This is a genomic window from Pseudomonas sp. IT-P253 (assembly GCF_949768125.1).
GTDB lineage: Bacteria > Pseudomonadota > Gammaproteobacteria > Pseudomonadales > Pseudomonadaceae > Aquipseudomonas.
Map to the genome: position 1 here is coordinate 55,370 of NZ_CATKPT010000004.1, position 57,671 is coordinate 113,040.

General features: G+C 59.9%; 48 protein-coding genes and 1 pseudogene (2 of these 49 running past the window's edge). 24 read left to right on the plus strand and 25 right to left on the minus strand.

Annotation, left to right across the window (positions count from 1 at the left end; translation table 11 throughout):
- The 6 genes from tkt to fba form a co-directional block, all read left to right on the plus strand.
- Positions 1 to 1,403: the 3' portion of a transketolase gene (gene tkt / locus ACM6IR_RS02255; RefSeq protein ID WP_414906188.1), read on the plus strand. 595 nt of this gene lie to the left of the window's left edge; 1,403 of the gene's 1,998 nt are visible here — the last part of the coding sequence; its start codon lies beyond the left edge, outside the window; the stop codon is at positions 1,401 to 1,403.
- A gap of 152 nt (positions 1,404 to 1,555) precedes the next feature.
- Positions 1,556 to 2,620, plus strand: a complete 1,065-nt coding sequence (gene epd / locus ACM6IR_RS02260; protein WP_414906189.1) for an erythrose-4-phosphate dehydrogenase — start codon at positions 1,556 to 1,558, stop codon at positions 2,618 to 2,620.
- A gap of 17 nt (positions 2,621 to 2,637) precedes the next feature.
- Complete coding sequence (locus ACM6IR_RS02265; protein WP_414906190.1) at positions 2,638 to 3,801, plus strand: phosphoglycerate kinase; 1,164 nt, start codon at positions 2,638 to 2,640, stop codon at positions 3,799 to 3,801.
- Positions 3,802 to 3,835: 34 nt separating this feature from the next.
- A complete protein-coding gene (locus ACM6IR_RS02270; RefSeq protein ID WP_414906191.1) occupies positions 3,836 to 4,057 on the plus strand; it encodes a hypothetical protein in 222 nt (73 codons plus the stop codon).
- 56 nt (positions 4,058 to 4,113) lie between these two features.
- Positions 4,114 to 4,446 carry an MliC family protein gene (locus tag ACM6IR_RS02275; protein ID WP_414906192.1) on the plus strand — a complete coding sequence of 111 codons (333 nt, stop codon included), beginning with the start codon at positions 4,114 to 4,116 and terminating at the stop codon, positions 4,444 to 4,446.
- A 232-nt stretch (positions 4,447 to 4,678) separates the two neighbouring features.
- The gene (gene fba / locus ACM6IR_RS02280; RefSeq protein WP_008151974.1) at positions 4,679 to 5,743 is read left to right on the plus strand and encodes a class II fructose-bisphosphate aldolase; all 1,065 of its coding nucleotides are present in this window, start codon (positions 4,679 to 4,681) and stop codon (positions 5,741 to 5,743) included.
- Positions 5,744 to 5,996: 253 nt separating this feature from the next.
- Here the strand turns inward: fba and ACM6IR_RS02285 are convergent, their stop codons facing one another.
- Positions 5,997 to 6,665 (minus strand): polysaccharide lyase family 7 protein, encoded by a 669-nt coding sequence (locus ACM6IR_RS02285; protein ID WP_414906193.1) that lies wholly within the window; start codon positions 6,663 to 6,665, stop codon positions 5,997 to 5,999.
- 320 nt (positions 6,666 to 6,985) lie between these two features.
- Here ACM6IR_RS02285 and ACM6IR_RS02290 point away from each other — a divergent pair, with 320 nt between their 5' ends.
- The 3 genes from ACM6IR_RS02290 to ACM6IR_RS02300 are packed head-to-tail and all read left to right on the plus strand — an operon-like array spanning position 6,986 to position 9,968.
- Positions 6,986 to 9,109: a putative bifunctional diguanylate cyclase/phosphodiesterase gene (locus ACM6IR_RS02290; RefSeq protein WP_414906194.1), complete on the plus strand. Its 2,124-nt coding sequence runs from the start codon at positions 6,986 to 6,988 to the stop codon at positions 9,107 to 9,109.
- 45 nt (positions 9,110 to 9,154) lie between these two features.
- On the plus strand, positions 9,155 to 9,646 hold the full coding sequence (locus ACM6IR_RS02295; RefSeq protein ID WP_414906243.1) for a M48 family metallopeptidase: 492 nt from the start codon (positions 9,155 to 9,157) through the stop codon (positions 9,644 to 9,646).
- Between the two features lie 25 nt (positions 9,647 to 9,671).
- Complete coding sequence (locus tag ACM6IR_RS02300; protein ID WP_414906195.1) at positions 9,672 to 9,968, plus strand: winged helix-turn-helix domain-containing protein; 297 nt, start codon at positions 9,672 to 9,674, stop codon at positions 9,966 to 9,968.
- A gap of 102 nt (positions 9,969 to 10,070) precedes the next feature.
- Here ACM6IR_RS02300 and ACM6IR_RS02305 read toward each other — a convergent pair whose 3' ends face one another.
- Positions 10,071 to 10,523, minus strand: a complete 453-nt coding sequence (locus ACM6IR_RS02305) for a GNAT family N-acetyltransferase (RefSeq protein WP_414906196.1) — start codon at positions 10,521 to 10,523, stop codon at positions 10,071 to 10,073.
- A gap of 254 nt (positions 10,524 to 10,777) precedes the next feature.
- Here ACM6IR_RS02305 and ACM6IR_RS02310 point away from each other — a divergent pair, with 254 nt between their 5' ends.
- Positions 10,778 to 11,515, plus strand: a complete 738-nt coding sequence (locus ACM6IR_RS02310; RefSeq protein WP_414906197.1) for a substrate-binding periplasmic protein — start codon at positions 10,778 to 10,780, stop codon at positions 11,513 to 11,515.
- A gap of 116 nt (positions 11,516 to 11,631) precedes the next feature.
- On the opposite strand, the gene yccS is transcribed toward ACM6IR_RS02310, so the two are convergent.
- From yccS to betI, 9 genes are all read right to left on the minus strand, one after another.
- Positions 11,632 to 13,815: a YccS family putative transporter gene (gene yccS / locus ACM6IR_RS02315; RefSeq protein WP_414906198.1), complete on the minus strand. Its 2,184-nt coding sequence runs from the start codon at positions 13,813 to 13,815 to the stop codon at positions 11,632 to 11,634.
- Positions 13,816 to 14,048: 233 nt separating this feature from the next.
- Positions 14,049 to 15,227: an NAD(P)/FAD-dependent oxidoreductase gene (locus ACM6IR_RS02320; RefSeq protein ID WP_201115918.1), complete on the minus strand. Its 1,179-nt coding sequence runs from the start codon at positions 15,225 to 15,227 to the stop codon at positions 14,049 to 14,051.
- Positions 15,228 to 15,375: 148 nt separating this feature from the next.
- Positions 15,376 to 16,713, minus strand: a complete 1,338-nt coding sequence (gene dbpA / locus ACM6IR_RS02325) for an ATP-dependent RNA helicase DbpA (RefSeq protein ID WP_414906244.1) — start codon at positions 16,711 to 16,713, stop codon at positions 15,376 to 15,378.
- Positions 16,714 to 16,943: 230 nt separating this feature from the next.
- On the minus strand, positions 16,944 to 18,371 hold the full coding sequence (mdtD, locus tag ACM6IR_RS02330; RefSeq protein ID WP_414906199.1) for a multidrug transporter subunit MdtD: 1,428 nt from the start codon (positions 18,369 to 18,371) through the stop codon (positions 16,944 to 16,946).
- A gap of 188 nt (positions 18,372 to 18,559) precedes the next feature.
- Positions 18,560 to 19,897, minus strand: coding sequence for a TldD/PmbA family protein (locus ACM6IR_RS02335; RefSeq protein WP_414906200.1), 1,338 nt, complete (start codon positions 19,895 to 19,897; stop codon positions 18,560 to 18,562).
- Positions 19,897 to 21,339 (minus strand): TldD/PmbA family protein, encoded by a 1,443-nt coding sequence (locus ACM6IR_RS02340; RefSeq protein ID WP_414906201.1) that lies wholly within the window; start codon positions 21,337 to 21,339, stop codon positions 19,897 to 19,899. The genes ACM6IR_RS02335 and ACM6IR_RS02340 overlap by 1 nt, the downstream gene beginning before the upstream one ends.
- A 268-nt stretch (positions 21,340 to 21,607) precedes the next feature.
- A complete protein-coding gene (betA, locus tag ACM6IR_RS02345) occupies positions 21,608 to 23,311 on the minus strand; it encodes a choline dehydrogenase (RefSeq protein ID WP_414906202.1) in 1,704 nt (567 codons plus the stop codon).
- A 155-nt stretch (positions 23,312 to 23,466) separates the two neighbouring features.
- Positions 23,467 to 24,939, minus strand: coding sequence for a betaine-aldehyde dehydrogenase (gene betB, locus ACM6IR_RS02350; RefSeq protein WP_414906203.1), 1,473 nt, complete (start codon positions 24,937 to 24,939; stop codon positions 23,467 to 23,469).
- 108 nt (positions 24,940 to 25,047) lie between these two features.
- Positions 25,048 to 25,641 (minus strand): transcriptional regulator BetI, encoded by a 594-nt coding sequence (gene betI, locus ACM6IR_RS02355; RefSeq protein WP_414906204.1) that lies wholly within the window; start codon positions 25,639 to 25,641, stop codon positions 25,048 to 25,050.
- Positions 25,642 to 26,020: 379 nt separating this feature from the next.
- Between betI and ACM6IR_RS02360 the strand changes: the two genes are divergently transcribed.
- Positions 26,021 to 27,970: a BCCT family transporter gene (locus tag ACM6IR_RS02360; RefSeq protein ID WP_414906245.1), complete on the plus strand. Its 1,950-nt coding sequence runs from the start codon at positions 26,021 to 26,023 to the stop codon at positions 27,968 to 27,970.
- A gap of 162 nt (positions 27,971 to 28,132) precedes the next feature.
- Here ACM6IR_RS02360 and choV read toward each other — a convergent pair whose 3' ends face one another.
- The 3 genes from choV to ACM6IR_RS02375 all read right to left on the minus strand — a co-directional run bounded on the left by choV (position 28,133) and on the right by ACM6IR_RS02375 (position 31,177).
- Positions 28,133 to 29,314, minus strand: coding sequence for a choline ABC transporter ATP-binding protein (gene choV, locus ACM6IR_RS02365; protein ID WP_414906205.1), 1,182 nt, complete (start codon positions 29,312 to 29,314; stop codon positions 28,133 to 28,135).
- The gene (gene choW, locus ACM6IR_RS02370) at positions 29,311 to 30,156 is read right to left on the minus strand and encodes a choline ABC transporter permease subunit (RefSeq protein WP_414906206.1); all 846 of its coding nucleotides are present in this window, start codon (positions 30,154 to 30,156) and stop codon (positions 29,311 to 29,313) included. Before choW ends, choV begins: the two co-directional genes overlap by 4 nt.
- A 73-nt stretch (positions 30,157 to 30,229) precedes the next feature.
- Positions 30,230 to 31,177 (minus strand): choline ABC transporter substrate-binding protein, encoded by a 948-nt coding sequence (locus tag ACM6IR_RS02375; protein ID WP_414906207.1) that lies wholly within the window; start codon positions 31,175 to 31,177, stop codon positions 30,230 to 30,232.
- 435 nt (positions 31,178 to 31,612) lie between these two features.
- Between ACM6IR_RS02375 and ACM6IR_RS02380 the strand changes: the two genes are divergently transcribed.
- Positions 31,613 to 32,989 (plus strand): L-serine ammonia-lyase, encoded by a 1,377-nt coding sequence (locus tag ACM6IR_RS02380; protein ID WP_414906208.1) that lies wholly within the window; start codon positions 31,613 to 31,615, stop codon positions 32,987 to 32,989.
- Between the two features lie 522 nt (positions 32,990 to 33,511).
- Complete coding sequence (locus ACM6IR_RS02385; RefSeq protein WP_201115933.1) at positions 33,512 to 34,615, plus strand: GlxA family transcriptional regulator; 1,104 nt, start codon at positions 33,512 to 33,514, stop codon at positions 34,613 to 34,615.
- A gap of 97 nt (positions 34,616 to 34,712) precedes the next feature.
- On the opposite strand, the gene ACM6IR_RS02390 is transcribed toward ACM6IR_RS02385, so the two are convergent.
- From ACM6IR_RS02390 to choX, 6 genes are all read right to left on the minus strand, one after another.
- Positions 34,713 to 34,976: a hypothetical protein gene (locus tag ACM6IR_RS02390; protein WP_414906209.1), complete on the minus strand. Its 264-nt coding sequence runs from the start codon at positions 34,974 to 34,976 to the stop codon at positions 34,713 to 34,715.
- Positions 34,977 to 35,344: 368 nt separating this feature from the next.
- A complete protein-coding gene (locus tag ACM6IR_RS02395) occupies positions 35,345 to 36,508 on the minus strand; it encodes a gamma-butyrobetaine dioxygenase (RefSeq protein WP_414906210.1) in 1,164 nt (387 codons plus the stop codon).
- Positions 36,509 to 36,521: 13 nt separating this feature from the next.
- Entirely contained in the window at positions 36,522 to 36,998 is a 477-nt protein-coding gene (locus ACM6IR_RS02400; RefSeq protein ID WP_414906211.1) for a thioesterase family protein, read from the minus strand.
- Between the two features lie 135 nt (positions 36,999 to 37,133).
- Positions 37,134 to 38,099 carry an L-carnitine dehydrogenase gene (locus ACM6IR_RS02405; RefSeq protein WP_201115937.1) on the minus strand — a complete coding sequence of 322 codons (966 nt, stop codon included), beginning with the start codon at positions 38,097 to 38,099 and terminating at the stop codon, positions 37,134 to 37,136.
- A gap of 141 nt (positions 38,100 to 38,240) precedes the next feature.
- The gene (locus tag ACM6IR_RS02410) at positions 38,241 to 39,128 is read right to left on the minus strand and encodes a 3-keto-5-aminohexanoate cleavage protein (protein ID WP_150711210.1); all 888 of its coding nucleotides are present in this window, start codon (positions 39,126 to 39,128) and stop codon (positions 38,241 to 38,243) included.
- Positions 39,129 to 39,204: 76 nt separating this feature from the next.
- A complete protein-coding gene (gene choX, locus ACM6IR_RS02415) occupies positions 39,205 to 40,149 on the minus strand; it encodes a choline ABC transporter substrate-binding protein (protein WP_414906212.1) in 945 nt (314 codons plus the stop codon).
- 194 nt (positions 40,150 to 40,343) lie between these two features.
- Between choX and ACM6IR_RS02420 the strand changes: the two genes are divergently transcribed.
- Entirely contained in the window at positions 40,344 to 41,291 is a 948-nt protein-coding gene (locus ACM6IR_RS02420) for a GlxA family transcriptional regulator (protein WP_414906246.1), read from the plus strand.
- A 158-nt stretch (positions 41,292 to 41,449) separates the two neighbouring features.
- On the opposite strand, the pseudogene ACM6IR_RS02425 reads toward ACM6IR_RS02420, so the two are convergent.
- Both ACM6IR_RS02425 and ACM6IR_RS02430 read right to left on the minus strand, forming a co-directional pair.
- Positions 41,450 to 41,677: pseudogene (locus ACM6IR_RS02425) on the minus strand (DUF3010 family protein); the annotation flags it as partial.
- 118 nt (positions 41,678 to 41,795) lie between these two features.
- Entirely contained in the window at positions 41,796 to 42,197 is a 402-nt protein-coding gene (locus ACM6IR_RS02430; RefSeq protein ID WP_414906213.1) for a lysozyme inhibitor LprI family protein, read from the minus strand.
- A 234-nt stretch (positions 42,198 to 42,431) separates the two neighbouring features.
- Here ACM6IR_RS02430 and ACM6IR_RS02435 point away from each other — a divergent pair, with 234 nt between their 5' ends.
- From ACM6IR_RS02435 to ACM6IR_RS02465, 7 genes are all read left to right on the plus strand, one after another.
- Positions 42,432 to 43,409 carry a dipeptidase gene (locus ACM6IR_RS02435; RefSeq protein ID WP_008033250.1) on the plus strand — a complete coding sequence of 326 codons (978 nt, stop codon included), beginning with the start codon at positions 42,432 to 42,434 and terminating at the stop codon, positions 43,407 to 43,409.
- 168 nt (positions 43,410 to 43,577) lie between these two features.
- Entirely contained in the window at positions 43,578 to 44,108 is a 531-nt protein-coding gene (locus ACM6IR_RS02440) for a DUF5943 domain-containing protein (protein WP_201115942.1), read from the plus strand.
- Positions 44,109 to 44,123: 15 nt separating this feature from the next.
- Positions 44,124 to 46,184, plus strand: a complete 2,061-nt coding sequence (gene dgcA, locus ACM6IR_RS02445; protein WP_414906214.1) for a dimethylglycine demethylation protein DgcA — start codon at positions 44,124 to 44,126, stop codon at positions 46,182 to 46,184.
- A gap of 173 nt (positions 46,185 to 46,357) precedes the next feature.
- The gene (gene dgcB / locus ACM6IR_RS02450; RefSeq protein ID WP_414906215.1) at positions 46,358 to 48,307 is read left to right on the plus strand and encodes a dimethylglycine demethylation protein DgcB; all 1,950 of its coding nucleotides are present in this window, start codon (positions 46,358 to 46,360) and stop codon (positions 48,305 to 48,307) included.
- A complete protein-coding gene (locus ACM6IR_RS02455; protein ID WP_414906216.1) occupies positions 48,307 to 49,527 on the plus strand; it encodes an electron transfer flavoprotein subunit alpha/FixB family protein in 1,221 nt (406 codons plus the stop codon). Before dgcB ends, ACM6IR_RS02455 begins: the two co-directional genes overlap by 1 nt.
- 15 nt (positions 49,528 to 49,542) lie before the next feature.
- Positions 49,543 to 50,313: an electron transfer flavoprotein subunit beta gene (locus ACM6IR_RS02460; RefSeq protein WP_414906217.1), complete on the plus strand. Its 771-nt coding sequence runs from the start codon at positions 49,543 to 49,545 to the stop codon at positions 50,311 to 50,313.
- 63 nt (positions 50,314 to 50,376) lie between these two features.
- Positions 50,377 to 50,943, plus strand: coding sequence for a GNAT family N-acetyltransferase (locus tag ACM6IR_RS02465; RefSeq protein ID WP_414906218.1), 567 nt, complete (start codon positions 50,377 to 50,379; stop codon positions 50,941 to 50,943).
- A 383-nt stretch (positions 50,944 to 51,326) separates the two neighbouring features.
- Here the strand turns inward: ACM6IR_RS02465 and ACM6IR_RS02470 are convergent, their stop codons facing one another.
- Positions 51,327 to 51,533, minus strand: coding sequence for a hypothetical protein (locus ACM6IR_RS02470; RefSeq protein ID WP_414906219.1), 207 nt, complete (start codon positions 51,531 to 51,533; stop codon positions 51,327 to 51,329).
- 283 nt (positions 51,534 to 51,816) lie between these two features.
- The gene (gene gbcA / locus ACM6IR_RS02475; RefSeq protein WP_414906220.1) at positions 51,817 to 53,112 is read right to left on the minus strand and encodes a glycine-betaine demethylase subunit GbcA; all 1,296 of its coding nucleotides are present in this window, start codon (positions 53,110 to 53,112) and stop codon (positions 51,817 to 51,819) included.
- Between the two features lie 282 nt (positions 53,113 to 53,394).
- On the opposite strand from gbcA, the gene gbcB reads away from it, so the two are divergent.
- Positions 53,395 to 54,495 (plus strand): glycine-betaine demethylase subunit GbcB, encoded by a 1,101-nt coding sequence (gbcB, locus tag ACM6IR_RS02480; protein ID WP_414906221.1) that lies wholly within the window; start codon positions 53,395 to 53,397, stop codon positions 54,493 to 54,495.
- 202 nt (positions 54,496 to 54,697) lie between these two features.
- Here gbcB and ACM6IR_RS02485 read toward each other — a convergent pair whose 3' ends face one another.
- A complete protein-coding gene (locus ACM6IR_RS02485) occupies positions 54,698 to 55,738 on the minus strand; it encodes a low specificity L-threonine aldolase (RefSeq protein WP_414906222.1) in 1,041 nt (346 codons plus the stop codon).
- 133 nt (positions 55,739 to 55,871) lie between these two features.
- On the opposite strand from ACM6IR_RS02485, the gene ACM6IR_RS02490 reads away from it, so the two are divergent.
- Together ACM6IR_RS02490 and glyA are read left to right on the plus strand one after the other, a co-directional pair.
- A complete protein-coding gene (locus ACM6IR_RS02490) occupies positions 55,872 to 56,603 on the plus strand; it encodes a TraX family protein (protein WP_414906223.1) in 732 nt (243 codons plus the stop codon).
- Positions 56,604 to 56,835: 232 nt separating this feature from the next.
- Positions 56,836 to 57,671, plus strand: the 5' portion of a protein-coding gene (gene glyA, locus ACM6IR_RS02495; RefSeq protein ID WP_414906224.1) for a serine hydroxymethyltransferase. The gene runs 418 nt beyond the window's last position; 836 of the gene's 1,254 nt are visible here — the first part of the coding sequence; the start codon lies at positions 56,836 to 56,838; its stop codon lies off the right edge, out of view.

The window sequence follows — 57,671 nt, forward strand, 5'->3', positions numbered from 1 at the left end:
ACGACACCCCAAAGCGTTTCGAAGCCTACAACTGGCAGGTGATCCGCAACGTCGACGGTCACGACCCGGAAGAAATCAAGATCGCGATCGACACCGCGCGCAAAAGCGATCAGCCAACCCTGATCTGCTGCAAGACCACCATCGGTTTCGGTTCGCCGAACAAGCAAGGTAAAGAAGACTGCCACGGCGCCCCATTGGGCGAAGCGGAAATCGCTCTGACCCGTACTGCACTGAAATGGAACTACGGTCCGTTCGAAATCCCGGCTGACATCTACGCCGAGTGGGACGCCAAGGAAGCCGGCCGCGCGGCCGAAGCCGAGTGGGATCAGCGTTTCGCCGCTTACTCTGCGCAATTCCCTGAGCTGGCCAACGAACTGGTCCGTCGTTTGAGCGGTGACCTGCCAGCCGACTTCTCGGAAAAAGCCTCGGCGTACATCGCTGAAGTCGCAGCCAAGGGCGAAACCATCGCCAGCCGTAAAGCCAGCCAGAACGCCCTGAACGCGTTCGGTCCATTGCTGCCTGAGTTCCTCGGTGGCTCGGCTGACCTGGCCGGTTCCAACCTGACCCTGTGGAAAGGCTGCAAAGGTGTTACGGCGCAAGACGCCAGCGGCAACTACATGTACTACGGCGTTCGCGAATTCGGCATGACTGCCATCATGAACGGCGTGGCGCTGCACGGCGGCCTGGTGCCTTACGGCGCGACCTTCCTGATGTTCATGGAATACGCCCGCAACGCAGTGCGCATGTCGGCCTTGATGAAGCAGCGTGTGATTCACGTCTACACCCACGACTCCATCGGTCTGGGCGAAGACGGCCCGACTCACCAGCCAATCGAGCAACTGGCCAGCTTGCGTTGCACGCCGAACCTCGACACCTGGCGCCCGGCCGATGCCGTGGAATCGGCAGTGTGCTGGAAGTGCGCGCTGGAGCGTAAAGACGGTCCGTCGGCGCTGATCTTCTCGCGTCAGAACCTGCAGCACCAAACCCGCAATGCGATCCAGATCGCCGAGATTTCCCGCGGCGGTTACGTGTTGAAAGACTGCGCAGGCGAGCCTGAGCTGATCCTGATCGCCACCGGTTCGGAAGTGGGCCTGGCGGTTCAGGCTTACGACAAGCTGACCGAACAAGGTCGCAAAGTGCGCGTTGTTTCGATGCCTTGCACCAGCGTGTTCGATGCCCAGGACGCTGACTACAAGCAATCGGTTCTGCCGTTGCAAGTCAGCGCCCGTATCGCCATCGAAGCCGCTCACGCGGACTATTGGTACAAGTACGTGGGCCTGGAAGGTCGCGTGATCGGCATGACCACCTACGGCGAGTCGGCGCCTGCGCCTGCCTTGTTCGAAGAGTTTGGCTTCACCCTGGAAAACATCCTGGGTCAGGCTGAAGAACTGCTGGAAGACTAAGTCCAACAGTTGCGTTGTCCGGGCTGACGTCTTCGCGAGCAGGCTCGCTCCCACCAGGATTTTCACCGACCCTGTGGGAGCGAGCCTGCTCGCGAAAGCGTCGGTCCGGACAACATTGCAATGACGGTTTCACCACGGTAATCGAGAACCCCATGCCTCAACCGCGTCCTTACAAAGTTGCACTCAACGGCTACGGCCGGATTGGTCGTTGCGTCTTGCGTGCGTTGTTTGAGCGAGGCTCGACGGCCGGGTTTGAAATTGTCGCGATCAACGATCTGGCGGACATGGCCAGCATCGAATACCTGACACGCTTTGACTCCACTCACGGGCGTTTTCCCGGCGAAGTGAGGGTCGACGGCGATTGTCTGCATATCAATGGCAACTGCGTGAAGGTCTTGCGCAGTGCCACCCCCGAAGGCATCGATTGGGCGTCGCTGGAAGTCGATCTGGTGCTGGAGTGCTCCGGCGCATACCACACACGTGAAGACGGCCAGCGGTTTCTCGACGCCGGCGCGCCGCGCGTGCTGTTTTCCCAGCCGATGGCCAGCGAGGCGGATGTCGACGCCACCATCGTCTATGGCGTGAACCAGGATTGCCTGACCGGTGACGAGTTGCTGGTGTCCAACGCGTCCTGTACCACCAACTGCGGCGTGCCGCTGTTGCGCCTGCTGGATCAGGCCATTGGCCTGGAGTATGTGTCGATTACCACCATTCACTCGGCAATGAACGATCAGCCAGTGATCGATGCCTATCACCACGAAGATCTGCGCCGCACCCGTTCGGCGTTCCAGTCGGTGATTCCAGTGTCCACTGGTCTGGCGCGCGGCATCGAACGACTGCTGCCGGAACTTGCCGGGCGAATTCAGGCCAAAGCCGTACGGGTGCCGACGGTTAACGTGTCTTGCCTCGATATTACAATGCAGACCGTGAGCGACACCGATGCCACCGAGGTCAACCGGATTCTGCGCGAGGCCGCCACCAGCGGTCCGCTCAAAGGCCTTCTGGCCTACACCGAGCTACCCCACGCAAGCTGTGATTTCAACCATGACCCACATTCGGCGATCGTCGATGCCAGTCAGACTCGAGTTTCCGGCCCGCGGCTGGTAAACATCCTGGCCTGGTTCGACAACGAATGGGGTTTTGCCAACCGCATGCTGGACGTTGCAGAACACTATCTGCAAACAGCTACTTCACCCCTTGTCTCTAAAGAACAGTAACTCAGGAATTGCGACCCATGACCGTGTTGAAGATGACCGACCTCGATCTGCAAGGTAAGCGCGTACTGATCCGCGAAGACCTCAACGTCCCAGTCAAGGACGGTGTTGTCACCAGCGATGCGCGAATCCTGGCCTCGCTGCCGACCATCAAGCTGGCCCTGGAAAAAGGCGCGGCCGTGATGGTCTGCTCCCACCTTGGCCGTCCGACCGAAGGCGAGTTCTCTTCGGAGAACAGCCTCAAGCCAGTCGCTGACTACCTGAGCAAGGCGCTGGGGCGCGAAGTGCCGTTGGTGGCCGATTACCTGGGCGGCGTCGACGTAAAAGCCGGCGAAATCGTGCTGTTCGAAAACGTGCGCTTCAACAAGGGCGAGAAAAAGAACGCTGACGAACTGGCCCAGCAATACGCCGCCCTGTGCGACGTGTTCGTGATGGATGCCTTCGGCACCGCTCACCGCGCCGAGGGTTCGACCCACGGCGTGGCCAAGTTTGCCAAAGTGGCGGCGGCTGGCCCGTTGCTGGCTGCCGAGCTGGATGCACTGGGCAAAGCCCTTGGCGCCCCGGCTCAACCAATGGCGGCCATCGTTGCCGGCTCCAAGGTGTCGACCAAACTCGATGTACTCAACAGCCTGAGCCAGATCTGCAACCAGCTGATCGTCGGCGGCGGCATTGCCAATACCTTCCTGGCCGCTGCCGGTCACCCGGTTGGCAAGTCCCTGTACGAGCCGGACCTGTTGGAGACCGCTCGCGCCATCGCCGCCAAGGTGAGTGTGCCTTTGCCGGTCGACGTTGTGGTCGCCAAGGAATTCGCTGAAAGCGCCACCGCAACCGTCAAGTTGATTGCTGACGTGGCGGCAGACGACATGATTTTGGACATCGGCCCACAGACCGCGGCGAATTTCGCCGAGCTGCTGAAGTCGTCCAAGACCATTCTGTGGAACGGCCCGGTGGGCGTGTTCGAATTCGATCAGTTCGGTAACGGCACCAAAGTCCTGGCTCAGGCCATCGCCGAAAGCTCGGCGTTCTCGATCGCTGGCGGCGGTGACACCCTGGCCGCTATCGATAAGTATGGCGTTGCTGATCAAATCTCCTACATTTCTACTGGCGGCGGCGCGTTCCTTGAATTCGTCGAAGGCAAGGTTCTGCCTGCCGTTGAAGTCCTGGAAAGCCGGGCCAAGGGCTGAGGCCGCCCATTTGACCAGGCAAAGGAGTGTTGAGATGGTCAAGACGTTAGCGCTGTTGATCGTCGCGGGTATGCTGGCGGCTTGCGGGAGTAACCCGAAAGCCAAGCCGGATCCGGCGCCGTCTGCGCCGCAGAACGGCTGTTACCAGGCCGACTGGCAGGCGGAAACCAACCCGGTGATCAACAAGCGTTCCGGGCCCGAAGGCCTGGATAAATACGAGACACCGACGCCGGCCAAGGAACGTGGCTGCCCTTGACGGGTCTGACTCTTTACTCAGGGCTGGTAGCGTGCGCCGCCAGTCGAGGAACACGGATGAAAGGTTTTATCGCCGTTACGGCGTTGGCATTGCTGGCAGGTTGCTCCAGTTTGAACCTGTTCAAGCCCGCTGAATCGACGGACAGTTGGACCACCTGGACCTGCGACAGCCAGGCCAAAGTGGTTTGGCGCTACAGTGACGACAGCCACAAGGAAGTCGACGTTCGCCTGGGTGGGGCCGATCAGGTCTACCGCTTGAAACTCGAGGCGGGCGCCGAAGGTTCGCTGTACAGCAACGACATGCTGGCGTTTCACGTAAAAGGTGAGGAAGGCCTGGTGTATTGGGTCGCCACCAATGATTTGATTGGCCGCGGTTGTAAAGCGCAGTAATTGAAGGCACGCGCCAAACCGTAGGAGCGAAGCTTGCTCGCGAAGAGGCCAGCACATTCAACACATGTGTTGGCAGTTAAACCGCTTTCGCGAGCAAGCTTCGCTCCTACAGGGAATCGAATACCGAATTCGCAGCCCGGGCCAACCCCCCGATCTGCAATAACTTGAATAGCCGCCGCCGCTACGGCAGGCTGGCACGATTAACGACCCTCAACCGGGAGAGACACACACAATGGCACTTATCAGCATGCGCCAGATGCTGGACCACGCAGCCGAGTTCGGCTACGGCGTTCCAGCCTTCAACGTCAACAACCTTGAACAGATGCGCGCCATCATGGAAGCGGCTGACAAGACTGACTCCCCGGTGATCGTCCAGGCTTCGGCCGGTGCTCGCAAATACGCTGGCGCGCCGTTCCTGCGTCACCTGATCCTCGCAGCAATCGAAGAGTTCCCGCACATCCCGGTGTGCATGCACCAGGACCACGGCACCAGCCCTGACGTCTGCCAGCGTTCCATCCAACTGGGCTTCAGCTCGGTGATGATGGACGGTTCCCTGGGCGAAGACGGCAAGACCCCGACCGACTACGACTACAACATTCGTGTCACCCAACAAACCGTGGCCATGGCTCACGCCTGCGGCGTATCGGTAGAAGGCGAGCTGGGCTGCCTGGGTTCGCTGGAAACCGGCATGGCCGGTGAAGAAGACGGCATCGGCGCCGAAGGCGTTCTGGATCACAGCCAAATGCTGACCGACCCGGAAGAAGCCGCTGACTTCGTCAAACGCACTCAGGTCGACGCCCTGGCCATCGCCATCGGCACCAGCCACGGCGCGTACAAGTTCACCAAGCCGCCTACCGGCGACGTGCTGGCCATCGACCGTATCAAAGAAATCCACAAACGCATCCCGAACACCCACCTGGTAATGCACGGTTCGTCTTCGGTGCCACAAGACTGGCTGGCGATCATCAACCAGTACGGTGGCGACATCAAAGAAACCTACGGCGTACCAGTTGAAGAAATCGTCGAAGGCATCAAGCACGGCGTGCGCAAGGTCAACATCGACACCGACCTGCGTCTGGCATCCACCGGTGCGATGCGTCGCCTGATGGCCACCAACCCGAGCGAATTCGACCCACGTAAATTCTTCGGCGCCACCGTGACTGCCATGCGCGACGTGTGCATTGCCCGTTACGAAGCCTTTGGTACTGCAGGCAACGCTTCGAAGATCAAGCCGATCTCGTTGGAAGGGATGTATCAGCGTTACCTCAAAGGTGAGTTGAACGCCAAGGTCAACTAAGCCTCCAGCGTTCAAGAAACACAAAAAAACCCGCAGAGATGCGGGTTTTTTTGTGGGCGAATGCCCGATTCGTTTCCCATCCCGTAACCGCAACCCGTAGCAGCTGCCGAGCCTGCGAGGCTGCGTTCGGCTGCGTAGCAGCCGTAAAGACCAGAGACAATGTTTTTCAGATATACCGAGTTCGCCGGATTACGACCGCTTCGCGGCCGAACGCAGCCTCACAGGCTCGGCAGCTGCTACGGAGCGATCCGCCTTACTTATCGTGATCAATATCCAGCGTGCTGAACGTTACTTGCCCGCCTTCGCTGGTGTACCCGGTATTGTCTTGCACATAAACCCCTGCCTTGAAGTACAGCGGCTTGTCGCGCCAGGTAGTGCTGATGTCCGTGTCCCACTGGTAGCCTGCGGCACTGATGCCCAGCGCGCCGCCAGGGCTCAGGTGAATCAGGTAGGAAAATTCCTGACCCAGTTTCACGCCAGTGGCGATGGTGATTACCCGGCCTTCGTCGTCATCGGGGTGCATTCGCACTTTGGCCACGATGTTGCCTGTCTGCGTAGTGGTCTTGTACTGATATTCGACCTTCACCAAGGGCTTCTGGCTGTTGTAGGCGTGGATCTGGCCGATGACGATCTTGCCGGAGCTGGGTACCTGATTCACCGCCAGGGTGGCATGCAGGGAGTTGTCAGCCTCCGGGTAAAGCCAGTTGTGCAGGGTGCCGTTGCTGTAGGTTTCGCGTAGTTCAGTGCGGGGATACTTTGCATTTACGGTTTTAGAGCCGGTAACCGGGGTCCAGAAAAACAAGGTGCCGGTGTCGGAGTGGAAGTATTGATCCTTGAAGCCATCTACCAGTTTTTGCGTGTCAACGGTGTACGGCGGATTACCGACAGGAACACTGAGGTTCCAGGTTGCGAGATCGATCATAGATAAAGCTTCCACAATTTTTACAGCACGATCGTGCCAGAAGCTCTAGCACGGGCATTGGAGGGCTGTCTTTATAAGCGCAGACGGCAGGTCTGTTAATGTCTGCCTGACAGATGGATGACGTCAATATCCTGTCAAAATGCCATCGTTCGCGCTTTTAGAGGCCTGTAAGCGTGACCGTTAGTCGGTAAATGGACGCATTGGTTAATGATGGCGTACTGACACCTTCTGCTTTCACGGAACCCGGTCTAGAGTGATGGCTTGGTATTTGTCCGGTTTTCAAGAGAAACTGGCCTGACGTCCCGAACAAGAGAAGCAGCATGGAATGCGCGCAGTCCCAGCCAGCTGAAGGCAACTCAATCCTTTTAATCGTCGATGATTACCCTGAAAACCTGATCAGCATGTGCGCGTTGTTGCAGCGCCAGGACTGGCAGGTCATGACCGCCGCCTCGGGTTTCGAGGCGCTCAGCCTGTTACTCGAACATGATATCGACCTGGTACTGCTGGATGTGCAGATGCCGGGCATGGACGGTTTTGAAGTGGCGCGTCTGATGCGCGGCAGTCAGCGAACCCGTCTCACGCCGATCATTTTCCTCACCGCCAACGAGCAGTCCCAGGACGCCGTAATCAAAGGTTACGCCAGCGGCGCGGTGGATTACCTGTTCAAACCGTTCGACCCGCAGATTCTCAAGCCCAAAGTCCAGGCGCTGCTTGAGCATCAGCGTAATCGCCGTGCGTTGCAGCGCCTGAGCCATGATCTGGAGGCCGCTCGCGCGTTTAATGCCTCGGTGCTGGATAACGCGGCCGAAGGCATCCTGGTGGTCGATGAGGGCGGCGTGATCCGCTTCGCCAACCCGGCGATGTCGCGGCTGCTCGATGCCACGGTGCAGAACCTGCAAGGCAGGGAGTTTCTGGATTTCCTGCAAAAACCGCATATTCCGATCTGGGCCGATTCAGCGCTATTGGCCGGTTACAAACGCGGTGAAACCCTGCGCCTGCACGATGCGTCGCTACGAACCGCACCCGGCCAGCAGGTGCCGGTTGCGCTGTCCTGCGCACCGTTACCCTCCGAGCAACAGGCCATGGTGGTGACGGTGTTGGACATGTCTGTGGTGCGCCACTTGCACCAGCAGCTGGAGTTTCAGGCGGTGACTGATCCGCTGACCGGGCTGCTCAACCGACGGGGTTTCTATCAGACGGTGGAAAACCTGCTGCTGCGCGGCGAACGCTCAGACGGTGCGTGGGTCTTGCTGTATCTCGATCTCGACGGTTTCAAGCGGGTCAACGATTCCCTCGGCCATGATGCCGGAGACCGTGTGTTGCGCTGGGTTTCCGAGCAATTGAAAGCCTGCTTGCGGCCCTTCGATATTCTGGCGCGCATGGGCGGTGACGAATTCACGGCGTTGCTGGACCTGGAATTCCCTGAGCAAGCGGCGAAGATTGCCGAGAAACTCATTGAACGCGTGTCGATCTGTCAGCAGATTGATGGTCTGGACATCGCCTTGGGTGCCAGCATCGGCATCGCCACGTACCCGGATGGCGGTGCCAATCTCGATGGCTTGCTGCGAGCGTCCGACATTGCCATGTACGAAGCCAAGCGTGCCGGCCGTCAGCAGTATCGCTTCTACGATCACGAAATGAATGGCCGGGCGCGCTCGCGATTGATGCTCGAAGACAGCGTGCGCTCGGCCATAGAGAATCGTGATTTCAATCTGGTGTATCAACCTCAGGTGGCCATCGCCGATGGGCGGATTCGCGGGTTTGAGGCGTTATTGCGCTGGCAGCATCCGAGTGTCGGCGACGTGCCGCCAGGGCTGTTTTTACCGCTGTTGGAGGAGGCGCGGTTGATCAGTCGTCTGGGCAGCTGGATTTACCACTGCGGCGCCGGGCAGCGCAAAGCCTGGGAAACCGTGTTTGCCGAAGACCTGGTGCTGGGCGTCAGTTTGAGCAGTACCCAGTTCGGCATGCCGAATCTGGTGACCGAGCTGCGCCAGGTGCTGGAGCGTCATGGCTTGCAGCCGCATCATCTGGAGGTCGAGGTCACTGAAGACGCCTTGGCGAAAAATCCCGAGGAGGCCCGCAAGCAGCTGCGTTTGCTGCGTCATCTCGGGGTGCGGGTAGCGTTGGATGACTTTGGTGTCGGGCCTTGTTCGCTGTCGCATCTGCGCGACCTTGAGCTGGATACCCTCAAGCTTGATCGGCATCTGATCGCCCGCCTGCCAGAATCATCTCGGGATGCGGCGCTGGTGCGCATGGTGATCGAACTGTGTCAGCAATACGCAATACTGGTCATTGCCGAAGGGGTGGAAACCGTTGCTCAGTATGAGTGGCTACGCGCTAATGGCTGCGGTTACGTGCAAGGTTTTCTGGTGGCGCGGCCGATGATGGCCGAGGACGTCGGCGACTTTGTGCAGCCGTTCGACTGGAGCGCGCTGGCCGGCTGAATTCGCTACACTGACGACCTTTTCGTGACTCGTGTTGCCGCCCAAATGACCGTGTTGAAATACCTCCAGGCCTATCCCGCTGCATTGCAGGACCAGGTGCGCCAGTTGATCAATGAAGGTCGGCTGGGCGATTACCTGGACCAGCGTTACCCGGAAAAACATGGCGTGCAGAGCGACAAGGCGCTGTACACCTATGCGTTGGAACTCAAGCAGGAATACCTGCGTAATGCCCCGGCCATCGACAAGGTGTTGTTCGATAATCGTCTGGATTTGACCCACCGCGCCCTCGGCCTGCACACCACGATTTCCCGGGTGCAGGGTGGCAAGCTCAAGGCCAAGAAAGAAATTCGTGTGGCGTCCCTGTTCAAGGAGGCACCCTCCGGGTTTCTGAAAATGATCGTGGTGCATGAACTGGCACACTTCAAAGAGTCGGATCACAACAAGGCGTTCTACAAGCTGTGCGAACACATGTTGCCGGGGTATCACCAGGTGGAGTTCGATTTGCGGGTGTACCTGACGTGGCGGGACATGCATTAAAGGATCAAAAGCCGGGAGTGTTTAGATGGACGTGAGCAAGACCAAGAGCAGCTTTTACCGTCGGTTGTACGTGGCGTACCTGATCGACAGCGGGCGAGCCAGCAGCGTGCCGGCGCTGACTGAAGTCACCGGCATGCCACGGCGTACGGCTCAGGACACCATTGCGGCATTGGTGGACCTGGATATTATTTGCGAATTCGAGCAGGAAGAAGGCGCACGCAACCATGCGGGACGCTATCGGATTCGCGAGTGGGGGGCGATTGATCGCGGGTGGATTGAGCGAAATCTTCGGCAGATTAAAACGGTGCTGGAGTATCCCTAGCGCCTGCGGTGACTGAGCTGACGCCTTCGCGAGCAGGCTCGCTCCCACATTGGAGTTGTGTACGCCGCAGATCAAATGTGGAGCCTGCTCGCGATGAGGGTCTCAGGGACGACGCATCCCGATATGCGCAATGCCATCCTCCATATATTCCTCACCCGCCACGACAAACCCGTACCGCCCGTAATACCCCTGCAAATGCGCCTGGGCCGAAAGATAAATCGGCACTTCAGGCCAATGCTTTTCAGCGTGCTTCAGCGCTTGGGCCATCAACTCATGCCCAAGCCCGGTGCCTCGCGCCTGCGGAGCAATGATCACACGGCCAATAACCACATCGCCGCCCTGTAACTCCGGGTCGAGCATCCGCAGGTATGCCATCAGCTGATCGCCGTCCCAGGCCATCAAATGGCGGGTGTCGCCCTCCAGATCCTGGCCGTCGATGTCCTGATACACGCATTTCTGCTCAACGACGAACACCTGCGCACGTAACTGCAGAATGGTGTACAGCTGCTCTTTGCCCAGATCGCTATGGTGTTTGCAGATCCAATCGATTGTCATCTTCACATTCCTTGACCAAGTCGCTCCGATACTAAGCGCACGGATGAAAGATGTCTGTATGCCGCAAAATTCTGTGATGGAAGCCAAAATGCCATCATTCATTTCGCGCGGCGTTGTCTTCTTTGTGTAATCTTCGAAGACGCGCAATGCAATAGCGTCAATGAGCTAAGGTTAGACCGGAGCTATGTCGGTACAGGCCTTGGAGTTTTGGCTGAAAACACGCTGGGCAGCCCGCCCGCTAAGGATTTTCTAGCATGCCGCGATTGCATCGGGCTTTTGCTTTGATTGGATTGCTGTTGCTGACTCAAAGCGCCGCAGCGGAAAAGCTGCGCCTGGTGGCCGATGCCTGGCCGCCCTTTACCGACGCTACGCTGGTCAACGGCGGGTTGGCCACAGACATCGTCAGCACCGCGCTGGCCCGGGCAGGCTATGCCAGTGATTTTGAGCAGGTGCCTTGGGCACGTGCCTTGCTGGGGGTGAGCGAGGGTCGATACGACGTGTTGGTCAACGCCTGGTACACCGACGAGCGCACCAAAATCGGGAAGTTTTCCGGCGAATACCTGCTTAACCGTGTGCGCTTCCTCAAGCGCAAAGACGCACCCATCGAATACAACAACCTGCAACAACTGCACACTTATCCGATCGCGGTGGTGCGCGGGTATGCCTATTCGCCGGAGTTCGATGAAGATGTGTCGCTGCAGAAGATTCCGGTGCACAACTTTGCCATGGCTGTGCGCATGGTCGCGGCCGATCGGGTCAAGTTGACCCTGGAAGACGAATACGTCGCTCGGTACTACCTGGCCCGGGAATCATCCAAAGTGCGCAACGCCGTGGAGTTTTTGCCCAAGCCTCTGAGCGAGAACAGCCTGCACATCCTGGTCAGCCTGAAGAACCCGAGGCATGAACAAATCGTCGCCGGTTTCGACCGCGAGATCGCGGCGATGAAGGCGGACGGGAGTTATGAGCAGTTGATGCAACAGCATGGGATGTAGTGTGTGACTGATGGCCTCTTCGCGAGCAGGCTCGCACACATTGGATTTGTGTGCGCCGCAGATCAAATGTGGGAGCGAGCCTGCTCGCGAAGAGGCCGGCCCAGGCAACACACCTCTCAACCCTCGCTCGTGTCCTTGATCAGATGCGCCGCCAACGTGCGCAACGGCCCCAACTGCCGGCAGATCAACGCCAACTGCGTCTGCACCAAACGTTGACCTTCATCGATTTCATCCGGCATTTGTTCCAGCGCATTGGCCAGTGCCTCTTCCTCGTCGCTCTGAATCGCAATCGGCAGTTTGCTCGCCAGGCCTTGGGCGATTTCGTCGATGCTGGCGGCCAGTTTCGCTCCGGCACCGTCGATCAAGTGCTCGCGCACATCCGACGGCAGCTGGGTTTCCCGATGTGCGCCCAGGCCTGACAAGTAGCTGAGCAACGTATGCGACAGCACCAGGAAACGGAATCCGACGTCTGCTTCCTTACGGAAGTGCCCCGGCTCCATCAGCATGTTGGCCAGCGTCGTCGACAGCGCGGCGTCGGCGTTGTGGGCGTTGCGCCGGGCCAAACGATAGGCCAGGTCGTCGCTTTTGCCGGCGGCGTATTGCTGCATGATTTGGCGCAGGTAGATGCTGTTGCAGGTCAGGGTGTTGGCCAGTACTTTGTTCAAGCGACGGCCCTGCCAGTCCGGCAGGAAGAAGAACACCGCCAGCCCCGCGATCAGACTGCCCAGCAAGGTATCGAGCAGCCGTGGCAGGAACAGCCCGTATCCGTCGCCTACCTGGTTGAAGCAGAACAGTATCATCAGGGTGATCGCGGCCGTGGCCAGGGTGTAGCGCGCGGTGCGGTTGATAAAGAACACCACGCCGGCGGCAATCGCGAAGCATGACTGGATCACAGGGTTCGGAAACAGGTCGAACAGCGCCCAGGCCGCGGTCAGGCCGATGGCGGTGCCGACGATGCGCTGGCCGAGTTTGCGTCGCGTGGCACCGTAGTTCGGTTGGCAGACGAACAGGGTGGTGAGGACGATCCAGTAACCTTGGGACGGGTGGATCAAATGCACCATCCCATAGCCGATGCTCAAGGCCAGGGGCAAACGCAGGGCATGCCGGAACAGCAAAGAAGTCGGCGTCAATTGGGTGCGCAGACGCATCCAGACATCCTTGAGGTTGCGCGGCGAACGGTCGAGCAAGCTGCTGTCGGTGGCATCGGCCAGGGCGTCGGGGTTACTGGCATCGCTGAGCAAGCGGTCCAGTGTGCCAAGGTTGGCGGCCAGTGCTCGCAATGACCGGAGCAAGCCGCGCCAGGCCGGATTGCTCTGAATGCGCAGGTGTTCGAGGGAGGCGTGCAGATCGCTCAATGCTTCGGCGAAGCCCGCGTCATAGATGAATGGCTGGCGCATCTGAATCGATTCGGCCAGCGCGCGGCAGGCCTTGCCTTGCTGACGTAGCAGGCGCTGGCAGCGGAACAGCACGTCGCTGTGGAAGAACGCCTCGGCCAGCGCGTTGTAAGGGTAGTGCGAGGAACTGGCGCGCTCGTGGATGTCCTGGGCGAGGAAGTACAGCTTCAGGTAGCGGCTGACTTTCGATCCTGGCCGACCGTTGCCGACCCGGTGCAGGATGATTTCCTTGGCCGCGTTCAGCGCGGCGACCACCCGGCCGTTTTGCTGGGCCAGTTCCAGGCGGCGCGCCTCTACGTCTATCTGTCGGATCGGCTCGAACAGCGACGATTTCAATTTCAAGTAATAACCCAGCTCGCGGAACAGGCGCGCCAGGCTCTGCTGCACCGGCTGGTTGGAAAACAGCGCTTGCCACAGCACCGAGAGCAAACCGTACCAGGCCGCGCCGGCTACCAGCAGCACGGGCTCATGCCAGAAATCGGTCACCGCGCCGCCGCGCTGGTCCACGCCGATCACGGTGTAGACCGACAGAATCAACGTTGCCGAAGCAATCGCGCCATAGCGCTCTCCGAGCGCGCCGAGCATGGTCAGGCCAAAACTGGCCAAGGCCAGGGCGATGATAAAGATCACGGGGTAGGGGAAGAGCAGTTCGACCGAGAGCGCGGCGACGCTGAAGCACACCAGTGTCACGGCCAGCGCGTTGAGGCGGCCCTGCCAACTGTCGTCGGTTTCGGCCAGGGCGCTGGCAATGATCCCGAGGAACAACGGGATCAACAACCCCATTTCATCCTGATACCAACAGACCGCCATGGTGCCGGTCAGGGCGATGAACACGCGCACGCTGTAGCTGAATTTATCCAGCGCCCAAAGGCGGCGCAGAGACTGACGAAACGGAGTCGATGGCATGAAGTGTGAAGGCCTTCCGAGGCAATGACGCTAAATTGAGCCAGTAATGACGTCGACGCAATGGCGCCGATCACATCTGACAGCAAAATCTGTTCCTTCTATTCTTTGTTGCCGGTCAGGACGCCTTCGCGGGCAAACCTCGCTCCTACAGGATTTGCGTCGTATATAAAATTACGGCAAACCTCGGTCCTGTAGGAGCGAGGCTTGCCCGCGAAGAACGATAACGCGGTAAATCAGACGTACTGCGCGGCGGCGTAGCCCGAGGCCCAGGCCCACTGGAAGTTGAAGCCGCCCAGGTGCCCGGTGACGTCGAGCACTTCGCCGATGAAATACAGGCCAGGGCTTTTCAGTGACTCCATGGTCTTGGACGACACCTCGTTAGTGTCGACGCCACCCAGGGTCACTTCTGCGGTGCGGTAGCCTTCGGTGCCGGCCGGTACGACTTTCCAGCTCGCCAGTTTTTCGGCGATGTCGGCAATTTCCCCGTGGGTGTATTGCTTCATCGGTTTGGAAGCGAACCAGTTATCCGCCAGCAGGTTGGCCATCTTCTTGGTGAAGATTTCCCCCAACAGGGTTTTCAACTCACTGTTCGGACGTTCGGCTTGCTGCTGTTGCAGCCAGCTCGGCACGTCGTGGTCCGGCATCAAGTTGATCTCGACCGTGTCGCCGGACTCCCAGAACGAAGAAATCTGCAAAATCGCCGGGCCACTGAGGCCGCGATGAGTGAAGAGAATGTTCTCGCGAAAGCTCTGATCGTTGCAGCTCACCAGACAATCTACCGACGTACCGGACAGCTCGGTGCAAAGCTCCTTGAGCTGATCGGTGATGGTGAATGGCACCAGCCCGGCCCGTGTCGGCAGCAGATCGTGGCCGAACTGCCTGGCAACCTGATAACCGAAGCCGGTGGCACCCAGGGTCGGAATCGACAGGCCGCCGGTGGCGATCACCAGCGATTCACAGGTGATCTGGCCCAGCGTGGTGTCCAGCAGATAACCGCTTTCGAGCTTTTCGATGGTCTGGATCGAGGTGTCCAGGTGCAGGCTGACGCCAACCTGATCGCACTCGTTGAGCAGCATCTCAAGGATGTCGCTGGATTTGTTATCGCAGAACAACTGCCCGAGTTTTTTTTCGTGGTACGGCACGCCGTGTTTGGCGACCATGCCGATGAAATCCCACTGGGTATAGCGCGCCAGTGCGGATTTGCAGAAATGTTCGTTGCGCGAGAGAAAATTGCCCGGTTCGGTGTACATGTTGGTGAAATTGCAGCGACCACCGCCCGACATCAGGATTTTCTTGCCGGCCTTGTTCGCATGGTCGAGCAACATCACTTTGCGCCCGCGCCCGGCGGCGGTCAGCGCACACATCAAACCGGCGGCGCCAGCGCCAATGATCACGACTTCGGTAGAGCGCAAAACGGTGTCCTCACTCAACTCTCAGGGTTTACCCAGATCCCTGCGTAGGAGCGAGGCTTGCCCGCGAAGAACGATGATGCGGTCTACCTGATTAACCGTGTCATCGTTCTTCGCGGGCAAGCCTCGCTCCTACAGAGGGGTGGCGGTTTTACAGGATGCGAACGCGCAACGAGCGGCCTTTGATCTTGCCGTCGTTCAGGCGCTGCAAGGCCTGCTTGGCGATCCCGCGTTCCACGGCCACGTAGGCCTGGAAGTCGAAAATCGCGATCTTGCCGACCTGAGCGCCCGGAATGCCGGCATCGCCCGTCAAAGCACCCAGAATGTCGCCTGGACGCACCTTGTCTTTACGGCCAGCGCCGATGACCAGCGTGCTCATCGCCGGCAGCAGCGGTCCGCCGCCCTGGGACTTGAGGTTGTCCAGCTGATCCCAACTCAACGGCGAATTCTGCAGTTGCTCGATGGCTTGGGCGCGGTGCGCTTCGGATGGGGCGACGAGGCTGATCGCAATCCCTTTCTCACCGGCACGGCCGGTACGACCGACGCGGTGAATGTGGATTTCCGAATCACGGGCCAGTTCGACGTTGATCACCATGTCCAGCGCATCGATGTCCAGACCGCGCGCGGCGACGTCGGTGGCAACCAGTACCGATGTACTGCGGTTGGCGAACATGGCCAGCACCTGGTCGCGGTCACGCTGTTCCAGGTCGCCATGCAGGCCGACGGCGGAGATGCCTTTGGCGGTCAGGTGATCGACGGTTTCCTGAACCTGCTGCTTGGTGAAGCAGAACGCGACGCAGGAGGCCGGACGGTGATGCGCGAGGACTTTGACCACGGCGTCCATGCGCTCTTCCGGGGAGATCTCGTAGAAGCGCTGTTCGATCTGCGTGTCGTCGTGGAACGCCTCGGCCTTCACCTGCTGCGGGTTGCGCATGAATTTCGATGCCAACTGCTTGATGCCCACCGGATAAGTGGCCGAGAACAGCAGGGTCTGGCGGCGCTCCGGGCACTGGGCGATGATTTCTTCGATGGAGTCGTAGAAACCCATGTCGAGCATGCGGTCGGCTTCGTCGAGGATCAGGGTGTTCAGGCCATGAAGCACCAGCGAACCTTTGCGCAGGTGCTGCTGAATCCGGCCGGGGGTGCCAACAATGATGTGCGCGCCGTGTTCCAGCGAGCCGATCTGCGGACCGAACGACACACCGCCGCACAGGGTCAGGACCTTGATGTTGTCTTCGGCGCGGGCCAGACGACGGATTTCCTTGGCAACCTGGTCAGCCAGTTCGCGAGTCGGGCAAATGACCAGTGCCTGGCAACCGAAGAAGCGCGGATTGATCGGGTTCAGCAGGCCGATACCGAAGGCCGCGGTTTTGCCGCTGCCGGTCTTGGCCTGGGCGATCAGGTCCATCCCCTTGAGGATCACCGGCAAGCTTTGCGCCTGGATCGGCGTCATCTCGGCATAACCCAAAGAGTCGAGGTTAGCCAGCATGGCGGCGGACAGCGGCAAAGTATTAAAAGCGGTGGCGATGGTGGTCACGGGACTGGCCTGCAAAACAAAATGTCGCGCAGTGTACCAGTCTCGCTCCCTCTACCTGCAAATTCTGGACGAGTAGCAGCTGCCGAGGCACGAGGCTGCGTTGGGCAGCGAAGCGGCCCCGAGGACCGAGGGCGGTCCTGCGGACACGCAACGCAGCCTCGTGCCTCGGCAGCTGCTACAGGTCAGTGTTCTATATCGTGCTCGCGGCTGACCATCCGTCGGCCATCCTTGGGCGAGAGCTGGGAAAAGATCGTTGCCGCCAGCATTGCCATGATGCCGACCGTCACAAAGGTCAGTTGGAACGCGCCCAGCACGGTCTCCACGCCATCATTTCCGATCTCGGCCGTAAAGCCGCCGAGCAAGGCGCCGGCGCAGGCAACGCCGAGGCTCAGGGACAATTGCGCGACCACCGACAGCAGGCTGTTGCCGCTGCTGGCGCTGGCGTCGTCGAGATCGATCAGCGTTACGGTGTTCATCGCCGTGAACTGCAAGGAGTTAATCGCCCCCAGAATTGACAGCATCACCAACAGCAGCCAGTACGGCGTTTGTTCGCTGACCAGGCCCATGCTCGCCAGCATGAGTCCCAGCGCCAGGGTGTTGCCGGTCAGCACGATTCGGTAGCCCAATCGCTCGATCAACGGTCGCGCGATGGACTTGGCGACCATCGCTGCGGCGGCCAGGGGCAGCATGCTCATCCCGGCCTGGGACGGTGAATAACCCAGCGCCACTTGCAGCAGCAATGGCACGAGGAACGGCAACGCGCCGCTGCCCAAACGGGCGAACAAGTTGCCGAGGATACCCACGGCAAAGGTTCGGGTCTTGAACAGTGAGGGCGCGAACAGCGGATTTTCGATGTGCCCGGCCCGCAGCCAATAAGCCGCCAGACACGCCATGCCGCCGAACAGCAACAACATCACCCGCAAGTGCGGCAGGTGCAGTTCGCCGAGGCCTTCCATGGCGATGGTGATCAGCACCATCGCTGCGCCAAACAGCACAAAGCCCAGGCTGTCGAAACGCGTCCGTTCACTGCCGCGCAGGTCGGGGATGAACTTCCACACGGCATAGCACCCGATGGCGCCGACCGGCAGGTTGATCAGGAAGATCCAGTGCCAGGTCAGGTATTGCACCATCCAGCCGCCCATGGTCGGGCCGATCAAGGGGCCGAGCAGACCGGGAATGGTGATGAAGCCCATGATTCGCACCAGTTCCGAGCGCGGGTAAGCGCGTAGCACCACGAGCCGACCAACCGGCAGCATCAGCGCGCCGCCCAGACCTTGAATCACACGAGCGCCGATCAGCAGACTGAGTGTGCTCGACATGGCACAGAGCAGCGAGCCGATGCTGAACAGCAGAATCGCGCCGAAGAAGATTTTCTTGGTGCCGAAACGGTCGGCGATCCAGCCCGAGGCCGGGATCAGCAACGCGACGGTGAGCATGTAGGCGATGATCACGCCCTGCATGCGCAATGGGTCTTCCGCCAGGTCACGGGCCATGGCCGGCAGTGCGGTGTTGAGGATCGTCCCGTCGAGGGACTGCATGAAGAAGGCAATGGCAACGACCCACGGCACCCAGCGGGCGGTGAGAGCGTCGAGAGACGGGCGGTTGGGCATGGGACCCCTTGTCAGTGTGGGATGAAACAATCTGCGGAGCGATGAGTCCCTGTAGCAGCTGGCGAAGCCTGCGTTCGATGACGCAGTCCTCGCAAATCTGTAACCGCGTTCCGTCTATAACAGCGCATTTGCTGAACTGGCGAGGACTGCGTCCTCGAACGCAGGCTACGCCAGCTGCTACAAGGTGTTTACAGCGTTAAAGTCAGTTTGCTGACCAGCGCACCGGGCAACAACGCCGAAGCCGTCGCTCGCTGACTGTAGGTACTGGCCGACAACAGCAACTCGCGTTCTTCGGTCAGCGCTTCCAACTGCGAACCCAGCAAACTGTAGGCACTGTCATCAAAACGCATGGTGCTCACCGGCGCCTGGATCTCGCCGTTCTCGACCCAGAAGGTCGCAAACCGCGTCATGCCGGTCAGGCGTGCGGCCGGTTGGTCCGAGTAGTTCAGGTACCACAGATTGCTGATGTACAAACCGGTGCCCAGCTGCTTGAGAATCGCTGCATCGGGCAAGGTGCCGGCCGCCATGTTCAATGCGCTTGGCATTTCACCACCGCTGGCACCGTTGGCCGTCAGACCGTATTCGGCGGCGCTGCGCGAGCTGACCATTTGCGCGCCCGCTTTACCGCCCACAATGAGCCCCAAATCACTGCGTGGATAACCTTCACCGGAAAACGCCGGGCTTAACGATCCACTGACTTTTTCATCCAGCGAGACCAATGGGCTGAACGAGCTGTCACCCGCGTAGAACTTCTGCAGCGGACTGTTTTTGCTGGCAATCGACTGCGCCGAGAAACCGCCCCAGCCGAGCATGTCCATGATTTCGCCCAGGGCTGCCGGCGCCAGATAGGCGCGGTATTGACCCGGCGCCAGGGTGCGTTGCGGTCTACCCAGAAACGCCAGCTGCTCGCGTGCCTGCGCGAAGCGCTTGGCAAACCCTTCGCTGCTCCAGTCGTGCCCGGCGTAGCTGGCTTTCACCGCCTGGCCGTTTTGATGAAACAGACTGAAGTCGAAGTTGAAGCTGTTCGCCTGGTGCCAGCCGAACGCGCCCGAAGAACTGGCGAAGCCGCGACTGATCGGGCCAGCGGCGTAGAAACCCACCAGGTCCAGCCCTTCAGCCGCCTGGCTGATTTCAGCGATCACCTGCTCGGTGTCCGGCAACGGATCTTCCTGCACGTTCTTGCTCTGCCAGCCGTTGTAGTTGAGCAACAGGTACGGATCCTGAGGCAGTAGCGGCAGGGTTTCACGCAACTGTTGCAGGCCTTCGGCCAGCCGCTGAAGGTCAACTTCAGGGTCACCTGCCAGCGTGATGTTGAGGTCGGCATGGCGGCCATCGTTGATCAGTTTCAAACCGATGCTCGCCTGTTGCACCTGACCGGCCTGCCGAACCTTGGCGTGATTGAAGCGCACGAAGGCCGACGATTCAGCGGCATAGCTGAGGGTGAACTGTTCCGGTTCGCGAATCGCGTCGCGCAACCCGTTGACCAAGGCCTTGAACGCATCGGCCTGATTTTTCGAGGTACTCATCAGGCGTCTCCCCCAAACACATCAACGTTGCTGAACACGCAGGCTGGCGACGCATGGCCGACGCGAATCACTTGATTCGGCTCACCCTTGCCGCAGTTCGGTGTGCCCAGGACCTTGACGGTACTGGCATCGCCGACGGCGCTGAGGCTTTTCCAGAACTGCGCGGAAATCGCCCGGTAGTTGGGGTTCTTCACCACGCCTTTGAGTTCGCCGTTTTCGATCAGCTGAGCCCATTCGCAACCGAACTGGAATTTGTTGCGCGCATCGTCGATCGACCATGAACGGTTGGTCGACATCATGATTCCATGCTCGATGTTGCCGATCAGTTGCTCCAGCGGCTGATCGCCGGGCTCGATATTGAGGTTGGCCATGCGGTCGATTGGCGGCCGATTCCAGCCGCAGGCGCGGCTGTTGGCGACGCCGTCCATGCCGGCACGAAATTGTGACAGCGCACCGCCCAGTGGGCGCAGCAACAAACCTTCGCGAATCAGGAATTGCTTGCTCGCAGCGGTACCGTCGTCGTCATGACCGTAGCTGGCAAGCTGCTCGGGGATGTCCGGGTCGAACGTCACGTTGAGGAGTCTGGAGCCGTATTGCAGGCTGCCGAAATCGTCGGCTTTGACGAAACTGGTGCCGGCGTAATTGCGTTCGTCGCCGAGGATGCGGTCCAGTTCCAGCGGGTGACCGATGGATTCGTGGATCTGCAGCATCATCTGATCGGGCATCAGCAGCAAGTCGCGCGGCCCTTGCGGGGTGTTTGGTGCCAACAGCAATTGCAGTGCTTGATCGGCGATTTTCGGACCCGCGCCGACCAGGCCGCAGCGGCTGATCACATCAAAGCCACCCTGCTGGCCGAAGTTCTCGCGGCCGAGGGTGCGGGTCTGGCTGTCGCTGCCGTCGTAGGCGGTGACTTCCAGGCTCGGGTAGACGAAACGTTGGGCCTGACGCAACTCGGCGCCGGCGCTGTTGAGGTAGATCTGCTCAACGTGAGTGATACCGATGCTGACTTGCCAGTTCACCAGCCGCTCGTCTTTGGGCACCGCGGCAGACTCGGCACCAAGCAGCTGGTAGCAGTCGCTCAGGGATGGGAAGGGCTGGTCGATGTTCGGTGAAAAGTAGTCGGCGCGGTCGCTGGTCACGGCGTGGTCGCGCAGGTCGAGCAAGGCGTAGGGTTTGAGCTGTCGGGCTTGTTGTTCGGCACGCTCGAGGGCGGCTTGCAGGCCCTGTGCGGACAGGTCGTTGGTCGCGGCATAGGCTTCGACGCCGTTGACTCGAACGGTCAGCATCGCACCTTCATCACGGTTAAAACCCGGAGGTTCGGCCACATTCTTGCGCACCGACAGGTACTGGCCGGACTCGCGCACATAACGCAGCGAAAAGAATTCAGCGCCCGTGCGCAAGGCAGCAAAACGCTGCTTGAGCTGGGGGTGGAAATCGAACATTCGGGAACCTCCTTGGAATGGAGTGGCGGTGCAGCGGTGTTGCGAAGGGGGTGAAACGTTTGCGTGGCGCTAGATTAGGCCTGTGCGGGGGGAAGGATCAAGCGTGGAACGGTGCGGTGAGTGAATACTGGAGGTGTGTTGTCTGGTCGGGCCCCATCGCGAGCAAGCTCGCTCCCACAGGGATCCGGGTTGATCACACATCTGCATTTCAACCCGAAACCTGTGGGAGCGAGCTTGCTCGCGATTGGCCGTGACGCGGTGTTACGGCTTACTGAGCAGTAGCGCTCACATCCCGCAACGGTTTGCCACGCACCGGTGCATCACCGGCCACGAAGTAGGCAGCCTTGCTGCGCGGCAATGGCTTACGACCACGGATTTTGTCGGCGATTTTTTCGGCGATCATGATCGTCGGCGCATTCAGGTTGCCGGTGGTGATGATCGGCATGATCGAAGCATCGACGACGCGCAGGGCTTGCAGGCCATGCACACGGCCTTCGGCATCGACCACGGCCATTTCGTCGGTGCCCATCTTGCAGGAGCAGGACGGGTGGAACGCGGTTTCGGCATGTTCGCGGATGAACTTGTCCAGCTGCTCATCGGTTTGCACGTCGATGCCAGGGCTGATTTCGCGGCCACGGAAAGCGTCCAATGCAGGCTGTTGCATGATTTCACGGGTCAGGCGAATGCCGTCACGGAATTCCTGCCAGTCCTGCTCGGTGGCCATGTAGTTGAACAGGATGCTCGGGTACTCCCGCGGGTCCTTCGACTTGGCCTGGATGCGACCGCGACTCGGCGAACGCATGGAACCCATGTGCGCCTGGAAGCCGTGTTCTTTCACACCATTGCTGCCGTTGTAATTAATGGCAACCGGCAAGAAGTGGTACTGAATGTTCGGCCATTCGAACTCCGGGCGGGTACGGATGAAGCCGCCGGCTTCGAACTGGTTGCTGGCGCCGATACCGGTGCCATTGAACAGCCACTCGGCACCGATGGCCGGCTGGTTGTGCCAGAGCAGCGACGGGTACAGCGAGACCGGTTGGGTGCAGGCGTATTGCAGGTACAACTCAAGGTGGTCCTGCAGGTTTTCACCGACGCCTGGCAGGTCGTGGACCACCGGGATGTCGAGCTTGTTCAGCAGTTCGGCAGGGCCGACACCGGAGCGTTGCAAAATCTGCGGCGAAGCGATGGCACCGGAGCACAGCAGCACTTCTTTGCGCGCACGGACTTCAACGCGCTCTTCAGCGGCGCCGATCAGGTAACGCACGCCGACCGCACGCTTGCCTTCGAAGAGGATCTTGTCGGTCAGGGCGTGGGTGACGATGGTCAGGGTCGAACGCTTCTTGGCGACGTCCAGGTAACCGCGAGCGGTGCTGGCACGACGGCCCTTCGGCGTCACGGTACGGTCCATCGGGCCGAAGCCTTCTTGTTGATAACCGTTGAGGTCGGAGGTAGCGGGGTAACCGGCCTGTACCCCGGCTTCAACCATGGCGTGGAACAGTGGGTTGTTGCCGGCTTTGGGCGTGGTCACGCTGACCGGACCGTCGCCACCGTGGTAGTCGTTCGGGCCGATGTCACGGGTTTCGGCTTTGCGGAAATATGGCAGGCAGTTCAGGTAGTCCCAGTCTTCAAGACCCGGCAGTTTGGCCCAGTTATCGTAGTCCATCGCGTTGCCACGGATGTAGCACATGCCGTTGATCAGCGAAGAGCCACCCAGGCCTTTGCCGCGACCGCATTCCATCCGGCGACCGTCCATGTGTGGCTCTGGATCGGTTTCGTATGCCCAGTTGTAGCGACGACCTTGCAGTGGGAACGCCAGGGCGGCCGGCATTTGTGTGCGGAAGTCGAAACGGTAGTCCGGGCCGCCGGCTTCGAGCAGCAGGACGGTGACGCCTTCGTCTTCAGTCAGACGGGTCGCCAGGGTGTTACCGGCCGAGCCGGCACCGATGATGATGTAATCGAATACTTGGGACATTGAATGCACCCTCTTTGAAGTTGGTCAGGTCACCCGTAGCAGCTGCCGAGGCACGAGGTTGCGTTGGGTCGCGCAGCGGCCCCCTGAGGGCGGTCCTGCGGACGCGCAACGCAGCCTCGTGCCTCGGCAGCTGCTACAGGTTGTGCGGGCGTGCCTTAGAAAACCGAGGCGTAATCGCCCAGTTCGACCTGTACCGATTTGATGCGTGTGAAGTTGTTCAGCGAGCTGATGCCGTTCTCACGACCCACGCCCGACTGCTTGTAGCCGCCGACCGGCATCTTGGCGTCGGACTCGCCCCAGGCATTGATCCAGCAGATACCGGCTTCCAGTTGATGAATCACGCGGTGAGCGCGGTTCAGGTCCTTGGTGACGACGCCTGCGGCCAGACCAAAGTCGGTGTCGTTGGCACGACGGATCACTTCGTCTTCGGTTTCGTAGGTCAGGATGCTCATTACCGGGCCGAAGATTTCTTCGCGAACGATGGTCATCTCGTCGGTGCAGTCGGTGAACACGGTCGGGGCCACGAACGCGCCTTTGGCGAATTCGCCTTCGGTCAGACGGTTGCCGCCGCACAGCACGCGAGCGCCTTCTTCCTTGCCTTTGGCGATGTAACCCAACACGCTTTCCATGTGGGCAAAGCTGACCAGCGGGCCGAAGTTGGTGTTTTCGTCTTCCGGGTTGCCGATGCGGATGCGCGCAACGCGCTCAACGATCTTGGCTTCGAACGCGGCTTTCAAGTGGCTCGGGACGAACACGCGAGTGCCGTTGGTGCAGACCTGGCCAGAGCTGTAGAAGTTGGCCATCATCGCCGTGTCGGCGGCGCGATCGAGATCGGCGTCGTCGAAAATGATCAGCGGGGATTTGCCGCCCAGTTCCATGGTCACGTCTTTCAGCGACGAGGCGGACGCGCTGGCCATGACCTTCTTGCCAGTATCGGTGCCGCCGGTAAACGAGACTTTCTCGATGCGTGGGTGCTCGGTCAGCCAGGTGCCGACTTCACGGCCACTGCCGGTCAGTACGTTGAACACGCCCGCCGGAACGCCAGCTTCGGTGTAGATCTCGGCCAGTTTCAGCGTGGTCAGGGACGTGACTTCGCTTGGCTTGAAGATCATTGCGTTACCAGCCGCCAGGGCCGGTGCGGATTTCCACAGGGCGATCTGGATCGGGTAGTTCCATGCGCCGATACCGGCCACGATGCCCAGCGGCTCGCGACGGGTGTAGACGAACGACGTGGTGCGCAGCGGGATCTGTTCACCTTCGATGGCGGGAATCAGGCCGGCGTAGTATTCCAGCACGTCAGCGCCGGTGACGATGTCGACGTAGCGTGTTTCGGAATACGCCTTGCCGGTGTCCAGGGTTTCCAGGGCGGCCAGTTCATCATTGCGCTCGCGCAGGATATCCACGGCACGACGCAGGATGCGCGAACGCTCCATGGCCGTCATTGCCGCCCAGATTTTCTGGCCCTTTTCGGCGCTGACCACTGCGCGCTCGACGTCTTCTTTGGACGCACGCTGTACTGTTGCGAGGACTTCACCGTTAGCCGGGTTGATGGCTTCGAAGGTGGCGTCGCTGCTGGCGTCACTGTAACCGCCATCGATGTAGAGTTTTTGCAGTTCGAAACGGGCCATATAGTCCTCGCAAGAGCATAAGTTGGTTGGCGGTAACCACTGGGCGTGCCGTGTCGCATGGGCGCGCTGGTCAGTGGCGGTTCAGGGGGTTGAGCGGTTATGTGTGCTCTAACTCACCTGCTTGGCCAATTGGAAATCCATGTATTCGTAAGCGATCTGGTGCGCTTGCTCGGTGTCGAAAGCATCTCCCGACAACGCGCCGCGCAACCACAAACCGTCGATGAGGGCTGCCAGGCCCCGGGCTGCACTGCGCGCTTGATTGAGCGGCAATACGCGGCGGAACTGGCAGCACAGGTTGGAATACAGACGGTGATCGTTGATCCGCTGCAACCTGTGCAAAGACGGGTGGTGCATGCTGGTGGCCCAGAAGGCCAGCCAGGTTTTCATTGCCGGGCCATTGACCTGGCTGGCGTCGAAGTTGCCTTCGATAATCACCTGGAGGTGGGCCCGTGGGCTGTTGTCCTCCAGCGCCTGTCGGCGTGCGGTGACGTTCTCGCTGAGGACACTCATCAGGTACTGCGCCGTAGCAGCGATCAGGCCGTTCTTGTCCTGAAAATAGTGACTGATGATGCCATTCGAGACACCGGCCAAACGGGCGATCAGCGCAATGCTGGCGTCCCCCATTCCTACCTGATCGACCGCCTGCAATGTGGCTTCGATCAACTGCTGGCGGCGGATGGGTTGCATACCGACCTTGGGCATCTTGCACATCTCCTTAGGCCTTCCGGCAGACGTCAAACGGCTACCGGTTTAAAGGCCAGTCTATTTTGTTTTGATTGAACGTTCAATCAACAAAGAATAAGATCTGCGACAAATCGTCGCTGTTTACAGAGTTTTCCTACGTGAAAATGACGATAAACCGACATCTGAAACGGCTCGAAGCCTATACGCGCTGGCGTCCCTGGGGTTCGGGCTTTTTTCGGCGTGTCTTTATATCACCCACCGGTCGGCTGCCCACTAACCGATTGGTCGGGTGACGCCTTGCCTTGTGTTCTTCTCCCGCACTGCCCGGAGCCTCTGTGCCATGAGTTCTGCCTCTCTTATAAAGACCCCACCCGAGAAGGTGACGGTCAACGGTTGGGTGTTCTACACCTCTACCGCGCTGATTCTGTTGCTGACCGCCATTCTGATCATCGCCCCGCAAGAGGCTGGCAGATTGCTCGGAATTGCCCAGGCCTGGTTGTCCCGCAGCTTCGGCTGGTACTACATGGTGGTGATCGCCGCTTATCTTGTCTTCGTGGTCGGCCTGGCGTTTTCGTCCTACGGCAAGCTCAAACTGGGCAGCAAGGACGACACCCCGGATTTCAGCTACGGCGCCTGGGCGGGGATGCTGTTTTCGTCGGGTATCGGCATCTCGTTGCTGTACTTCGGTGCTTCCGAGCCGCTGGACCATTACTTCAATCCGCCGGAAGGCGCCTCGGCCAGCAACATGGCCGCGCGTCAGGCGGTGCAGCTGACATTCCTGCACTGGGGCCTGCATGGCTGGGCGATTTACGCACTGGTCGGGCTGGCCGTTGCTTACTTTGCTTACCGCCACAACCAGCCGCTGGCGTTGCGTTCGGCGCTGTATCCGCTGGTGGGCGAGCGTTGGGTCAAAGGCGCGGCGGGTCACGCGGTGGACGGCTTCGGCATGTTCGTGACCCTGTTGGGCCTGGTGACGAACCTGGGGATCGGTTCGCTGCAAGTGTCTTCCGGGCTGGAAAACCTGTTCGGTATGCAACACAGCAACACCAACCTGCTGATCGTGATCATCGTGATGAGCACCGTGGCGACCATCGCTGCCGTGTCTGGCGTGGAAAACGGCATTCGTCGTCTGTCCAACCTGAACATCGTGTTGTTCAGCGGCCTGCTGATTTTCGTGCTGCTGTTCGGCCCTACGTTGCACCTGCTGAACGGCTTTGTGCAGAACGTCGGTGACTACCTCAACGGCGTGGTGCTGAAGACGTTCGATCTTTATGTGTACGAAGGCGACAGTGAGAAGTCCGATCGCTGGTTGGGCCTGTGGACTCTGTTCTACTGGGCCTGGTGGATTTCCTGGGCGCCATTCGTGGGCATGTTCATCGCGCGTATTTCCCGTGGTCGTACCGTGCGTGAACTGGTTGCCGGTGTGCTGCTGATTCCACTGGGCTTCACCCTGGCGTGGCTGTCGATCTTCGGTAACTCGGCACTGGACCTGGTGATGAACCATGGGGCGGTGGAGCTTGGGAAAACGGCACTCGAACAGCCGTCCATGGCGATCTACCAATTGCTTGAGCATTACCCGGCGTCGAAAGTGGTGATCGGCGTGTCGATCTTTGTCGGTTTCGTGCTGTTCCTGACCCCGGCGGACTCTGGCGCGGTGATGATGGCCAACCTTTCGTGCAAGGGCGGTAACGTCGACGAAGATGCCCCGCATTGGCTGCGGATCTTCTGGTCGGCGGTGATCACGCTGGTCACCATCGGCCTGCTGTTCGCCGGTAACTTCGAAGCCATGCAAACCATGGTGGTGCTGGCGGGCCTGCCATTCTCGGTGGTGCTGGTGTTCTTCATGTTCGGCTTGCACAAGGCCATGCGCCAGGACGTGCAGATCGAACAGGAGCAGGCGGAGTTGGCCGCGCGCGGTCGTCGTGGTTTCAGCGAGCGTTTGACTCAATTGGACCTGCAGCCGAATCAGTCGATTGTTCAGCGCTTTATGGACAAGCAAGTCAGCCCGGCGCTGGAAGATGCGGCGGCGCAATTGCGCGCGCAGGGTCTGGACGTGCAAACGTTGCTGGGTAAATCGAAGCGTTGCATGGGCGTGCGGATCGACAGGGAAGAGGGCAACCCCTTTGTCTACGAAGTGAGCCTGGATGGTTATCTGGCAGCGGCGAGCGAAACGGTGTCGGCTGAAAGTGTTGATGAACCCCGCGCACGCTACTACCGCGCCGAGGTGTACTTGCACAACGGCAGCCAGGACTACGACTTGATGGGCTTCACTCAGGACCAGATCACCCGAGATGTGCTCGATCAGTTTGAAAGCCATCGGCAGCTCCTTGGCCGTGTCTATAGCTGAGACATACCCCTGTGGGAGCGAGCTTGCTCGCGATGAGGGCATAACAGTCAGCATCAATGTTGACTGAACCACCGCTATCGCGAGCAAGCTCGCTCCCACATTAAGTTCTGCGCACTAACAAAAACGCCGCGATCCTTTCGCGGCGTTTTTGTGTCTGCTGTCTTAGCCCAGATTCTTGCCGAGCAGCGCGTGATAGAGCTCGCTGTCCCCGAGTATCCCGACCACTTTGTTGTTGTTGTCGTGGAGCACCAGTTTGTTGCCGGTGTGATAACGAATCTGCAGCGCATCGCGCATGCCGATGTTCGAGTCCACCAGCGTTGGCCGACGACCCAGACCTTCAACCGCTTGCCCTGGCACCCAGTTCTGCAGGTCCAGGCTCGCGCCGTTCTGGCGTGCGCCTTTGATGGTGTTGCCTTCGGCCAGGTCCAGCCACGAATCGCCACCCGGATCGAGGCACACCGAGCCGTTGATGCGTTTGCAGTTGTCCAGGGTGCGCATCAGGCTGCGACCGCACAGCACGTTCAGCGGATTGGTGTGGGCCACGAAGGTCCGAACGTAGTCGTCTGCCGGGTTCAGCACGATCTCTTCCGGCACGCTGTACTGAACGATGCGGCCGTCTTTCATGATGGCGATGCGGCTGCCGAGTTTCAGCGCCTCATCCAGGTCGTGACTAACGAAAACGATGGTCTTGTTGAGCTTGCTTTGCAGCTCCAGCAGTTCGTCTTGCAGGCCTTGGCGGATCAGCGGGTCGAGGGCCGAGAACGGTTCGTCCATCAGCAGGATGTCGGCGTCCATCGCCAGCGCACGGGCCAGGCCCACACGTTGCTGCATACCGCCGGAGAGCTCGTCGGGTTTCTTGTTGCGCCACTGGGCCAAGCCCACCAGCTCAAGCTTGTCGTCCACCAGTTTGCGTCGCTCTTTCTCGGGGCGACCCTGCATTTCCAGACCGAAACTGATGTTCTCGCGCACTGTCAGCCAAGGCATCAGGGCGAACTTCTGGAACACCATCGCGATGCGCTTGGTGCGCATCATTTTCAGTTCTGCCGGGGTGCAGGAAGCGATATCGATCTGCTTGCCTTCATGCTCGACGAACAACTTGCCACGGCTGACGGTGTTGAGGCCGTTGATGCAGCGCAGCAGGCTGGATTTGCCGGAGCCGGACAGGCCCATCAGCACGCAGATTTCGCCCTTTTCGATGTCCAGGCTGGCTTTTTCAACGCCGACGATCTGCCCGGTTTTTTTCAGGATCTGGTCGCGGGTCATGCCCTGATCGAGGAGCTTGAGCGCCTCGCGCGGGTCTTTCGAGAAAATTACGTCGACGTCTTCGAACCGAATAATGCTCATGCGTCACCCCCTACTTTGGCGTCGGGTTGTTTGCAGATACGGTCGAGCATGATCGCCAGCAGTACGATCGCCAGGCCGGCTTCGAAGCCCAGGGCGATATCAGCAGTGTTCAGTGCGTTGACCACGGGTTTGCCCAGGCCGTCGGCGCCCACCAGTGCCGCGATCACCACCATCGACAACGACAGCATGATGCACTGGGTAATACCGGCCGCGATGCTTGGCATGGCGTGGGGCAGTTCGATACGTGAGAGCAGTTGACGGCGCGAACAGCCAAAGGCTTTGCCGGCGTCCATCAATTCTGCGGGGACATCGCGGATACCCAGGTAGGTCAGGCGGATAGGCGCGGCAATCGCGAACACCACTGTCGAGATCAGACCTGGGACCACACCCAGCCCGAAGAGGGTCAGGGTAGGAATGAGGTACACGAAGGTCGGCACGGTCTGCATCAGATCGAGCACCGGACGCATCAGTGTGTAGAACATCGGTTTGTGCGCGGCGACGATGCCCAATGGCACGCCGATGATCACGCAGACAAAAGTAGCAAACAGTACTTGGGCGAGGGTTTCCATGGTTTCCTGCCAGTACCCCAGATTGAGGATCAGCAGGAAGGAGGCAATGACGAAAACGGTCAGGCCCCATTTGCGTTGGATGAAATGTGCCAGTAGCGCGATGAGGCCGATCAATGCCAGCGGGTTGAACCAGGTCAGCGCAAAAGTCACGCCGTGGATCATCGTTTCCAGTGTCACGGCGATCGTGTCGAAGGTGCTGGCGCCGTGTTGCGTCAACCATTCAACGAAGCCCGCGATGTACTGGCCTAAGGGTATTTTCTGATCAATCAGCATGGTAGTGAACGTCCGCATGCAAGGAAATTAACAGCCCGGGCGAGTGAGGAGCGAGCTCGCCCGGCGTAAGCGATTACTTCGCGAGCTTGGCTTTAACGGCCTCCAGGCCTGGTTTACCGTCAATGGTGGTCACGCCAGCGAGCCAGGTATCGAGCACCTGTGGATTCTTTTTGAGCCAGGCCTTGGCGGCCGCTTCAGGCTTCATCTTGTCGTCCAGGATGTTGCCCATCAGTGAGCTTTCCATGTCGACGGTGAATTCCAGGTTTTTCAGCAGTTGACCAACGTTGCTGCACTCTTTGGTATACCCCTTGCGAGTGTTGGTCGCAACGGTGGCGGCACCAAAGTCCGGACCGAAGAAATCGTCCCCCCCGGTCAGGTACTGGATTTTGAAACGCTTGTTCATCGGATGCGGTGCCCAGCCGAGGAAGACCACGGCGGTATCGCGTTTCTGAGCGCGGTCGACTTGCGACAGCATGCCCGCTTCGCTGGACTCAACGACTTTGAAGCCGGCGTCTTTGAGACCGAAGGCGTTCTTGTCAATCATGGTCTGGATCAGACGGTTACCGTCGTTACCCGGCTCGATGCCGTAGATCTTGCCGTCGAGCTCTTTCTTGAATTTGGCAATGTCGGCGAAGTCATGCAGCCCTTTGTCGTACAGCGCTTGCGGTACGGCGAGGGTGTATTTGGCGCCAGTGAGGTTGGTACGTACGACGTCCACGGTGCCGGCATCACGGTAAGCCTTGATGTCGTTTTCCATGGTCGGCATCCAGTTACCCAGGAAGACGTCCATGTTCTTGCCATCGGCCAGGGACTTGTAGGTCACCGGCACGGAAATCATCGTGGTTTTGGTCTTGTAGCCCAGGGCGTCGAGCACAACGCTGGTGGTAGCGGTTGTTGCAGTGATGTCGGTCCAGCCGACATCAGAAAAGTTTACGGTGCTGCACTGAGCGGGTTCTGCGGCTTGAGCCAGTAAAGGCAGACTCAGCATGGCGGCCAACAACAACGACGGGGAACCTTTCATGGATGGACTCCTTGGTGTTTTTTTTGGCAGTGTTCCGACTGGACCACCGCACTTATGAGTTGCGGTTGGATGGCGTTTTGGAGACGGCTTTACCATCGCGCCTTGCAATCGAGTCGATACGATCATGTACCAGTGAAAATCTGACGCCTACAGGGTGCGTCGTAACCAGTACAGGGATGGTCGCATCCAGTGTCGGTGACGTCGTATACAGATTTTTTCAGCCCCATTTCCCCCTCTGAACCGCAAAAAAACGGCGAAAACGCTGCGTGAAACGCCCGCGGCGTTTGTGGACAAGAGTGCGTCGGTGTGAGACGTCGAACGACACGGTAAAAGCCTGATGATGCAGCCATATCGGCGGATTGCAGCTTGAGCGTAGCAGCTCCGTCACTGGGCGCTTTTGCGTCTGGAGTTGGCACATCCAGGAGTTCGGCAGTAATGGCTATCAGCGTTTTCGACCTGTTCAAAATCGGCATCGGCCCTTCCAGTTCGCACACCGTAGGGCCCATGCGCGCCGCGGCGCTGTTCGTGCAGGGTTTGCGTGAGCGGGGGCTTTTGGAGCAAGTGCGGCGCATCGAAGTTCAGCTGTATGGTTCGCTGTCGGCCACCGGCATCGGTCACGGCAGCGACAACGCGGTGATCATGGGCCTGATGGGCGAGTGGCCGGACGCGATCGACCCGTCGCAAATCGGCCTGCGCATCGAAACCCTGCGTGAAACCCACATATTGTTGCTCGATGGTCGTTTGTCGGTCCCGTTCATCTGGGCTCGCGACATGCGCCTGATCGACGAAAACCTGCCGTTCCATCCCAATGCCATGACCCTGATTGTCGAAGGTGATCACGGCGAGTTGCATCGCGACACTTACTACTCCATCGGCGGTGGTTTTGTCGTCGATGAAGCGCAAGCGTCCAGCGGCGTGGTCGATCTGGATCGCACCGAGTTGCCTTACGACTTCTCCAGTGCGGCCGAACTGCTCAGCCTCTGCAAGCAGCACAACCTGCGTGTGTCTGAATTGATGATGGCCAACGAGCGGGTCTGGCGCAGCGAGGAGGAGATTCGCAGCGGCCTGATGAAACTCTGGCGCGCCATGCAGGATTGCGTTGACCAGGGCCTGAAACATGAAGGCATCCTGCCCGGCGGCCTGAATGTGCGCCGTCGTGCGGCCAAGTTGCACCGCAGCCTGCAGGAGCTTGGCAAGCCTAATGTGATTGGCTCGACGCTGAGCGCCATGGAATGGGTCAACCTGTTCGCCTTGGCGGTCAACGAGGAAAACGCCGCCGGCGGGCGCATGGTGACGGCGCCGACCAACGGCGCGGCCGGGATCATTCCGGCGGTGTTGCACTACTTTATGAAGTTCAGCGAAGCAGTCACCGACGCTAATGTCGTCGACTATTTCCTCAGTGCGGCGGCGGTCGGGATCCTGTGCAAGAAAAACGCCTCGATCTCCGGTGCCGAAGTCGGTTGCCAGGGCGAAGTCGGTTCGGCCTGCGCCATGGCGGCGGCCGGGCTGGCGGAGATTCTCGGCGCCACACCGGAGCAATTGTGCAACGCGGCGGAGATCGGCCTGGAACACAACCTCGGTCTGACCTGCGACCCGGTAGGCGGGCTGGTGCAAGTGCCGTGCATTGAGCGCAATGCGATTGCGGCAGTGAAAGCGATCAATGCGGCGCAGATGGCGCTGCGGGGTGATGGTCAGCACTTTATCTCGCTGGATCGGGTGATCCGTACCATGCGCGATACCGGTGCCGACATGCATGACAAATATAAAGAGACATCGCGAGGTGGGTTGGCGGTGAGTGCGGTGGAGTGTTGAGTCTGTAGGACCGTGTTGTCTGCTTCGCGGGCAAGCCTCGCTCCTACGTTGGAACGCATTTCCCTGTAGGAGCGAGGCTTGCCCGCGAAGGCGTCAGGCCAGTCAAAACTGCGCGCTAAATGAACACCCGATTCAAAACACGCCACGTTTTGGCGCGTCGCTCACAGGTAAGCGACTAACCCGCGGTCAGGGATCCAATTTAGCCCTGACCGTCCGTCATCCGTGCTTGCGGTGACACTCTTTCAAGGGCATCGCAGCCCTGTTCCCACAAGTGCTACCGATTTGCTCACACGCAACGGGCCAGAGCGCTTGCTGCCCTTCCTGCTACCGATAATCCTCACTCTCGACGCGGCTTATATAGACACGCCGCGACGTCGTTTTCAGGAGTTATTGAACGCGCATTCAATTTTAGGCATGGCAATTGCTCTGTCATAACAAAGCCCGTCTCCCACGCGAGAACGATGGCAATAACAAGAGCCTCTGCCTGAGGCCATCACCCGCTTTGTGTGAGGAGATACCGCGATGACGTCGTTCAACTCCGGGGCCCAACCCCAGAACCGTGCGCCTCAATCCATCGGCTTTTTGCTGCTGGACAATTTCACGCTGATTTCTCTGGCCTCCGCAGTCGAACCCCTGCGTATGGCCAACCAATTGTCCGGCCGCGAGCTATATCGCTGGAGCACCCTCACCGTCGATGGCGGTCAGGTCTGGGCCAGTGACGGTTTGCAAATCACTCCCGACTGCTCCATGCACAAAGCCCCGCCCCTGGACACCGTTATTGTCTGTGGCGGTATCGGTATCCAGCGCACTGTTACTCGCGAACACGTTTCATGGCTGCAAAGCCAGGCCCGTCAGTCCCGCCGTCTCGGCGCGGTCTGCACCGGCAGCTGGGCCCTGGCCTGTGCCGGCCTGCTGGACGGTTTCGATTGCAGCGTGCACTGGGAATGCCTGGCCTCGATGCAGGAAGCGTTCCCGCGTGTGGCGATGAGCACCCGGCTGTTCACCCTCGACCGAAACCGTTTCACCAGCTCCGGTGGCACCGCGCCGCTGGACATGATGCTGCACTTGATCAGCCGCGATCACGGCCGTGAACTGTCAGCCGCGATTTCGGAAATGTTCGTCTACGAGCGCATCCGCAACGAGCAGGATCACCAGCGTGTGCCGCTCAAGCACATGCTTGGCACCAACCAGCCGAAGTTGCAGGAAATCGTGGCGCTGATGGAAGCCAACCTCGAAGAGCCGATCGACCTCGACGAACTGGCGGTGTATGTCGCCGTGTCCCGTCGTCAGCTGGAGCGGCTGTTCCAGAAATACCTGCATTGCTCGCCGTCCCGTTACTACCTGAAACTGCGCTTGATCCGCGCCCGGCAACTGCTCAAGCAAACGCCGATGTCGATCATCGAAGTGGCGTCGGTATGTGGCTTTGTATCTACGCCGCACTTCTCCAAGTGCTACCGCGAATACTTCGGCATTCCGCCGCGTGACGAGCGCGTAGGTTCCAACACCACTCAGCAAGTGGCGATGATGCCACTGCCTCAAGCACTGGTGCTGTCGCCGTTGTCCGGGCCGCTGTCGGCGCTGAGTCAGGCGCGTAACGAGTCGACATTCGCTAGCGTAAGGCTTTAAACCGAGGGACCTCATTCGCGAGCAGGCTCGCTCCCACATTGGATCTGTAAACACCGCAGATCCATGTGGGAGCGAGCCTGCTCGCGAAGGCGATTTATCAGGCGCTACGGCTTTGTTGATACGCCGCCAATGCCGGCAGCAATTGCTTGTCGATGGCTTGGCGCACGGCCGGCAAAATGGTCGCGCTGCTGGTGTACATCTGCTTGACCATGACCCGCAGCGTCATCGCCCGTTCATCGTTCAAGCCTCGCACCGCGCACTCACAAGCCTGCTCGGCTGTGGAGCCACTCGGTACTTGAAACCCCAACGACTTTAGTTGGCCCAGCAGGTCTTCCTGGTCTATCAAATCGGCGTGCATCATGACGCAATCCTTCTTCAGGGAACGGTGTCGTGGCTCGATTCTGGTAGGGGCGCGAGGTGGCGGCAAGGGCGATTTGTCGCAATGGCCGCTATACCTATGAACAGGTCGTTTTCGACTAACTTGTGGGAGGAGAGAGTGGGCACACTGGTTTCAGCTGGCTTCACGAAGGTTTGGTCACCCTCGCGCATCGGCTCCTCAACAGTACCTTCTGCCCCGATCCTGTCACGGCTTGATCGGGGTTTTTTTTGCCTGTGAATCAGGAGTGATGGGGGTGTCCGGGCTGACGCCATCGCGAGCAAGCTCGCTCCCACATTGGATCGCGTAAACCCTGTGGGAGCGAGCTTGCTCGCGATGAACGATGACGCGGTCTAGCGTTGTAAGACAAGGATCCGCGACAGCAACTCATCACGGTCGACGTAGCAGCCCTGGAAATGCCGGGCGCCGCTGGTGGGATCAAAGGCATTGCGGGCGTGGAGGGTGCGGCGGTTGTCGAAGCACCACAATTCGCCGGGGTTGAGGCGGGTCATTACCCGGAATCGCGCCTCGCGGGTCATGGCAATAAAGCGGCGATAAGCGCGATACAGCCTGGGCATCTGTTCCACCGAGGCATCGAACGGGCCGCGCAAGAAGTTCGCCATGCGGATTTCCGAGACCTGCCCCACAGCATCCAGCGCGATGATCGGTGCCAGGCAACGGTAGTCGCTGTGGCGGTCCTTGTTGCGGAACTCCACGGGGATTTCACACAAGGCTTGAAACGCCTCGGGGTCTTCCCGGCGCAAGGCCTCGGCGATAGCAAAACCGTCGACGAAAATACTCTCGCCACCGTCGGCGTCATTGACCAGGCAATGCAAAAATTGCAGCCCCGGTTGCAACTCCCTGGTCGGCAGGTCGCTGTGCAATGGCAGGTTGAACGCGGTGTAGGCATTGCTGTCGGCGTCGGCTTTGGATTGCACATTGAACAGCACGCCGAAATTGCTCTCGCGGATGAAGGAAATGCGCTGGGCGATCAACTTCAGCGAGCCGGGCTCGGTGGGCACGCCACGGACTTGGGTCAAGCCGATATCGCGCACGGCCAGCAGCCATTGCAACAAGGCCTCGGCATCGTTCATCAGTGCCTGGTACTCGAACACTGGCAGCGTTAAATCGCTGTTCCAGAGACTGGCTTTTGGTTTGCCCGCGCGACGTTCAGCGCGGGACTCGTCGTCATAGGCGTGGGCGCGCAGCCAGCCCGGGTCGAAGCGACTGAGGTGACCGTCCTGCCACTGAACGCACAGGCAACCTTCAGTATCGACTCTGGTCTCTGTCGTCGTCAGATTTTCCGGGACGTCGACAATTTCCAGTACCTGTTCGCGGGTCACGGTGTAGACGCACGACGGGCACGGGCAGTTGTCCCGCAACCATTGATGATGAAAGGGGCTGATGCGATGGTCGGCCCACGTCACCAGTAAGCGATCCGCCAGCGCCTGCACGCCTGTCAGTGCGCTGATCAACGGATAAGTACGAAAGTCGGCGAAAGCGGCTGCGGTGTTCATGACGATCTCCTTTTTATTTTTTTGAGGGTAACGCAATCACTCGGCCAATGTAGTCGGGGAGGGGCAGGTCGGCTTGCTCGGCAACGATGGCCTGGAGCTTGCTCAAGGTGTCTTCGCTGAACGGCGCGGATCGCGGGCCGGCGAGGTCGACGTGCAACAGCATTTGCTCATTGCCCGCCAGTTCCTTGTCGTCGCCCGGCAAGTGCAGGCTGTGATAGAGGTGCAGGCGTTTGCTGTCGTGAGCGATGATTTGGGTGTGTACTTCTACATCCGCGTCGAGTTTCACTTCGTGGAGATAGTTGAGGTGCAGTTCAAGGGTGAACAGCGAGTTGCCACTGGCTTCGCGGTTGTTGCTGTCCATGCCCAGCCGGTCCATCAACGCGTCGGTAGCGTAGCTGAAAATCAGCAGATAAAAGGCATCGCGCAAGTGGCCGTTGTAATCGACCCAGTCGGGGATGATTTTGGTTTGGTAGGTGGTGAGGATGGGCATTATGTGAGATCCAAAAGGTGTGGTGTCTGGACCGGCCCCATCGCGAGCAAGCTCGCTCCCACATTGGTTCTGTGAACGACGCAGATCAAATGTGGGAGCGAGCTTGCTCGCGATGGGGCCAGACCTGTTGACTCATTACTCGCTGAAGGCCATCCCATGCTTCTCTTTGGTGGTCTTCACCGCCTCCAGCACCGCCAGCAGGCAATCATCACGATAGCGCTCCAGCGCTGAAATGCTGTGTTTGCCCAGCTGATCGCTGGTGCCGTCCACCACATCATCAATCAATTTGTCGGTCAGCTCCGGCGCTGGCAGATACGTCCATGGCAGTTGCAGCGCCGGGCCAAACTGCGCCATGAAGTGACGCATACCCGCATCGCCACCCGCCAGGGTGTAGGTCAAGAACGTGCCCATGAACGACCAGCGCAGGCCCGCGCCAAAACGAATCGCGTCGTCGATTTCACCGGTCGTCGCCACACCGTCGTTGACCAGGTGCAGCGCCTCACGCCACAGCGCTTCGAGCAAGCGGTCGGCGATAAAGCCCGGCACTTCTTTGCGCACATGCAGCGGGCGCATGCCCAGGGATTCGTAAACTTTAATCGCCGCTTGAATGGCTTCCGGAGCAGTGTTTTTGCCACCCACCACTTCCACCAAAGGCAGCAGATAAACCGGGTTGAACGGGTGCCCGACCACGCAGCGTTCCGGGTGCGTCGAACTCTCGTAAAACTCACTCGGCAACAGCCCCGAAGTGCTGGAACCGATGAGTGCATCAGGCTTGGCTGCCGCGCTGATTTTGCTGTGCAGCTCAAGTTTCAGATCGAGGCGTTCCGGAGCGCTTTCCTGAATGAAGTCGGCATCGCGAACGCATTCTTCAATCGTCGCGACAAAGCGCAGCCGATCCTGCGAAGCGCCAGGCGCCAGTCCTTGTTTTTCCAGCGCGCCCCAGGCATTGGCGACGCGTTTACGCAGCGCGGCTTCGGCGCCTGGCGCGGGGTCCCAGGCCACGACATCGAGGCCGTGGGCGAGGGCGCGGGATACCCAGCCGCTGCCGATGACACCGCTGCCCAGGGCTGCGAAGGTTTTGATTTCGGTGATGAAAGTCATGGCGACGTCCTAAAAGAATTCGGTGATTCCTTGTAGGAGCGAAGCTTGCTCGCGAAGGCGGCGTTTCAGCCGCAGACTAAGTGGCGGATGTACCGGCCTCTTCGCGGGCAAGCCTCGCTCCTACAGGTTTTATGTGTGGATTCAGCCGCGCTTGGTCAGGCCCATTTTTGCCCGGCCTTCAGCCGGTGTCAGGACGCGGGCGCCGAGACGGCTGAGGATTTCCGAGGCGCGTTCCACCAGTTGGCCATTGGTCGCCAGTACGCCTTTGTCCAGCCAGATGTTGTCTTCCAGGCCAACCCGCACGTTGCCGCCCAGCAGCACCGCTTGCGCCGCCATCGGCATCTGCATGCGACCGATGCCGAAGCCGGCCCACACTGCGTTGGCGGGCAGGTTGTCGACCATGGCTTTCATGGTGGTGGTATCGGCCGGCGCGCCCCACGGGATGCCCAGGCAGAGCTGGAACAGCGGGTCATCGAGCAGGCCTTCCTTGATCATCTGTTTGGCGAACCACAGGTGACCGGTGTCGAAAATCTCCAGCTCGGCCTTCACGCCCAGCTCTTGAATGCGTTTGGCGCCAGCGCGCAGCTGAGCCGGGGTGGAGACGTAAATGGTGTCGCCATCGCCAAAGTTCAGGGTGCCGCAATCGAGGGTGCAGATTTCCGGCAGCAACTCTTCGACGTGGGCCAGGCGGGTCAACGGACCGACCAGGTCGGTGTTCGGGCCGAACTCCATCGGGTTCTCGCCCGCGCCGATCTCCAGGTCGCCACCCATGCCGGCGGTGAGGTTGACGATGATGTCGACGTCCGCCTCGCGGATGCGTTCCATCACTTCGCGGTACAGCGCCACATCGCGGCTGAACTTGCCGGTTTCGGGGTTACGTACGTGGCAGTGGACCACGGTGGCGCCAGCCTTGGCGGCTTCCACGGCGGCAGCGGCGATTTGTTTCGGGGTGACCGGCACGTGTGGGCTCTTGGCGGTCGTGTCGCCAGCACCGGTGAGTGCGCAGGTGATGATGACGTCGTGGTTCATGAGGCGGTTCCTTGCAGGCGTGATGAGTCTGTTCGCAGCCCGTTACGGGCTGCGAATCGGTCATTGAGTTGGGGGTTTATTTACTGGTCAGTTTCAGATTGTCAGCAGCCGGTTTGCCATCGAAGGTGGTCACGCCTTCGAGCCAGCGTTGCTTGTCTTGCGGATGATCCTTGAGCCATTGCTTGGCCGACTCGATAGCGTCCTTGTGATCCAGCAGTGGCTGCATCATCCGGCTCTCGTCTTCGGCGGTGTAGGTCAGGTTGCTCAGCAACCGGCCAATGTTCGGGCATTGCTGCGCGTAGTTCGGCGATGTGACGGTCCAGACCGTGGCCATGCCTTCGTTCGGGCCGAGGGCGTCGTCGCTGCCGGTGAGGTACGTCATCTTCACGTTGACGTTCATCGGGTGCGGCGCCCAGCCGAAGAACACCACCGCTTCGTTGCGTCGAACGGCACGATCCACCGCCGACAGCATGCCGGCCTCGCTGGACTCGACCAACTGGAACTTGCCGAGGCCAAACTGGTTCTTGGCGATCATTGCCTTGATCTGGGTGTTGGCGCCCGAGCCTGGCTCAATGCCATAGATCTTGCCGCCCAGCTCTTTTTCGAACTTGGCGATGTCGGCGAAGGTTTTCAGGCCTTTGTCGGCGAGGTAAGTCGGTACGGCGAGGGTGGCGCGGGCGTCTTTGAGACTGGGCGCCTGAAGCACTTTGACCTGGTTGCCAGCGACGAATGGCGTGATGGTCTGAGTCATCAGTGGGTTCCAGTAGCCCAGGAACAGGTCCAGGCGCTGGTCGCGGATCCCGGCGAAAATGATTTGCTGGGACGCGCTGGTTTGTTTGGTGTTGTAGCCGAGGCCATCGAGCAGGACCTGGGTCATGGCGCTGGTGGCGATTACGTCAGTCCAATTGACTACGCCCATGCGCACGTTCTGGCAGGACGCGGGTTCGGCCGCCATGACACTGGCGCTCAGGAAAGCGGTACCGCTGAGTGCAAGAACACAGCTGCTGATCAGTCGTTTCATGTCGGGGTTCCTCGGCAGACGTTATTGTGGGTTCCGGCATCTTTGTGCGCCGGTGATGCCAAGTTACGCAGCATAGCCCCCGTAAAAACGCACTGCGGCGACCAGCTCTTGCACTGCAGCGACCTGCCCCCTTGAATGCAATCGACAACTGGCGTATCAACGTCCACACGCTACCCGTCAACCGAGTGCGCTCCATGTCCCAGGATTTCTACTTCATGTTGATGCCGGGTTTCTCGGCCATCGGTTTCATTTCGGCCATCGAGCCGCTACGGGTCGCCAATCGCTTTCGCGGCGAACTGTATCGTTGGCATGTGCTGAGCGCCGATGGCGGGGCGGTGCTGGCCAGCAACGGCATGTCGGTCAACGCCGACGCGGCGCTCGAACCGCTGAAGAAAGGCGCAACCTTATTGGTCGTCGCCGGGTTCGAACCGCTGAAATTCGCCACCCCGGCGCTGGAACACTGGCTGCGCCGGCTGGACAACGAAGGCGTGACCCTCGGCGCCATCGACACGGGCAGCTTCATCCTCGCTGAATCCGGCCTGCTCGACGGCCATCGCCTGACTCTGCACTGGGAAGCCATCGACGCCTTCAAGGAGTCCTACCCTCAGCTCAGCGTCACCCAGGAGCTGTTCGAGATCGACCGCCGCCGCATCACCTCTGCCGGCGGCACCGCCTCCATCGACCTGATGCTCGACCTCATCGCCCAGGCCCACGGGCCGGAACTGGCGATCCAGGTCAGCGAACAGTTCGTACTCGGCCGCATCCGCCCACGCAAAGACCACCAGCGCATGGAAGTCGCCACGCGTTATGGCATCAACAACAAGAAGCTGGTGCAGGTGATTGGTGAAATGGAGCAGCACAGCGAACCGCCGCTGAGCACACTGCAATTGGCAGAATCGATCAAAGTGACACGGCGCCAGCTTGAGCGTTTGTTTCGCCTGCATTTGAACGACACCCCGAGCAACTTCTACCTGCGCTTGCGACTGGAGAAGGCGCGGCAGCTGCTGCGACAGACAGACATGAGTGTGCTGGAAGTGAGTATTGCCTGCGGGTTTGAATCACCGTCGTATTTCACCCGCAGTTACCGGGCGAAGTTTGAGCGGTGCCCGCGAGAGGACCGGCGGCAAAGCCAGAAGGCCTGATTCTCTGGCAAACCCTCCCTTGTAGGAGCGAGCGGTGCGACGATTCGACTTGCCCGCGAAGGGGCCGGTACATTCGAAATCAATGACGTCTGACACGCCGTCTTCGCGGGCAAGCCTCGCTCCTACAGGTTGCAGTGCGTTATTTTTTCATCAGGGCCGAATTCGCCTTTCTTGCTGCGCTTCTTGATCGCAATCCGGTCGATGGAATTCTCACGCACAAACGACGCCACCTGAGCAGCGAAGACTTTGACGTTCGCCGCCTCGTCGTCATCGTCCAGGGCAATTTTCTTGGTGGCCAAGGCGACGTGGCTCAGGGCCTGACCGTCGAGAGAGGCCACGGCGATGATCGCTTCGCTGCCTTTGATTTCGATGCCGCAGATGTTCATTGGAATTCCTTAACAGACGGATGGCGCACAGCTTACAACTCAAGCTGTTCGGCGTTGATGCCAAATGCGGCGGCGATTTTCTCGCGGGCGGCCTTGCGGTGGTTGGCCAGATTGAGGATCACTCCTGCAAAATCGACTCCAAAAACTCCGACCGCTCATCGCTCATTCTTGCCACGCAATCATTCTGCGCAATGGTGAACGCCTTGCTGCCACTGGTAGCCGGAAACGCTTCAACCGCGCAATCGGCATCCCGTGTCTTCAACCATTGCTGCTGAGCAACCTTCAGCTTGGCGGTGATGTCGGCCAGTTGGGCCGGGTTCTTGCCATAGGCCGTTTGCACGCGCTCGGTCAGGCCCTGGTAGTTGTCTTTCAGGAGCTGTTCGGCGGTGGTTTTACTGAAAACCGAGCATTCCAGGGTCTGGACGTCGTTTTCGACTTTGTCGCAGGGGTTGTCGTCGGAACCTTCAGCCGCGTGTGCGCCGGTCGCTATCAGTGCCAAAGCCAGGAAGATCGTTCTCATTGCGCCGCAGCCCCTTTTTCAGTGCTTATTCAGTAATGCGGCGAATTCTGGCCCATGCGACGGCCCTTGAACAGGAGGGCGATCACGCGCATCGACGACCCTTTGTCGCGGATTGACGCTTTCGGCAAACCCTCTGTCGTTTTTGCACCCGGCTGCCCCGTCCCTCAGGCATATGCTGGCCCCAAAGCGCCGACACACGATTCGGCGCATGAATCGCTAATAGGGGACTGCCTGATGAGCCCAGCCGAATTGCACGCCGACAGCATCGTTATCGACGGGCTGATTATTGCCAAGTGGAACCGTGAGCTGTTTGAAGACATGCGCAAGGGCGGTCTGACCGCAGCCAACTGCACCGTGTCGGTGTGGGAGGGCTTCCAGGCCACCGTCAACAACATCGCCGCCAGCCAGAAGCTGATCCGCGAGAACAGCGACCTGGTGATTCCGGTGCGCACCACCGCCGATATCCGCAAGGCCAAGGAGCAGGGCAAGACCGGCATCCTCTTCGGTTTCCAGAATGCTCACGCCTTTGAAGACCAGATCGGCTATGTCGAAGTCTTCAAGCAGTTGGGCGTCGGTATCGTGCAGATGTGCTACAACACCCAGAATCTGGTGGGCACCGGCTGCTACGAACGCGATGGCGGCCTGTCGGGCTTCGGTCGTGAGATCGTCGCCGAGATGAACCGTGTCGGCGTCATGTGCGACCTGTCCCACGTCGGCTCGAAAACGTCGGAAGAAGTCATCCTCGAATCCAAGAAGCCGGTCTGCTACTCCCATTGCCTGCCGTCGGGTCTGAAAATTCACCCGCGCAACAAATCCGATGAAGAGCTGAAGTTCATTGCCGATCACGGCGGTTTCGTCGGTGTGACCATGTTTGCGCCGTTCCTGGCCAAGGGCATCGATTCGACCATCGACGATTACGCCGAAGCCATCGAATACACCATGAACATCGTTGGCGAAGACGCCATCGGCATCGGTACCGACTTCACCCAGGGTCATGGCCAGGACTTCTTCGAATACCTGACCCACGACAAGGGCTACGCCCGCCGTCTGACCAGCTTCGGCAAGATCATCAACCCGCTGGGCATCCGCACCGTCGGCGAGTTCCCGAACCTGACCGAGACGCTGCTCAAGCGTGGCCATTCCGAGCGCGTGGTCCGCAAGATCATGGGCGAGAACTGGGTCAACGTCCTCAAGGACGTCTGGGGCGAATAACGCCACTTTTTAAACAACGATCCTGGTAGCAGCTGCCGAGGCACGAGGCTGCGTTGCGGTCCGCAGGACCGCCCTCGGGGGCCGCTTCGCAGCCCGACGCAGCCTCGTGCCTCGGCAGCTGCTACGGCTAGTTATCGCCTCAACACATTGAATTCTGGAGCTTTACCCATGGCTAAAATCGCCCCGCAATTGCCAATCGAAGTCGACAGCGAAACCGGTGTCTGGACCTCCGACGCCCTGCCGATGCTGTACGTGCCACGTCATTTCTTCGTCAACAACCACATGGGCATCGAGGAAGTGCTGGGCGCTGACGCCTACGCTGAAATCCTCTACAAGGCCGGCTACAAGTCCGCCTGGCACTGGTGTGAAAAAGAAGCTGAATGCCACGGCCTGGAAGGCGTCGCGGTGTTCGAACACTACATGAAGCGTCTGTCGCAACGCGGCTGGGGCCTGTTCAAGATCCAGGACATCGACCTCGACAAAGGCACCGCCAGCGTCAAGCTCGAACACTCGGCGTTCGTCTACGTCTACGGCAAGGTCGGGCGCAAGGTCGACTACATGTTCACGGGCTGGTTCGCCGGAGCCATGGACCAGATTCTGCATGCCCGCGGCAGCAAGATTCGCACCGTTGCCGAACAAGTCTACGGTGGCTCCGAAGAAGGCCACGATGACGGTTTGTTCACCGTCAAGCCGTTGTAAGTCGAGGAACCCGCCATGGCTTTCGAAGCAATGTTCCAGCCGATCCAGATCGGTAAACTGACCATCCGCAACCGCGTGCTCAGCACCGCGCACGCCGAGGTCTATGCCACCGACGGCGGCATGACCACCGACCGGTACGTCAAGTATTACGAAGAGAAAGCCAAGGGCGGGATCGGCCTGGCGATTTGCGGCGGTTCCTCCAGTGTGGCGATTGACAGCCCGCAAGGCTGGTGGAAGTCGGTCAACCTGGCCGACGACCGGATCATTCCGCACTTTCAGAACCTGGCCGATGCCATGCACAAGCATGGCGCCAAGATCATGATCCAGATTACCCACATGGGTCGTCGCTCCCGCTGGGACGGCGAGCATTGGCCAACCCTGCTGTCGCCGTCGGGCATCCGTGAGCCGGTGCACCGCGCGACCTGCAAAACCATTGAACCGGAAGAAATCTGGCGGGTGATCGGCAACTACGCCACCGCGGCTGGCCGCGCCAAGGCCGGTGGCCTGGACGGCGTTGAACTGTCGGCGGTGCACCAGCACATGATCGACCAGTTCTGGAGCCCGCGAGTCAACAAGCGTACCGACGAATGGGGCGGCAGCTTCGAGAACCGCATGCGTTTCGGCCTGGAAGTGCTGAAGGCCGTGCGGGCTGAAGTCGGCCCGGATTTCTGCGTCGGCATCCGTCTGTGCGGTGACGAATTCCACCCGGACGGCTTGTCCCACGAAGACATGAAGCAGATCGCCAAGTACTACGATGACACCGGCATGGTCGACTTCATCGGCGTGGTGGGTTCGGGTTGCGATACTCACAACACCCTGGCCAACGTTATCCCGAACATGAGTTATCCACCGGAGCCGTTCCTGCATCTGGCCGCCGGTATCAAAGAAGTGGTGAAGGCTCCGGTTTTGCACGCGCAGAACATCAAGGACCCGAACCAGGCGACCCGCATTCTGGAAGGCGGTTACGTCGATATGGTCGGCATGACCCGCGCCCACATCGCCGACCCGCACCTGATCGCCAAGATCAAAATGGGCCAGGTTGACCAGATCAAACAATGCGTCGGTGCCAACTACTGCATCGACCGTCAGTACCAGGGTCTGGACGTACTGTGCATCCAGAACGCCGCGACTTCCCGTGAATACATGGGCGTGCCGCACATCATCGAGAAATCGACCGGTGTGAAACGCAAAGTCGTGGTGGTCGGTGCCGGTCCTGCCGGGATGGAGGCCGCTCGCGTCTCCGCCGAACGAGGTCACGACGTCACCCTGTTCGAGAAAAAAGAGTTCATTGGCGGGCAGATCACCACCGCCTCGAAAGCGCCACAACGGGACCAGATCGCCGGTATCACGCGCTGGTTCCAGCTGGAACTGGCGCGTTTGAAAGTCGACCTGCGCCTGGGTGTGGCCGCTGATGCGGCGACCATTCTCGACCTGCGTCCGGACGTGGTAGTGCTTGCCGTTGGCGGTCATCCATTCCTGGAGCAGAACGAGCACTGGGGCGCGGCTGAAGGCCTGGTGGTCAGCAGCTGGGACATCCTCGACGGCAAGGTGGCACCGGGCAAGAACGTGCTGGTCTACGACACCATTTGCGAGTTCACCGGGATGTCCACCGCGGACTTCCTCGCCGACAAGGGCAGCCAGGTCGAGATCGTCACCGACGACATCAAGCCAGGCGTGGCGATTGGCGGTACATCGTTCCCGACGTACTACCGCAGCATGTACCCCAAAGAAGTGATCATGACCGGGGACATGATGCTGGAGAAGGTCTACCGCGAAGGCGACAAGCTGGTGGCGGTGCTGGAAAACGAATACACCGGCGCCAAAGAGGAGCGGGTGGTGGACCAGGTGGTCGTCGAAAACGGCGTGCGCCCGGACGAAGAAATCTATTACGCGCTGAAGGAAGCGTCGCGCAACAAAGGCCAGATGGACATCGAAGCCTTGTTCGCGATCAAGCCGCAGCCATCGCTGAGCCAGGCGGGCGACGGCTACTTGCTGTTCCGCATCGGCGACTGCGTGGCGCAGCGCAACACCCACGCGGCGATCTACGACGCGCTGCGGTTGTGCAAGGATTTCTAAGAGCTTGTGGATAACCCCGTAGGAGCGAGGCTTGCCCGCGAAGTCGGACTGACATTCAACGTTGATGTCGGCTGATCCATCGCCTTCGCAGGCAAGCCTCGCTCCTACCGGGAATCGGGCAAGGCATCCAGCTAGTTAAGCCTGCAAGACCTTTCGGTCTTTGGGAGCTCCACATGTTGAACACCCTTCTTCCAATCCTGTTGTTCGCTGCCTTGGGCCTTGCGGTTCTGGGCGCGTTGCGGCGGGTGGCAATGTGGCGCCGAGGTCGTGCCTCGAAGGTCGACCTGATCGGCGGCCTCTTTGCCATGCCCAAGCGCTACATGGTCGATTTGCACCATGTCGTCGCGCGGGACAAATACATTGCCAATACCCACGTCGCCACGGCCGGTGGTGCGGTGGCGTCCATCGTGCTGGCGATTCTGGTTCACGGTTTCGGACTGCATAACCGCTTCCTCGGTTATGCACTGCTGCTGATGACGACGGTGATGTTCGTCGGTGCGATCTTTGTGTACCTGCGTCGGCGCAACCCGCCGGCCCGTTTGTCCAAAGGTCCGTGGATGCGCCTGCCGAAAAGCCTGCTGGCGTTCTCCGCGTCGTTCTTCCTGGTAACCCTGCCGGTGGCGGGCATTCTTCCGGAAAATTTCGGTGGTTGGCTGTTGGCGGTCATCCTCGGAATCGGCGTGCTCTGGGGCGTCTCGGAATTGTTCTTCGGCATGACCTGGGGCGGCCCAATGAAGCACGCCTTCGCCGGTGCGTTGCACCTGGCCTGGCACCGTCGCGCCGAACGCTTTAATGGTGGTCGTTCCACCGGTTTGAAACCGCTGGACCTGAACGACCCGACCGCGCCGCTGGGCGTGGAAAAACCCAAGGATTTCACCTGGAACCAACTGCTCGGTTTTGACGCCTGCGTGCAGTGCGGTAAGTGTGAGGCGGCGTGCCCGGCGTTCGCCGCCGGCCAGCCGCTGAACCCGAAAAAGCTGATTCAGGACATGGTGGTCGGCCTGGCGGGTGGCACCGATGCCAAGTTCGCCGGCAGCCCGTATCCAGGTAAAGCCATCGGCGAGCATGCCGGCAATCCGCATCAGCCGATCGTCAACGGTCTGGTAGACGCCGAGACGCTGTGGTCGTGCACCACGTGCCGCGCTTGCGTCGAGGAATGCCCGATGATGATCGAGCACGTCGACGCGATCGTCGACATGCGCCGTCATCTGACCCTGGAAAAAGGCGCGACCCCGAACAAGGGCGCCGAAGTCCTGGAAAACCTGATCGCCACCGACAACCCTGGCGGCTTCGCCCCGGGTGGCCGGATGAACTGGGCGGCGGATTTGAACCTGAATCTGCTCAGCGACAAGAAATCCGTCGACGTGCTGTTCTGGGTCGGCGACGGTGCCTTCGACATGCGCAACCAGCGCACCCTGCGAGCCTTCGTCAAAGTGCTGAAAGCGGCCAAAGTCGACTTTGCCGTGCTGGGACTCGAAGAACGCGACAGCGGTGACGTAGCCCGGCGTCTGGGCGATGAAGCGACGTTCCAGCTGTTGGCCAAACGCAACATCCAGACCCTGGCCAAGTACAGCTTCAACCGCATCGTCACCTGCGATCCGCACAGCTTCCACGTGTTGAAAAACGAGTACGGCGCCTTCGATGGCAACTACGTCGTGCAGCACCACAGCACCTACATGGCGGAAATCATCGGCGCTGGCGCGCTCAACCTCGGCCAGCACAAAGGCAGCAGCGTGACGTATCACGATCCGTGCTACCTCGGTCGCTACAACGGTGAATACGAGGCGCCGCGTGAAGTGCTGCGCGCCCTGGGGATCGAGATCAAGGAAATGCAACGTTCCGGTTTCCGCTCGCGCTGCTGCGGCGGTGGTGGCGGTGCACCGATCACCGACATCCCGGGCAAGCAACGGATTCCCGACATGCGCATGGAAGACATCCGTGAAACCGGCGCCGAACTGGTGGCCGTGGGTTGTCCACAGTGCACTGCGATGCTCGAAGGTGTGGTCGAACCCCGGCCGCTGATCAAGGACATCGCCGAACTGGTGGCGGACGCGTTGCTCGAAGACGCGGCCCCAAGCAAGCCGACCACACCGGCCCAACGTGAACCTGCGGAGGCGCACTGATGAGCGACATTATCCGCCGCGATCCCCGCGCCGAATGGATTGCCCGTAACCGCCTGCACCCTCTGCACGCGGCCATGCAACCGGCGCAACACAGCTGGATGGGGCCCAACGGCCTCATCCGCAAGAACGTGCATGGCATCGGTTTTATCGGTCCTAACGGTATCAAACGGATTGACCGTAGCGGCGCTCAACAGGGTGGGGCGACCAAACGCTCGGCGGCTGTTGAAGTGCAATTGCCGCTGCATCAAGTGCCGCAACCGGCGTTCTACATCAGCGTGGTGCCGGATATGGTCGGCGGCCGTTTGAGCAGTCATGACCGCGACTTGCTGGGCCTGGCTCATCAATTGGCCGGCAAGGAAGGCGCGGTGTTGGCCGTGGTCTTCGGCGAACACAAAGAGAATGCCTTTGCCACGGCTGGCGTCGATCGCCTGTTGGTACTGTCGGGCGAAGAGTTCAGCGGTTATGCACCGGAACAACGGGTTCAGGGCCTGCGGGCTGTGGATAACCAGTTCAGCCCCCGTCACTGGTTGCTGCCGGACAGCCGCAGCGGTGGCGGCGAGCTCGGCCGGCGCTTTGCCGCCGCGCTGGGTGAACGCCCGGCCACGCGGGTCTGGCAGGTCAAGGATCAGGAATGCATCGGCCGCGCCGGTGCTGGCCTGCAGGACCTTGCACGCCCGGTTGCGCGACTGATTCTGGCGGCTGCCGAATGCGCCGAACCGGTCAGCGAAACCCGTCACGAAGCATTGCCGGTGGAGTTATCCACAGCCGTGGCCCGCAGTCTGTCGCGCATCGAGGATCTGGGTGCCGTGGCAGTGGACCCGGCAGCGATTCCGATGGCCGAAGCCGAGTTCATCTTCTCCGGCGGCAACGGCGTCAAGGATTGGGGGCTTTTCCACAGGACGGCCGAAGCCTTGGGCGCCACCGAAGGCGCCTCCCGCGTGGCGGTGGACGATGGCTTCATGGCGCGCGACCGTCAGGTCGGCGCGTCCGGCACCTGGGTCACCGCACGGGTTTATGTGGCGGTGGGCATTTCCGGGGCGATCCAGCACCTGCAAGGCATTGGCGCCTGCGACAAGGTGGTGGCCATCAACCTGGACCCGGGCTGCGACATGATCAAGCGGGCCGACCTGTCGGTGATTGGCGAGAGCGCCGAGATTCTTCAAGCCTTGATCGAAGCAGTAGCGGCTTACCGCAACGACGCCAAGCGCGATGCGGCTTAAGGGAAGGAAAGGGTTATGAGCACGAAAATCATCAGCCTGGTGTCCATCGGCGCCCATCCGACCTCCGGCCGGCCACGTCGCGCCGAGCAAGATGCGCGGGCCGTGGAACTGGGCCTGCAACTGGCGGGGAATAACCTGCAAGTGCTGCATGCCGGGGACGTTGCCGAACCGGCGCTGCGAGCTTACTTGGGCATGGGCCTGGAACAACTGCACGTGCTGGAACAACCGGATGGCGCCGACGCGTTGCCAGCGTTGACCGCCTATCTGCGGGAGGCCGGGGCACAAGTCGTGCTGACCGGCAGCCAGGCGGAAACCGGTGAAGGCTCGGGCATGTTGCCGTTCCTGCTGGCCGAAAGCCTCGGCTGGCCATTGGTGGTGGGATTGGCCCAAGTGGAATCCATCGACGGCAGTTCGGCGTTGGTCCTGCAAGCCTTGCCCCGTGGTCAGCGGCGTCGCTTGAAGGTGCGCCTGCCGTTTCTGGCCACTGTGGATAACGCCGCGCCCAAAGCTCGGCAGAGCGCCTACGGCCCGGCCCGTCGCGGGGTATTGCAGGCTGATGAAGTGGAAGTCATCGACGATGAACTGCTGACGGTGGCAACCCTGCAACCGGCCAAGCCACGGCCCAAACGCTTGAAGGTGATCAAAGCCAAGAGCGGCGCGGACCGGATGAAAGCCGCGACGGCCAAGGCCAGCGGCGGTGGCGGGCAGGTGCTTAAAGGCGTTACTGCGCAAGCGGGAGCTGAAGCGATTCTCAAGTTGTTGATCGAAGAAGGCGTGGTTCGCTAACCGATAACCGGCGCCGCGCGAATAATGTGGGAGCGAGCCGGCTCGTTCCCACAAGGAAAAATAATGGCAGTTGAATTTCGTTTGGCCCTGCGCAGCGATGCGCGGGAGATTGCGCGTTTGTTTCAGATTTCATCTGAGGGCGCTGCGGATTACATCTGGAGCCAACTGGCACAGCCCGGCCAGGACCTGTTGGACGTAGGCGCCAGTCGTTACGCCCGTGAGGACGTCGATTTTTCCTATCAGAACTGCGTGATAGCGCAGGCAGAAGGGAAGGTCATTGGCATGATGCACAGCTATGTGATGCGTTACGATCCACAGGCGGCTCCTGTCACCGATCCAGTCCTGGCGCCGTATGCCACGATGGAAATCCCCGACACGCTTTATATTTCGAGCCTGGCGTTGCATGAGGGCTGGCGCAATCAAGGCCTGGGCCAACAATTCCTAGCCTACGCTTACGACCGTGCCAACCAGTTGGGCCTCAATGGCTTGAGCCTGATCGACTATGCCGCGAATACCGGCGCCTGCCGGTTTTATCAACGGCATGGCTTCCGAATCGTCGATACCTGCCAGATCACGCCGCATCCGATGATTCGGGTCACCGGTGAAGCCTATTTGATGTATCGGCCCTGAGCTGAACGCAAATCCCTGTAGGAGCCGAGCTTGCTCGCGATGACGGACTGACATCCAGCATCGAGGTCGCCTGATGCATCGCTATCGCGAGCAAGCTCGCTCCCACAGAATTTACCCACAATCCCTGTTAACGCTTCTGTGGATAACATGTTCGTCCTTCGCTACACACCATGCCCGTCAAGCTCTGCAAGCCTTCGTATAAAAAACAACCAGCCTAACTCCCGGTTTTTTCGAGCTTTTTCCAGAGGATAAGTGTGCAGGAGCGCCAATACTTGCCCCCAATCTCTGTTGGCGCTTCTGTGGATAAGATGTTCGCTGTCCGCTGCAGCCCATACAAACCGGGCCTTTCAGGTTTGTGGTTAAAAAACGATCAATCCGCCGTTTTAATCAGATAAATCATGCAAAAGCCTTGATTTATCGCGGCTTGATGCGGTTTTCCACAGATCCACCGAAGTTGCCCCCAAAGTCTGTTGGCGCTTCTGTGGATAAGGTGTTCGCCATCCTCTGCAGCCCACGTAAACCGTGCCTTTCAAGCTATCGATCAAAAAACAATCAATCACCGTCAAAAATCCTGGTTCTGGATAAGTCACGGATTTTCTTCAGTTTCTGTGGAGAAAGTTTTCGGCAAATCCGCACTTGTCCCCATTAGCTGTGGGTGGAGGTGTGGATAACTTGTTTGCTGAAGGCTGGAAGCCATGCTGCGTATAGGCCTGAACGTAATAGGTCATATTTCGTACAGTTCTAATGCTGGGGGAGGTGTATTGCGAAGGATGAGAGTTGGGACAGGTCAACTGCCTTCGCGAGCAGGCTCCCACACTGGCTGTGTGAGCAACACAGATTCAATGTGCGAGCCTGCTCGCGAAGCTTTTGACGTTAGCCCTGGACCGGAACGCCTTTGAGGTAAGGCGCAGGCTCGGCACCGAGGTTGTTCAGCAGACGCTCGCTGTACCAATCCACGAAATTCACCACACCAAACTCATAGGTCTTGGAGTAAGGCCCTGGCTGGTACGCCGTGGAGTTGATGCCGCGCTGGTTCTCTTCAGCCAGGCGACGGTCCTGGTTGTTGGTTTCGTCCCACACCTTGCGCATGCGATCTACGTCGTAATCCACGCCTTCGACAGCGTCCTTGTGCACGATCCACTTAGTGGTGACCATGGTTTCCTGCGCACTGATCGGCCACACGGTAAAGACGATGATGTGGTCGCCCATGCAGTGGTTCCAGGAGTGCGGCAGGTGCAGGATGCGCATCGAGCCCAGGTCCGGGTTTTTGATGCGGCCCATGAGTTTGGCGCAGCCTTGTTTGCCGTCCAGGGTCATCGACACGGTGCCTTTGAGCAGCGGCATGCGCACGATGCGGTTACGCAGGCCGAAACTGGCGTGGGCGTAAGGAATCTTCTCGGCTTCCCAGGCCGCGGCGGAGTCGGCGACGTGATCCTTGAAGGCCTGGTCGGCGCGCGGGTCGGTAACGTCGTCCCATTCCAGCAGAGTCTTGAGCAGTTCCGGGTGCGACGCGTTGCAGTGGTAGCACTCGCGGTTGTTTTCCAGCACCAGTTTCCAGTTGGCTTTTTCGAACAAGGTGGTCTGGATGGCCACCTTGGTGTTTTCCATGTCGTACGGTTCCATGTAATGGCTCAGCGTCGACAGGAAGTCATCAATGGCGGGTGGGTTCTCCGACAGGCTGATGAAGATGTAACCACCGGCGGTCTTCACGTTGACCGGTTTGAGGCCGTACTGCTTCATGTCGAAGTCGTCGCCCATTTCTGTGCCGGCGAACAGCAGGCGACCGTCCAGTTCGTACGTCCACTGGTGGTAGTGGCAAACCAGTTTGGCGACTTTGCCTTTTTCAGTGGTGCACAACCGCGAACCGCGATGGCGGCAGACGTTGTGGAACGCATGCACCACGCCGTCGGCGCCGCGAATCACGATGATCGGGTTCTTGCCGACTTCCAGGGTCAGGAAGTTGCCCTTGGTCGGGATTTCGCAGGTCATGCCGGCGATCAACCATTCTTTCTGGAAGATTTCCTGCATGTCGATATCAAACAGCCGCTCGTCAGAGTAAAACGGCTGCGGCAGCGAGAAAGTACGCTCGCGCTCTTGCAGCATCTGCGCGGTGGCCTTGCGTGCGGGTTCCAGTGGATCGCCCAGGCTCAGGGTAGTGGTGACGTCCATCATTTAATCCTCAAGGCCATTCAGTGTGGCCGGCGAAAGTGGCTGATCAGGTTTGCTACGCAAGGTGTAAAGGTTATGTCTTGGTATGGAGCGAGTGTGGGGCCGGCGTTGCCCGCAACCTTATCCACGAGCGACATGGCCAACTCTGTTCCCGACGCGCAACCCCCGGCAGTTGGGGGCTGGTCGCGATAAGTATGTGAATGTCGCAGATAGGTAAATGGGTGGTTCGCGCTATACGCAGAATTGCCAACATAAGGCCGACCATCGGCGGTGGAGAACAGCATGTCCAACAGCTTCCTGAATCCGGTAACCACCCAGACCTGGGCCAATGGCCGACACATCGTCCGTTGCGTCAAAGTCATCCAGGAAACCTGGGATGTGCGCACCTTCTGTTTTATGGCTGACCAGCCGATCCTGTTCTTTTTCAAGCCGGGGCAGTTTGTCACCCTGGAGCTGGAAATCGAAGGCGTGCCGATCATGCGCTCCTACACCATTTCCAGCTCGCCGTCGGTGCCGTACAGCTTTTCGGTGACGATCAAGCGCGTACCGGGCGGCAAGGTCTCCAACTGGCTGCACGACACGCTGCATGAAGGCCAGGAGCTGGCGGTGCACGGGCCGGTCGGGCTGTTTAACGCGATGGACTTCACGGCGCCGAAGGTTCTGTACCTCAGCGGCGGTGTCGGGATCACGCCTGTCATGTCGATGGCACGCTGGTTCTACGACACCAACGGCAATGTCGACATGGTGTTTATCCACAGTGCCCGTTCGCCGAAAGACATCATTTATCACCGCGAACTGGAACACATGGCGTCGCGGATCGATAACTTCAGCCTGCACCTGATTTGCGAGAAGCATGGTATGGGTGAGCCCTGGGCCGGTTATCGCGGTTACCTCAATCACAGAATGCTTGAATTGATGGCACCGGACTTCCTTGAGCGAGAAGTGTTCTGTTGCGGACCGACGCCGTACATGAATGCGGTCAAGCGCATGCTCGAGACCGCTGGCTTCGACATGAAGCGGTATCACGAGGAATCCTTCGGCGCCACGCCACCGGAAGCCCGCGCCGATGCGGTGGAACAAGCAGAGATTGCCGCAGACGCCCCGGAAATCGATCTGGCAGATCTGCATCAGGTGGAATTCACCACATCCGGCAAGAGCATTCGTGTGGCGCCAGGTGAAACCGTGCATGCGGCGGCGGCGAAGCTCGGTCTGCTGATCCCGAAAGCATGCGGGATGGGGATTTGCGGGACGTGCAAGGTGATGAAGCTGGGGGGCGAGGTCGAGATGGACCACAACGGCGGAATTACCGAGGAAGACGAAGCCGAAGGTTTCATTCTTTCTTGCTGCAGCGTGCCGAAGGGCGACGTGCGCATCGAGTTCTGATCGACCGCCAGGCACCTTTAATGACTGCTGATCTGTAGCAGCTGGCGAAGCCTGCGTCCGGCTGCTGTAGGAGCGAGGCTTGCCCGCGAAGGCGTCAGTTCTGACACACCGCGTTATCGTTCTTCGCGAGCAAGCTTCGCTCCTACAGCAGCCGGATGCAGGCTTCGCCAGCTGCTACAGGGCGTGCAGACCGGCGTGGGGATTAGCGGGACATCACTTCGCGAATATCTGCCGCCAATTCACGTACGCGCTCTTCTTCGGTGTCCCACGAGCACATGAAGCGTGCGCCGCCGTTGCCGATGAAGGTGTAGAAGCGCCAGCCCTTGGCGGTCAGCGCGGCGATGGCCGGTTCCGACAGTTGCAGGAACACGCCGTTGGCCTGCACCGGGAACATCAGTTCTACGCCGGGAATGTCGCTCACCAGCTCAGCAAGCAACTGTGCGCAGTGGTTGGCGTGGCGGGCGTATTTGAGCCAGGCGTCGTTTTCCAGAATCCCGACCCACGGTGCCGACAGAAAGCGCATCTTTGACGCCAGCTGACCGGCCTGTTTGCAGCGGTAGTCGAAGTCTTCGGCCAATTTGTGGTTGAAGAACAGAATCGCCTCACCCACCGCCATGCCGTTTTTCGTGCCGCCGAAGCACAACACGTCGACGCCAGCCTTCCAGGTCAGATCCGCTGGCGTGCACCCGAGGAACGCACAGGCGTTGGAGAATCGCGCACCGTCCATGTGCAGGTTCAGGCCCAGCTCTTTGCAGGTGGCGCTGATGGCGCGGATTTCTTCCGGGGTGTAGACGCTGCCGACTTCAGTGGCCTGGGTCAGGGTCACGACGCGCGGTTTCGGGTAGTGGATGTCCTGACGCTTGAGGGCGACTTCGCGGATCGATTCCGGGGTCAGCTTGCCGTTTTCGGTACGGGCGATCAGCAACTTGGAGCCGTTGGAGAAAAATTCCGGTGCGCCGCACTCGTCGGTTTCGACGTGGGCGGTTTCCGAGCAGATCACGCTGTGGTAACTCTGGCACAGCGACGACAGGGCCAGGGAGTTGGCCGCGGTGCCGTTGAAGGCGAAGAATACTTCGCAGTCGGTTTCGAACAGTTTGCGGAAATCGTCGGACGCGCGGGCGGTCCATTCGTCGTCGCCATAAGCGCGTTGGTGGCCGTGGTTGGCCTGTTCCATGGCCGCCCAGGCTTCAGGGCAGATACCGGAATAGTTGTCGCTGGCGAATTGTTGGCTCTTATCGGTCATGGCCCTGCTTTCCGTAATCGAGACGCCTATGGTGAAGTGTCCCGTGGTCAATGATGGTGCGCACTTTACCGAAGATCGTCCGGGGAGCACACGCAATGTGTCTGACAGAAAAATACAAAGACGACGGGCAATTATGCACGTGACTCAACGGGACAGTGCACTGGATCTGCTCAAGTGGCTGGCCGTGTTGAGTATGGTGCTCGATCACCTGCGATATGTCGGCTACTCCATCGATCTGCTGTTTGTTCCTGGACGACTGGCGTTTCCCTGGTTCTGTCTGGCAATGGCGGCGAATCTGTCCCGGACCCGCGCAGAGACGTCTGGCCAGCCGTGGCGTTACCTGGGTTGGCTGTTGCTGTTTAGCGCCATCAGCGAAATCCCGTACCGGATGTTCATTGTTGAGCACGACACCCTCAATGTGCTGCCCACGTTGACGTTGGGCCTACTGGTGGCGCGTGGCTGGCAGCATAAGACGCTTCAGTCGCGACTGCTGGCGATTGGCGCTCTGACGTTGGCGGCACTGTTCTCGGAACGACTGATGTTCGGCTTCTTCGGTGTGTTGTTGCCGCTGGCAACGCTGCTGGTGATCAACCGCCCCTGGTATTTCAGCCTGTTGCCAGGGGTGATCTGCCTCGCGGCCAATCAATGGCAGGTGTTGATTTGCGCCGCCAGGCTCGGCAACAGTTCCGCCGTCCCCGGTATCGCCGCGTGTCTGATCGCGCCATTGCTTGGACTGTTGCTATTGCGACATGCACGAGGCATCAAGCCGCCGCCGATGCGCCGCTGGGCGTATGCGCTTTATCCCGTGCATTTCCTCGCACTTCTGGCTTTGCGCGACCTTCTGACACACATGCGGTCTTTGTAGCAGCTGCCGAAGGCTGCGTTCGACTGCGCAGCAGTCAAACGCAGCCTTCGGCAGCTGCTACAAGGCGTGCGTATTACCCTCTTTGCGGCCTATGTCGTAAACGCACCTTTGCGTGGCGTCCATAGGCATTTGGCCTGTCTGCGCCGGTCATACCATCGCATCAAAGGGCACGACCGCAAGGTACGTGCCTCACCGAGACGAAAGGCGCACCGCCGCCGCTGGGAGAGACGCGATGTTCAGCAAGAAAGACCAGATCCAGGGTTACGACGATGCACTGCTGGCGGCGATGAATGCCGAGGAGCAACGCCAGGAAGATCACATCGAGCTGATCGCGTCAGAGAACTACACCAGCAAACGCGTGATGGAAGCGCAGGGCAGTGGCCTGACCAACAAGTACGCCGAAGGCTATCCGGGCAAGCGCTACTACGGTGGCTGCGAGCACGTCGACAAGGTTGAAGCCCTGGCCATCGAGCGCGCCAAGCAACTGTTCGGTGCGGACTACGCCAACGTGCAACCGCACTCCGGCAGCCAGGCCAACGCCGCTGTCTACCTCGCGCTGCTGAATGCGGGCGACACTGTGCTGGGCATGAGCCTGGCCCACGGCGGTCACCTGACCCACGGCGCCAAAGTCAGCTTCTCCGGCAAACTCTACAACGCTGTTCAGTACGGCATCGACACCACCACCGGCCTGATCGATTACGACGAAGTCGAGCGTCTGGCGGTCGAGCACAAGCCGAAAATGATCATCGCCGGGTTCTCCGCTTACTCCAAGACCCTGGACTTCCCGCGTTTCCGTCAGATCGCTGACAAGGTCGGCGCGTACTTCTTCGTCGACATGGCGCACGTAGCCGGTCTGGTCGCTGCCGGCCTGTACCCGAACCCGCTGCCGTACGCCGACGTGGTCACCACCACCACCCACAAAACCCTGCGCGGTCCACGTGGTGGCCTGATCCTGGCCAAGGCCAACGAAGAGCTGGAAAAGAAATTCAACGCAGCAGTGTTCCCCGGCGGCCAGGGCGGCCCGCTGATGCATGTGATCGCGGGTAAAGCGGTGTGCTTCAAGGAAGC

Bases quoted from the DNA above. Each gene is read 5' to 3' on its own strand.
- epd (WP_414906189.1), top strand. From the start codon at position 1,556: ATGCCTCAACCGCGTCCTTACAAAGTTGCACTCAACGGCTACGGCCGG.
- ACM6IR_RS02265 (WP_414906190.1), top strand. From the start codon at position 2,638: ATGACCGTGTTGAAGATGACCGACCTCGATCTGCAAGGTAAGCGCGTA.
- ACM6IR_RS02270 (WP_414906191.1), top strand. From the start codon at position 3,836: ATGGTCAAGACGTTAGCGCTGTTGATCGTCGCGGGTATGCTGGCGGCT.
- ACM6IR_RS02275 (WP_414906192.1), top strand. From the start codon at position 4,114: ATGAAAGGTTTTATCGCCGTTACGGCGTTGGCATTGCTGGCAGGTTGC.
- fba (WP_008151974.1), top strand. From the start codon at position 4,679: ATGGCACTTATCAGCATGCGCCAGATGCTGGACCACGCAGCCGAGTTC.
- ACM6IR_RS02285 (WP_414906193.1), bottom strand. From the start codon at position 6,665: ATGATCGATCTCGCAACCTGGAACCTCAGTGTTCCTGTCGGTAATCCG.
- ACM6IR_RS02290 (WP_414906194.1), top strand. From the start codon at position 6,986: ATGGAATGCGCGCAGTCCCAGCCAGCTGAAGGCAACTCAATCCTTTTA.
- ACM6IR_RS02295 (WP_414906243.1), top strand. From the start codon at position 9,155: ATGACCGTGTTGAAATACCTCCAGGCCTATCCCGCTGCATTGCAGGAC.
- ACM6IR_RS02300 (WP_414906195.1), top strand. From the start codon at position 9,672: ATGGACGTGAGCAAGACCAAGAGCAGCTTTTACCGTCGGTTGTACGTG.
- ACM6IR_RS02305 (WP_414906196.1), bottom strand. From the start codon at position 10,523: ATGACAATCGATTGGATCTGCAAACACCATAGCGATCTGGGCAAAGAG.
- ACM6IR_RS02310 (WP_414906197.1), top strand. From the start codon at position 10,778: ATGCCGCGATTGCATCGGGCTTTTGCTTTGATTGGATTGCTGTTGCTG.
- yccS (WP_414906198.1), bottom strand. From the start codon at position 13,815: ATGCCATCGACTCCGTTTCGTCAGTCTCTGCGCCGCCTTTGGGCGCTG.
- dbpA (WP_414906244.1), bottom strand. From the start codon at position 16,713: ATGCTGGCTAACCTCGACTCTTTGGGTTATGCCGAGATGACGCCGATC.
- mdtD (WP_414906199.1), bottom strand. From the start codon at position 18,371: ATGCCCAACCGCCCGTCTCTCGACGCTCTCACCGCCCGCTGGGTGCCG.
- ACM6IR_RS02335 (WP_414906200.1), bottom strand. From the start codon at position 19,897: ATGAGTACCTCGAAAAATCAGGCCGATGCGTTCAAGGCCTTGGTCAAC.
- ACM6IR_RS02340 (WP_414906201.1), bottom strand. From the start codon at position 21,339: ATGTTCGATTTCCACCCCCAGCTCAAGCAGCGTTTTGCTGCCTTGCGC.
- betA (WP_414906202.1), bottom strand. From the start codon at position 23,311: ATGTCCCAAGTATTCGATTACATCATCATCGGTGCCGGCTCGGCCGGT.
- betB (WP_414906203.1), bottom strand. From the start codon at position 24,939: ATGGCCCGTTTCGAACTGCAAAAACTCTACATCGATGGCGGTTACAGT.
- betI (WP_414906204.1), bottom strand. From the start codon at position 25,641: ATGCCCAAGGTCGGTATGCAACCCATCCGCCGCCAGCAGTTGATCGAA.
- choV (WP_414906205.1), bottom strand. From the start codon at position 29,314: ATGAGCATTATTCGGTTCGAAGACGTCGACGTAATTTTCTCGAAAGAC.
- choW (WP_414906206.1), bottom strand. From the start codon at position 30,156: ATGCTGATTGATCAGAAAATACCCTTAGGCCAGTACATCGCGGGCTTC.
- ACM6IR_RS02375 (WP_414906207.1), bottom strand. From the start codon at position 31,177: ATGAAAGGTTCCCCGTCGTTGTTGTTGGCCGCCATGCTGAGTCTGCCT.
- ACM6IR_RS02380 (WP_414906208.1), top strand. From the start codon at position 31,613: ATGGCTATCAGCGTTTTCGACCTGTTCAAAATCGGCATCGGCCCTTCC.
- ACM6IR_RS02385 (WP_201115933.1), top strand. From the start codon at position 33,512: ATGACGTCGTTCAACTCCGGGGCCCAACCCCAGAACCGTGCGCCTCAA.
- ACM6IR_RS02390 (WP_414906209.1), bottom strand. From the start codon at position 34,976: ATGATGCACGCCGATTTGATAGACCAGGAAGACCTGCTGGGCCAACTA.
- ACM6IR_RS02395 (WP_414906210.1), bottom strand. From the start codon at position 36,508: ATGAACACCGCAGCCGCTTTCGCCGACTTTCGTACTTATCCGTTGATC.
- ACM6IR_RS02400 (WP_414906211.1), bottom strand. From the start codon at position 36,998: ATGCCCATCCTCACCACCTACCAAACCAAAATCATCCCCGACTGGGTC.
- ACM6IR_RS02405 (WP_201115937.1), bottom strand. From the start codon at position 38,099: ATGACTTTCATCACCGAAATCAAAACCTTCGCAGCCCTGGGCAGCGGT.
- ACM6IR_RS02410 (WP_150711210.1), bottom strand. From the start codon at position 39,128: ATGAACCACGACGTCATCATCACCTGCGCACTCACCGGTGCTGGCGAC.
- choX (WP_414906212.1), bottom strand. From the start codon at position 40,149: ATGAAACGACTGATCAGCAGCTGTGTTCTTGCACTCAGCGGTACCGCT.
- ACM6IR_RS02420 (WP_414906246.1), top strand. From the start codon at position 40,344: ATGTCCCAGGATTTCTACTTCATGTTGATGCCGGGTTTCTCGGCCATC.
- ACM6IR_RS02430 (WP_414906213.1), bottom strand. From the start codon at position 42,197: ATGAGAACGATCTTCCTGGCTTTGGCACTGATAGCGACCGGCGCACAC.
- ACM6IR_RS02435 (WP_008033250.1), top strand. From the start codon at position 42,432: ATGAGCCCAGCCGAATTGCACGCCGACAGCATCGTTATCGACGGGCTG.
- ACM6IR_RS02440 (WP_201115942.1), top strand. From the start codon at position 43,578: ATGGCTAAAATCGCCCCGCAATTGCCAATCGAAGTCGACAGCGAAACC.
- dgcA (WP_414906214.1), top strand. From the start codon at position 44,124: ATGGCTTTCGAAGCAATGTTCCAGCCGATCCAGATCGGTAAACTGACC.
- dgcB (WP_414906215.1), top strand. From the start codon at position 46,358: ATGTTGAACACCCTTCTTCCAATCCTGTTGTTCGCTGCCTTGGGCCTT.
- ACM6IR_RS02455 (WP_414906216.1), top strand. From the start codon at position 48,307: ATGAGCGACATTATCCGCCGCGATCCCCGCGCCGAATGGATTGCCCGT.
- ACM6IR_RS02460 (WP_414906217.1), top strand. From the start codon at position 49,543: ATGAGCACGAAAATCATCAGCCTGGTGTCCATCGGCGCCCATCCGACC.
- ACM6IR_RS02465 (WP_414906218.1), top strand. From the start codon at position 50,377: ATGGCAGTTGAATTTCGTTTGGCCCTGCGCAGCGATGCGCGGGAGATT.
- gbcA (WP_414906220.1), bottom strand. From the start codon at position 53,112: ATGGACGTCACCACTACCCTGAGCCTGGGCGATCCACTGGAACCCGCA.
- gbcB (WP_414906221.1), top strand. From the start codon at position 53,395: ATGTCCAACAGCTTCCTGAATCCGGTAACCACCCAGACCTGGGCCAAT.
- ACM6IR_RS02485 (WP_414906222.1), bottom strand. From the start codon at position 55,738: ATGACCGATAAGAGCCAACAATTCGCCAGCGACAACTATTCCGGTATC.
- ACM6IR_RS02490 (WP_414906223.1), top strand. From the start codon at position 55,872: ATGCACGTGACTCAACGGGACAGTGCACTGGATCTGCTCAAGTGGCTG.